We start from the raw sequence: 57671 nt of genomic DNA, 5'->3' as shown, positions 1-57671 counted from the left end.
CGACGCGGCAACCGGCGAAATCGCTTTCGTGGCCGCCCCAGACTTCGAGACGCCCCTCGATGCCGATGGCGACAACGCCTACGAGCTCACCGTCGAGGCCTCGGACGGCACTGCCACCGGCAGCGCCGACATCACCGTGACCGTCGCCGACGTGGATGAGACGCCCTCCACCGCGCCCCGTATCAACGAGTTCCACTATGACAACGCGGGCGCCGATACCGGCGAGTTCGTCGAGCTCCGCGTCGACACGGGCACCGACGTGACCGACCTACGCATCGCGCTCTACAACGGCAACGGCGGCGCGGTTTACGGCACCTTCGCCGCCGCAGACGGCACGATGACTACCGACGGCACCTATGACTACTACGTCATCCCCACCTCCGGCCTCCAGAACGGCAATGACGGCATCGCGCTCTACGATCTGAGCGGGGTGATCGAGTTCATCTCCTACGAGGGCGGTTTCACCGCCGTGGGCGGGCCGGCCGACGGGATGGAGGCAGACGACATCGGCGTGATGGAGCCCGGCGACACGCCCATCGGATTCTCGCTCCAGCGCGAGGAGGATGGCACTTGGTCCGATCCCCGCGTCGAAACTCCCGGCGCCGCCAATGTTGCGCCGCCGCCCGAGATCGTCATCACCGAGATCATGCAAAACCCCTCTGCCGTGAGCGACAGCCAGGGCGAGTATTTCGAGATCTACAACGCCGGCTCCGCGCCGGTGGAGCTCGAGGGCTGGCTCATCTCCGACGACGGCACCGACAGCCATACCATCACCGGCAGCCTCGTGATCGAGCCGGGCGAATATCTCGTGCTCGGCAACAACGGCGACATCACCACCAACGGCGGCGTCGAGGTGGACTACGTCTTCTCCGGCCTCTTCCTCGGCAATGGCGCAGACGAGATCATCCTCACCATGCCCGACGGCACCGAGATCGACCGCGTCGAGTATGACGGCGGCACGCTCTGGCCCGACCCGAACGGCGCGGCGATGGAGCTTGTCGACCTGGCGCTCGACAACAACGATCCCGCCAACTGGACAACCGCCGTGCAAACTTACGGCGACGGCGACCTCGGCACCCCTGGCGCGCCCAACGGCAGCGCCCCCGCCGCGCCGCCCGAGATCGTCATTTCCGAGATCATGCAGAACCCCTCCGCCGTTTCCGACGGCAATGGCGAGTATTTCGAGATCTACAACGCCGGCACCGAGCCGGTGGAGCTGGAAGGCTGGGTGATTTCCGACAACGGCGCCGACAGCCACACCATCACCGGCAGCCTCGTGGTCCAGCCCGGCGAATACCTCGTGCTCGGCATCAACGGCGACATCACCACCAACGGCGGGATCGAGGTGGATTATGTCTACTCCGGCATCGCCCTCGCCAACGGCGACGACGAGATCATCCTGACCACCGCGGATGGCACCGAGGTAGACCGCGTTGAGTATGACGGAGGCCCCGCCTTCCCCGATCCCACCGGCGCCGCGATGGAGCTGACCGACCTCGCCGCCGACAACAACGACGGCGCCAACTGGACAGAGGCCACCACGCCCTTTGGCGATGGCGACCTCGGCAGCCCCGGCGCGACCAACGGCACAATCGTCACCGCTGCGCCCCGGATCAACGAGTTCCACTACGACAACGCGGGCACCGACGAGGGCGAGTTCGTCGAGATCCGCCTCGCCGCGGGCACCGACCCGGCGGATTATGTGGTGCACCTTGTCGAAGGCAACGACGGCGGCATCGACTTTTCCCTTGCACTCACCGACGCGTCCGTCACCGTCAGCTCCGATGGCACCTACGACTATTACGTCGTCACGCCCAACTTCCTCGAGAATGGCCCCGATGGCGTGGCGCTCGAAGGCCCGGGCGGATCGCTGGTGGATTTCGTCTCCTACGAGGGCACGATCACCGGCACCGAGGGCGTGGTGACCGGCGCGACCTCCACCGATGTGGGTGTCGCCGAGGGCTCGGGCACCCCTGTGGGCGACTCGCTCCAGCTCAACGACGCGGGCGATGGCTGGTTTGCCGGCGTCAACACCGCAGGCACCGCCAATGAGTTGACCGTCACCCCCACGCTCTACCTCATCTCCGAGGTTCAGGGCGACAGCTTCGCCTCGCCGCTCGACGGCCAGCAGGGCGTGCAGGTCGAGGCCGTGGTCACCTATGTCACCGATGACGGCTTCTACCTCACCGAGGAGTTTGGCGACTGGGACGACAACGATGCCACCTCCGAGGGCATCTACGTCTTCACCGGCGGCGGCTACGCAGTGGAGGTGGGCGATCTGGTGTCTGTCACCGGCACCGTCGACGAGTTCTTCGATCTCACCGAGCTGACCGATGTCAGCGATGTCACCGTGATCTCCACCAACAACTTCCGGCCCGTCGCCACCGTCTCCATCGGCCCCGACACGGTGAACGACTGGGAGAGCTACGAGGGCATGTATCTGTCGGTCGGCTCCGCCACGACCGATCCGCTGACAATCACCGCCAACTTCAACTTCGACCGTTACGGCGAGATCTCGATCAGCGCGGGCACCCCGATCCAGCCGACCCAGCTCTACGATGCCGGATCGCCCGAAGCGCAAGCGGCGATGGAGGACAACGCCAACAACACCCTGCTGCTCTCCGACGGGATCAGCGGTCAGAACCCCGACGAGTTTATCTACATGCCCAACACCGGGCCGGGCGATGTGAACGGCAACGGCTACCTCGACGCGGGTGACGACATGGACAACTCCATCTCGCCGCGCCTCGGCACTGAGTTCACCTCCGACGTCAACGGTGTGATGACCTACGAGTTCGGATCCTATGCGCTGGTGGTCGACGGCCAGCTTGCGCTCGACGAAAGCACCGCCAACCGCCCCGAGACGCCCGATGACGTGGGCGGCTCGCTCCAGGTCGCCTCGGTGAACGTGTTGAACTACTTCACCAGCTTCACCGGCAGCGCCGGCCCCAACGGCGCGGGCGTGCGCGGCGCCAACAACCAAGAGGAGCTGGACCGGCAGACAGACGGGCTTACCGCCGAGATTCTCGGCACCGGCGCTGAGGTGGTGGCGCTGCAGGAACTCGAGAACAACGGCTTCGGCACGGGTTCCGCCATCGTCACCCTGACCGACGAGCTCGATGCGGCCTCGGGCGGGGCCACCAACTACGTCGCCGTGAATCCTTACGACTACATCACCGATCCGTGGGGCGGCGCCGGCTACATCGGCACCGACGCGATCACCACCGGCATCATCTACGATGCCAACGCGGTCACGCTGGTCTACGCCGAGACGCTGGTGTTCGCCGAGGCCTCTAACGACGTGACCAACGGCATCGCCGAAGCCCTCGGCGGCTACATCGGCTTCGACTGGGACAGCTTCGACCGCAACCGCCCCTCGGTGGCCGCGACCTTTGAAGACAACGCCACCGGCGAGCAGTTCACCATGGTCTCGTCGCACTTCAAGTCCAAGGGCGACAGCGACCTGCAGGACATCGCCGATGCCGCCGAAAGCTGGCTCACCAACAATCCGACCGATGCCAACTACACGGCCGTGGAGGCGCTGCTTCAGGATCTCTACGCAGATCCCAACTTCGACCAAGGCGATGGGCAGGGGTTCTGGAACGAGGTGCGCACCGATGCCGCCATCGAACTCGCCGACTGGATCGAGAATGATTACAACGGCACCGGCACCGATACCGTCATCTACCTCGGCGACATGAACAGCTACACCGAGGAAGACCCGGTGCAGTATCTCGACGACGACGCCGGGCTGACCGACCTGCTCGCCACCTTCGTGGGTCAGGACGAGGCCTATTCCTACGTCTTCGACGGCCAGCAGGGTGTGCTCGATCAGGCACTGGTGGATGACGAGATGCTGTCCTTCGTGACCGGCATCACCGAGTGGCACATCAACGCCGATGAGCCGGACCTCTTCAACTACGACACCAACTTCAACAACCCGGCCTACGACCTCTCCGGTCCATACGCCGCCTCCGACCATGACCCGGTGATCGTCGGCCTCGATTTCGGCGACGCCATCGTGTGACAAGCTTCGGCCAGGGCGGCTCCGCAACGGGCCGCCCTGTCCCACAGTTCGGGGCTTGTCCCGTCTCTAGCGGACGCCTCGCCCTATCCCAACACATCGACGATGCATTACAGTGGGGTAGCACCGCACAGGCACATGCATACGGCTGCGGACGGTCCTCGCATCGGGATATCTTCCGACCCCAAAGCACCAGCTTCCGCACCAAATGGTCCCGTTGGGTGGGCGAAACCCACCGCCATACGACCCTCTACAAAATCCCGATTTCCGCCAGCTTCGCCACCAGCTCCGGCGGCATCTCCGGGTCGCCCGCCCGCCGCGAAGGCAGGTCGGGCGGCGCATCCTCGGGCTTCAGGTAGCGCCAGCCCTGAAACGGCCGCCGCACCGCCGGGGCCACGCGGATCAACTCCGGCGCCAGCACGATCCCGCAGCGCCTGATCCCGTCGCCGCCCTCCACCTCATCCAGCCGCAGCACCTCTTGCCGCGCCTGAATCACCCCTTTGATTACCCAGTAGAGCGAGCCGCCGTTCAGCAGCGCCTCCTCCTGCTTGGGCCACATCCGGGTCACATGGCGAGTTTCGGCCACGCCCGTCTCGCGCCTGCGCTGCGCGCGCCAGGCCTCAAGCTGCTCCAGCGAGTCCACGCCGACGCAAAGCTTCACAAGATGTATGGTGTTCTTTTTCTGTTCGCCCATATGTGGTAGTGTATTTTCCCTGCACCGATTCTGCCAGATTCCCGCCGCGCGCCTTTGCCCTGCCACTCCGGCGGGCTAATATCCGGGCTCGCACCGCGACAAGGACCACGCTCATGACCGCCTTCACCGCCCCGATCGCCGAGTCCATCTGGGATATGAAATACCGGTTCAAACAGGCCGATGGCACGCCGATCGATGAAACGGTCGAAGACAGCTGGCGCCGTGTTGCCCGCGCGCTCGCCGAGGGCGAGGCCGATGCCCCGGCGCGTGAAGAGGAGTTCTACCAAGCCCTCTCCGATTTCAAATACCTCCCCGCTGGCCGCATCCTTGCCGGCGCTGGCACCGCCCGCGCGGTCACCCTCTTCAACTGCTTCGTCATGGGCACGGTTCCCGACTCGATGGGCGGCATCTTCGACATGCTGAAGGAGGCCGCGCTGACCATGCAGCAGGGCGGCGGCATCGGCTACGATTTCTCCACCATCCGCCCCAAGGGCGCCGCCGTCTCGGGCGTCGCCGCCGATGCCTCCGGGCCGCTCTCCTTCATGGACGTGTGGGATGCCATGTGCCGCACCATCATGTCCGCCGGCAGCCGCCGCGGCGCGATGATGGCTACCATGCGCTGCGACCATCCCGACATCGAGGCCTTCATCGCCGCCAAGTCCGACCCGGCCCGCCTGCGCATGTTCAACCTCTCGGTGCTGGTGACCGACGCCTTCATGGAGGCCGTGAAGGCCGATGCCCCGTGGGAGCTGACCTTCGGCGGCAAGGTCTTCCACACCGTTCAGGCCCGCGACCTGTGGAACCGCATCATGCGGTCCACCTACGACTACGCCGAACCGGGGGTCATCTTCATCGACCGCATCAACGCGATGAACAACCTGAACTACGTCGAGCAGATCGCGGCCACCAACCCCTGCGGCGAGCAGCCCCTGCCGCCCTATGGCGCCTGCCTGCTCGGCTCGATCAACCTCGCCAAGCTGGTCACCGATCCCTTCGAGGACGCGGCCCAGATCGACATCGACGCGCTCACCAAGCTCACTACTACCGCCATCCGGATGATGGACAACGTGGTCGATGCCTCCCGCTTCCCCCTGCCCGCCCAACAGGCCGAGGCACAGGCAAAGCGCCGCATCGGCCTCGGCGTCACCGGGCTGGCCGACGCGCTCCTGATGACCGGCCTCCGCTACGGCTCCGACGAGGCTGCCGCGCAAACCGAAGCCTGGCTCAAGGCCATCGCCCGCGCCAGCTACCTCGCCTCCGTGGAACTAGCCAAGGAGAAGGGCCCCTTTCCCCTGTTTGACGCCGAGCCCTACCTCGCCTCCGGCACCATGCAGCAGATGGACGATGACGTGCGCGAAGCGATCCGCACCCACGGTATCCGCAACGCCCTCGTCACCTCCATCGCACCCACCGGCACCATCTCGCTCTACGCCGGCAACGTCAGCAGCGGCATCGAGCCGGTGTTCGCCTATGCCTACACCCGCAAGGTGCTCCAGCCCGATGGCTCGCGCACCGAGGAGGAAGTGGTCGATTACGCCGTGCAGATGTGGCGCGATCTCAAAGGCGACGCCCCCCTGCCCGACCACTTCACCAACGCGCAAACCCTGCCGCCTTCCGAGCACGTGAAGATGCAGGCTGCCGCGCAAAAATGGATCGACAGCTCGATCTCCAAGACCATCAACTGCCCCGAAGACATCAGCTTCGAGGCCTTCAAGGAGGTCTACGCCCAAGCCTACGAGACCGGCTGCAAGGGCTGCACCACCTACCGCCCGAACGATGTGACCGGCTCGGTTCTCTCAGTGTCCGAAAAGGCCGAGGAAGCGCCGGCGCCCGATGAAGATGGCGACGTGATCTACATCTCCGAGCCGCTCGACCGCCCGCAGGCACTCGAAGGGGCGACCTACAAGCTCAAATGGCCCGACAGCGAGCATGCCATCTACATCACCATCAACGACGTGGTGGTGGGCAACCAGCGGCGGCCCTTCGAGGTGTTCATCAACTCCAAGAACATGGAGCACTTCGCCTGGACGGTCGCGCTGACCCGGATGATCTCTGCGGTGTTCCGGCGCGGCGGCGATGTCTCCTTCGTCGTCGAGGAGCTGAAGGCCGTGTTCGACCCGCGCGGTGGCGCGTGGATGCAGGGCAAATACGTGCCCTCGATCCTCGCGGCCATCGGCGGGGTGATCGAGCGCCATCTCATCGCCATCGGCTTCATCGCCGGTGAAGGCATGGGCCTCAAGTCCGACCCGCAGGCGCAGGTGGTCTCCATCGGCACCCCGCGCGGAAAATCCTGCCCCTCCTGCGGCCAGTTCACCATGCAGATGGTCGAGGGCTGTATGACCTGCACCTCCTGCGGCCACTCCAAGTGCGGCTGAGCCGCCGCGGTGGCACGAGGGGCGCGCGTTGGATGAGATCGACCTTCTCCTGCAGTCCGCCGCCCCGGTCCTGCATGCGGTGAACCTGCCCGCGCGCGGGTGGCACGCCACCCTGCTCTCGCGCCGCGACGACGAGGTGATGCACCGGCTGGTGGTCCGGATCGAGCAGCCGGGCTGCGCGCCCTTGGCGGTCAAACGGATCTTCCGCCCGATCAAGCCGCAACAGTTCGCAAAGACCATCGAGCGCCACAACACTGTCGCCGCCAGCCTGCCCGAGGTGCCCAAGATCCTCGGCCACGACCCGGAGAGCCAGACCATCGTGATGGAGCTGTCGCGGGGTGACACCCTCTATGACATCTTCTCGCGTACCAAACCTGCGGGCCACGCCCATGCCCTCACCATCGCCGGGCGCTGGGTGGAGCGGTTTCACCGATCCGAGCCGTGGGAGCCGCGCGTATTCAAGCCCGTCTACGCCGCGGAGCATCTCGAAACCCTGAAGGACCGGGCAGAGAAGGGCGAGCTTCAGCTGCCCGGCATGGCCCGCTTCCGGGCGCTGCTGGAGCATGTGCTCGCCAACGTTCCCGGCCCCGCGGCCTGCCAGACCGTTGCCGCTGTCGGGCATGGCGACCTGAACCTTCGCAACATCCTGATCGACGGCGACACCGCTACCGGGCTCGATTTCGGCTCCCCCGGCCTCCTGCCCGTCTGCCACGATCTTGCCCGGCTCTTCTGCCACTACGGCACGCTCTGCGCCAAACCCGGCAACCACGGCCACGGCCCCCTGCCGGGCATCGACCTGCGCGCCTTCTTCGAGGGCTACACACTGACCGGGGCCGACGACCAGACCATCGCCTTCATGTGCAAAGTCCGCATCCTGCGCGACTGGCAAACCATCCCCAAGCGGGCGACCAGCCGAACGCTCAATCAGCAACTGAGGTTTCAGGGCATCCAGCGCCTCGCCAAGCACATGCTCGCCTAAGGGCAGCGGCGCATAACCCGCAGGCACACCCCCTACGGCCCCAGCAAATTGCCGTAGATGCTCACCGGGCGTTAACCTTACGCCGCTAGAACCAGCCCCGTGCAACAACACGGCGCCGGGCATGCCCCTCTATGATATCCATGTGTTCGACGGGTCGTTCATCACGACCAGCGGCGAGGATATTACTCAGCCGGACGGCCAGCAATACACGCTGGGCGTCAGCACTGTCACAATCTCCCCCGGCGCGGTGGAGCAGGTGGTTTCGGTCGACGATCCGAATGACACCACCTTCGATGATGACGACCCAGAGCCGCAAACCCTGAACGGCAGCTACACCATCAGCGGCAGTACCTACGGCACCGGAACGATCATCGAAGCCGAATATCTGATGGAGGTGCAAGACAGTCTCGGCACCACCTATTACATCGCCGCCGTCTCGCTCACCGGCAGCCCGTGGAACGTGGAGGGCTTCACTGTTCACGGCCCGCCAATGCCGCCCTTCGGCGAGCCGCTCACGGTGATGAACGTCTTCGAGGGCAACCTCTCCGCCCTGCCCTACACCAGCTCCCTGCCCGCCTGTTTCGAGGCCCATACGCGCATCGCCACAGCAGACGGGTGGGAGGAGGCGCGGCGGCTCAAGCCGGGCGATCCCCTGCGCCTTTCGGGTGGCGGCACCTTGCCCGTAGCGCTGGTGCTCAAGAGCCGCGAGCGCATCGGTGCCGAGCGGAACCGCAAGCCGGTGCGGCTGCGCGCCCATGCCCTAGGTCCGGGCTGCCCGACACGTGACCTGGTGGTCTCGCCGCAGCACCGCATCTGGCACGCGGGGATCGAGGCGCTGGTGCCAGCCCGTGCCCTCACCAAGCTGCCCCGCATCGGCCTGCTGCACGGGCGGCGCTCCATCGACTACGTCCACATCGTCCTGCCCCGCCACGCCATCCTGCTGGCAGAGGGTTGCCCGGCCGAGAGCTTCTGGCCCGGCCCGATGGCGCTGCAAGGCCTGCCCCGGCAGGCGCGCCACGCCATAAGCGCCGCGATGGGCCACCAGCCCGCCCCCGCCGCGCCCTTCCTCTCGATGAAACAAGCCGAACGCGCCCTGCGTCTCGCGCGGGCGGGCTAGCAGCGGCGGGCTACTCCTCGTCGCCGCCCTTGGCCATCTCGGCCAGCGCTGCAAAGGAGCGCATCGCCTCCTCCGGGTCCGCGCCTGCGGCCACGCCAAAGATGCCCGGCACCGGCGCGGGTCCCTTGGGCGCGCCCGGCAAATCCAGATCGTCCGGGTCGTCGCCCGCGCGGATGGTAAAGCCGCCGCCCCCGCCGCCCGAGAGCGTGGTAAAATCCCATGTGTCATGGGCAGAGGCCATCTTGCGCCAGCCCTCGGCCACAAAGACCTTGGCCGTGCCGCACCCCGGCCAGTGCTTGCCCGTGTCGCCCACCATCACAACCGGCACGCCGTCATAGACGATATCGGTATCACCGCTCTCGATCTCGCCTGTCACGAAATGCGGGCAGCAGTGATTGCCGAGGTCCACCTTGGGGATGCGATAGGGCGCCCCCACCGTGGCGATCCGGCGGCCCTGAAAGCTGGGGCCAAAATGCAGCGGCACGGCGATATGGCCAATGCCGCCCTCGCTCACCACCTGCGCCCCCTCGAAGGCCACATGCACGTTGCGCCGGGCCAGCCACTCCAGCAGCAGCCCGATCTCCTCCTCGACCATTCCCTTGAGCTCAATCATCGTGCCGCCTCGCTTGCCGTTGCGGCAATGCTATGCGCCGCCACGCCCGAGCGCAAACACCGGATCAGATGCCCAGCACCGCCTTCAGCGTCGCCAGCGTGGCGCGGTCCTCGGCAGACCACTCGGCCTTGCGCGACCGGAACAGCGTGGCCTGGCTCCGGTGCACCAAACCGTCCGCGAGGATCTTGAGGTGGTTGGCCCGCAGCGTCTCGCCCGAGGAGGTGATGTCGGCAATCGCCTCCGCCGTCTCGTTTTTCACCGTGCCTTCGGTCGCGCCCTGACTGTCGACCAGCGCATAATCGGCCACCCCGTTCTGCCGCAGGAACTCGCGGATCAGCCGGTGATACTTGGTCGCAATCCGCAACCGGTGGCCGTGGCTCGCCCGAAAGGCGGCGGCGGCGGCATCAAGGTCATCGAGCGTGTCCACATCGGCCCAGAAGGCGGGCACGGCGATCACGAGGTTGGCCTGCCCAAAGCCCAGCGGCTCCAGCTCCTCGATCCGCTGCTCCCACCCGGCGATCTTCTCGCGCACGAGGTCGGTGCCGGTGACGCCAAGGTGAATGCGCCCGTCCGCAAGCGCAGCGGGGATCTCGCCCGCGCTCAGCAGGTGCAGCTCGCAGCCCTCAACCCCCTCGACCGCGCCCGCATATTCGCGCTCGCTGCCGGTGCGCTTGAGGCCCACGCCCCGCGCACCGAACCAGTCGAAGGTCTTGTCCATCAAGCGGCCCTTGGAGGGCACCCCGAGCTTGAGCATCAGCCTGCCTCCCCGATCTCAGCCAGCAGCGCAGGCCGGATCACCGCACCCACCGCCGGAATCTCGCGGCCCTGCCCGAGCACCCGGCAAAGCGCATCGTAGCGCCCGCCGCTGGCCACCGCCGGCAGGTCAGGCCGCTCCGGCGCGAAGAAGCCAAAGACGAAGCCATCATAATATTCCAGCAACGTCCGCCCGAAGCTGCCCTCAAAGGCGAGCGTGGCAAGGTCGATCCCCGCATCGGCCAGCGCGTCGAGCCGGGCGGCGAAATTGTCCAGCGCCGGGGTGAGCGCAGGCATGTCCACAGCGAGGTCGCGCAAATGCTCCAGCGCATCCGTCGGGCTCGCCCGCACGCCCAGAAGGTCATCCAGCAGCCCCAGCTCCGCCTCGGGGATCGGCGGCTCGGCGGCATCGGCCTGCAGCGTGGCCATCCGGGCGAGCACCTCATCGGCCCGCCGCTTGCCAATCGCCACGCCCGCGCCTGAAAGCACCTTTTCCGCCGCCTCGCTCTCCATCCGCGCCAGCAGCGCGGCCCGGCTCGCGGGCACCGCGCTGCGCCCGCCGAAACGGTCGAGCAGCGCCCTGAACCGGCGCGGCCGCCAGAGGTGGCGCATCAGCGCGGCGCGGCGTTTTTCCGAGGTTGAAAGGCCCGCAACCGCCGCCGAGAGCAGCCCGATATCGCCAATCGCCGCCCGCAGCCCGCGCCCCTCAAGGCATTGGGACATCAGCGAAAACACCTCGGCATCGGCCCGCGCCCGATCACCCCGATCAAACAGCTCAAAGCCCACCTGCTCGAACTCCGAGGGCCGCCCGGTGTCGGCCTCCTGCATCCGAAAGACGGTGCCCGCGTAGCAATAGCGCGCGGGCTCCTGCCCCTGCGCCATATGGGCCTGCACCACCGGTACGGTGAAGTCGGGCCGCAGCATCAGTTCGCCTCGCAGCGGATCGTGGGTCACATAGGCGCGCGCGCGAATTTCCTCGCCGTAGAGGTCCAGCAGCGTGTCCGCCGGTTGCAGCACATCCGCGCCCACGCGTACCGCACCCGCAGCCTCGAACAGGCCAATGAGGCGCGTAACCTCCTCGCGCGGCACATCCTTGAGCATCAGTCGCGGTCCAGCATCTTTTGAACTTCGGCCACCAGATCGGCGCGCGAGACTTCCACCTGTGCCGGCTGTTCGGCCCATTCCTCGCGGGTCAGCCCCTCGGCCAGCTTGGCGCCCAGCACGAGATCCTTCAGCTGCACCACGCCCCGCTCGGCCTCGTCACCGCCCTGAATCACGGCCACGGGCGAGGCGCGTTTGTCGGCGTATTTCAACTGGTTGCCAAAGTTCTTCGGGTTGCCGAGATAGACCTCCGCCCGGATGCCCGCGCTGCGCAACTCCCCCACCATCGCCTGATAATCCGCCATCCGGTCCCGGTCCATCACCGTCACCACCACCGGCCCCCGCGTCTCGCCCGAGAGCCGCCCCTTGGCCCTCAGCGCCGCGAGCAGCCGGTCGACCCCAATGGAAACGCCCGTCGCAGGCACCGCCTGCCCGGTGAAGCGCTTCACCAGATCGTCGTAGCGCCCGCCGCCCGCAACCGAGCCAAACTGCCGGGGCCGCCCCTTCTCGTCTTTGATCTCGAAGGTCAGCTCGGCCTCAAAGACCGGACCGGTGTAATAGCCAAGGCCGCGCACCACGCTCGGGTCCACCTCGATCCGGTCCGGCCCATAGCCCTGCGCCGCCAGAAGCGCCGCGATCTGCTCCAGCTCGGCAATCCCTTCAGCCCCCACAGCGCTCTCGCCCACGGCGGCGCGCAAATTCACAAAGGTCTCCTCGGCACTCGCGGCCTTGGAGGTCAAAAATGCCACCACCGGATCGGCCTGCGCCTCGCCCAGCCCGACGCCGTCGATGAACGCCCCGCTGTCATCCTTCCGGCCCTTGCCCAGCAGGTCGCGCACGCCCTGCTCGCCGACCTTGTCGAACTTGTCGATGGTGCGCAGCACGGCATCGCGCTGGCCCTCATCGGCCAGCCCCATGCACTCCAGCACCCCGTTCAGCACCTTGCGGTTGTTGATCCGCACCAGATAGTCGCCGCGCGGAATCCCCACCGCCTCCAGCGTATCGGCCAGCATCGCGCAGATCTCGGCATCCGCCGCCGGAGACGCGCTCCCAACCGTATCCGCATCGCACTGATAAAACTGCCGAAACCGCCCCGGCCCCGGTTTCTCGTTCCGCCAGACCGGCCCCATTGCATAGCGCCGATAGGGCGATGGCAGATCATTCCGGTATTGCGCCGCCACGCGGGCCAGCGGGGCCGTCAGGTCATAGCGCAGCGCCACCCAGCCGCTGTCGTCCTCTTCCCAGGCAAACACGCCCTCGTTGGGCCGATCCACATCGGGCAGGAACTTGCCAAGCGCCTCGACGGTCTCCACACCCGAAGTTTCCAGCGGATCGAAGCCATAGAGCGCATAGACCCGCGCGATCTCGGCCAGCATCGCGTTCCGCTCATCCACTTCCGCGCCAAAATAGTCGCGGAAACCCTTGGGCGTTTCGGCCTTGGGCCGGGGCTGTTTCTTCTGCTTTGCCATGAGCGCTCGACCCTGTCTGCGGCCTTCAATCCAGTCGCGCGGGGCATAGCGCAGAGGGGCCGGATCGGCAAGCAAGGGCTGGCGGCGGCAGGGGCGCCGCTATATGCACGTTACATGACAGACCGGCTCGAAGAAGAACTCGCCCACATCACCCGCGCGGTGGAAGACCTGCATGAAATGGTCGTGGGTCAGGGCAAACGGCTCGACGTGATGGAACGGCGAGTCGAGATGCTGATGAAGCGTGCCGCCGAAAGCGAGTCCGACAACACCGGCGGTGTGGTGCTGGGCGACGAGCGCCCACCGCACTACTGAGCCGCCTACCGGACGGCAGCCGCCACCAGCTTGCGGTTGTGCATCAGCAGCTCGAAGCTCTGCGCTGCACCGGGCCGGGGATAGACGCTGACAAAGGCCGTCGACCGCTCCAGCCGCTTCAACTTGCCTTCGCTGCACACCCCGGCACCACAGCCGCGAATTCCTGCATAGGCCTTGTCGGTCTGGGTGCGCAGGGCCCCGCCGCCGCCGCCGTAGTTGACCAGCTCATAAAGCCCCAGATCGCCAAAGAGCGCGACCGCGCCAGTCACCTTGCGGGCGCAGCCATCCTTGAAGCCGGTGACGAAAAAGTTGCGCGGCCCCACCGCGCCGGGGCGGGTGTCATAGAGCTTCCACTTGCCGTTCTTCTCGATCAGCTTGCCAAGTTCCTTGCCCCGCGCCCCGCAGCTCTCTTCCACCGCGCCAAAGGGCAGCGTGGCCTGCGGCGATTTCGACGAGGCGGTGCCCCGGGCCTCGGGAAGCGAGGCACAAGCGGAAAGGAGCGCAGCAAGCGCGGTCAGGATCAGGATGTTTTTCATGGCAGCGGCAGTCAGATATCTTCAACGGTCACAACGCCGCCCAAGGACTTGAGGGCGCTTTTGATCTGCGGATTTACCGGAAAGTCGCCCTCGAGCTCAAGGTGGACCTCCCCCGGAAGGTCTGCGGCCATCAGGCACAGCGCCACGGATCCGCGCGATTTGGAGGCCTTGTCAGCCTCCGCCCGGTCGAGCAGCGATTTCACCGCAGCCGCCGCCGCGATGTCGTCGAGGAAGAGGCGGATATCGCTCCGCCCGGCCTGCGCCGCCACCACGTCGATCGGGGCCACCGAGCGGCCCAGCAGCTTCAGCTGATCGGCCTCCATCGTGGCCTCGCAGGTCACCACCACGTTAGAGCCTGTCTCGAGAAAATCGCGCGACTTCTCCAGCGCCTCGCTGAACAGGGTCACCTCGTAAAGCCCTGTTGGATCAGAGAGTTGCACGAAGGCAAAGCGGTTGCCCCGCGCGCTCTTGCGCTCCTGCCGCCCGGCCACGGAGCCCGCCAGTTTCACCACCGCCGGCGAGCGCTGCACATCGAGCGAGACCTGCTCCAGCGTCTTCACCCCCTGCCGTTTCAGCGGGCCCATATAGTCATCCAGCGGGTGGCCGGAGAGGTAGAAGCCAATCGCCTTGTGCTCCTCCCCCAGCCGCTCGCCGACCATCCAGTCATCCACGCTCGGCAGGCGCGGCTCCGGCAGGTCGTCCCCCGCCTCCCCGAAGAGCGAAACCTGAGCGGATGCCCGCTGATCGTGGATCGCCGACGAGTAGTTCACCAGCGGGTCGAGCGCGGCAAAAACCCGGTGCCGATTCGGGTCGAGCTGGTCGAAGGCCCCGGCGCGGGCCAGCATCTCGAGCGGGCGCTTGCCGATCTTCTTCAGGTCCACCCGGCGGGCAAAATCGAAGAGCGAAACAAACTCTTTGTCGCCCCGCGCCTCCACGATCAGCCGCATCGCGTCGGAGCCCACGTTCTTCAGCGCGCCCAGCGCGTAAACGACCTTGCCCTCAACCACGCTGAAGCTCTCCAGCGAGCGGTTCACGCAAGGCGGCACGATCTCGATATCCAGCCCCCGGCGCACCTCTTCGGCATAGACCGCGAGCTTGTCGGTCAGGTGGATATCGCAGTTCATGACGGCGGCCATGAACTCCACCGGGTGGTTCGCCTTGAGCCAGGCCGTCTGGTAGCTCACCACGGCGTAAGCGGCGGCGTGCGACTTGTTGAACCCGTAGTTGGCGAACTTCTCCAGCAGGTCGAAGACCTCGGAGGCCTTCTTCTTCTCCACCCCGTTCTCCGCCGCACCCTTCTCGAACTTGGGCCGCTCGGCGTCCATCGCCTCCTTGATCTTCTTGCCCATCGCGCGGCGCAGCAGGTCGGCGCCGCCGAGGCTGTAACCCGCCATCACCTGGGCGATCTGCATCACCTGTTCCTGGTAAACGATGATGCCTTGCGTCTCTTCAAGGATATGGTCGATCAGCGGATGGACGGACTCGATCTCTCGCTGCCCGTTCTTCACCTCGCAATAGGTCGGGATGTTCTCCATCGGGCCGGGGCGGTAGAGCGCCACCAGCGCCACGATGTCCTCGATGCAGTCGGGCTTCATGCGCCTCAGCGCATCCATCATGCCCGAGCTTTCCACCTGAAACACCGCCACCGTCTTGGCCGAGGCATAAAGCCGGTAGCTCTTGGCATCATCCAGCGGGATCGCGTTGATCTCGTTCACCGCGCCATCAGGCGGCTCATAGAGCGTTTCGCCCTCCGGCCCGATGTGAATGTCGCGGCCCCCGCCGTTGATCAGGTCCACCGCGTTCTGGATCACGGTGAGGGTCTTCAGGCCCAGAAAGTCGAACTTCACCAGCCCCGCCTGTTCGACCCATTTCATGTTGAACTGGGTCGCGGGCATATCCGAGCGCGGGTCTTGATAAAGCGGCACCAGCTCATCGAGCGGGCGGTCGCCAATCACCACGCCCGCCGCGTGGGTCGAGGCGTTTCGCAGCAGCCCCTCGATCTGCTGGCCATAGGTCAGCAGCCGGTCGACCACCTCTTCCGCCCGCGCCTCCTCGCGCAGCCGCTCCTCGGTGGCCAGCGCCTTCTCGATGGAAACGGGCTTCACCCCCTCCACCGGGATCATCTTGCTCAGCCGGTCCACTTGCCCGTAGGGCATTTGCAGCACCCGCCCCACATCGCGCACCGCCGCCTTGGAGAGCAGCGCACCGAAGGTGATGATCTGCCCCACCCGGTCGCGGCCATACTTCTCCTGCACGTAGCGGATGGTTTCCTCCCGCCGGTCCATGCAGAAGTCGATGTCGAAGTCGGGCATGGAGACCCGCTCGGGGTTGAGGAACCGCTCGAACAGCAGCGCATAGCGCAACGGGTCAAGGTCGGTGATCGTCAGCGCATAGGCCACGAGCGAACCCGCCCCCGAGCCCCGGCCCGGCCCGATCGGAATGCCCTGGTCCTTGGACCACTTGATGAAGTCGGCCACGATCAGGAAGTAGCCGGGAAAGCCCATGCCCTCGATGATCTTCAGCTCAAAATCGAGCCGCTCCTGATACTCCTCCACGCTCGCCGCATGCGGAATAACCGCCAGCCGCGCCTGCAGGCCCTCGTTGGCCTGCCGCCGCAACTCCTCCACCTCGTCATCGGCGAACTTGGGCAGGATCGGATCGCGCCGATAGGCCATAAAGGCGCAGCGCTTGGCGATTTCCACTGTGTTCTCAAGCGCTTCCGGCAGGTCGGCAAAGAGCGTCGCCATCTCGGTGGCACTCTTGAAGTAATGCTGCGCCGTCAGCCGCCGCCGATCTTCCTGCTGGTCCACATAGGCGCCCTCGGCAATGCAGATCAGCGCGTCATGCGCCTCGTAGATCTCGGGCTTGGGGAAATACACATCATTGGTGGCCACCAGCGGAATGTCCTTGGCATAGGCCATCTCGATATGCCCGCGCTCGCTGGCCCGCTCCGCCTCAGGCAGCCCGTCCTCGCCCGGATGCCGCTGCAGCTCGATGTAGAGCCGGTCGCCATAGACCCGGTGCAGCCCGTCCACCAGCAGTTCCGCCTTGGCCCGCTGGCCTGCGCGCAGCAACCGGCCCACCGGCCCGTCCGGCCCGCCGCTCAGGCAAATCACCCCGCCCGAATGTTGCTCAAGGTCTTCCAGCGTCACATGCGGCAGGCTGCCGTCGCCGCGCAGGTAGAGGCAGGAGTTGAGCTTCATCAACGCCTCGTAGCCCGCCTCGCTCTGCGCCAGCAGCACCACCGGCGCGGGCGCCACGGGCTTACCGCCCGGCGCGGCCTGCTCGTATTCCAGATCGACCTGGCAGCCCATGATCGGCTGAATGCCCGCACCCGAAAGCGTGACACTCGCCTCCAGCGCCGCGAACATGTTGTTGGTGTCGGTCACCGCCACCGCCGGCATCTCGGCCTTCTCGCAAAGCCCGGCCAGCTTTTTCACCGGCACGGCGCCTTCCAGCAGGGAGTATTCGGTGTGAACGCGCAGATGAATGAATCGGGGAGCAGCCATGCCGCTACCCTATGGCGGCGCGGCGGCGGTTTGAAGTAGCCTCGCGCCCATGGACCTGCCCGCTCTCCTCTCGCGCCTCGATGCCCGCGCCCACGCCGCCGCCGACTGGGGCAAGGTGGCCACCTACATCCCTGAACTGGCGCGGGTGGACCCGGCCCAATTCGCCATCTCGGTCGTGCTGGCCGATGGCACCATGCATTCCGCCGGGCAGTCGCAAACCCGTTTCTCCATCCAGTCCGTCTCCAAGGTCTTCACCCTCGCCTGCGTCCTTTCCCGCATCGGCGAGTCGCTCTGGCACCGCGTCGGGCGCGAACCCTCGGGCGACCGTTTTGATTCAATGCTGCTGCTCGAGCAGGAGCAGGGCCGCCCGCGCAATCCCTTCATCAATGCAGGCGCCCTCGTCACCACCGACGAGCTGCTCGCCGGCCGCGCCCCCAAAGAGGCCCTCTCCGAGATCCTCGCCTTCATCCGCGCGGCGGCAGAAGACGGCGACATTCACATCGACGCCGAGGTGGCGCATTCCGAGGCCACCACCGGCTTCCGCAACGTGGCACTCGCCAACTACCTCAAGAGCTACGACAACCTGAAGAACATGCCCGAGCTGGTGCTGGGCACCTACTTCCACCAATGCGCCATCGAGATGACCACCGAGCAACTCGCCGGCGCCGGGCGCGGCATCGCTGGCCTGCCCGGCGCCCCCCTGCTGCTCTCCCCGGTCAAACGCCGCCGCATCGCCGCGCTGATGATGACCTGCGGCCACTACGATGGCTCGGGTGACTTCGCCTTCCGCACCGGCCTGCCCGGCAAATCGGGCGTCGGCGGCGGCATCCTCGTCGCCGTGCCCGGCGTCGCCTCCATCGCCGTCTGGTCGCCCGGCCTCAACGCTTGGGGCAACTCCAAGGTCGGCACCGAGGCCATCGAAGCGCTGGCGCATGAAACCGGCTGGTCCGTCTTCGGCTGACCCGACCCGGAAACCTTCCACCCAAAACCTAGCCATCCAACTAACTATCTTGACGGCGCGACCCGACTCGCATTACCTAGCCACATGGCTAACTATCTAGACAGTTTCTTCAGCGCCATCTCCGACCCCACCCGCCGGGCCGTGATCGAGCGCCTCACCCGCGGCCCCGCCCCCGTCAGCGAGCTGCACGCCCCGCATGACATGGCCCTGCCCACCTTCCTCAAGCACCTCAAGGTGCTCGAAACCGCAGGCCTCACCCGGTCCGTAAAAAAGGGCCGCGTCCGCACCGTTCATATCGAGGCCGCCCCGCTTGCCGCCGCCGAAAACTGGCTCACAACGCAACGCAAACTCTGGGAGGGCCGGCTGGGCCGCCTCTCTGCCCTTGCCGAACGACTGGAAAAAGGAGGCGACGCATGAGCGCCCTGACCCACGATACCTTGACCCTCACCCAGAACATCGCCGCCCCGCCCGCGCGCCTCTTCCCGCTCCTCACCTCGCCGGAGTACCGCGCCCAATGGGCCGCCCCGACAGAGAACACCCGGCTCGACATCCTGCAGGCCGACATTCGCCCCGGCGGTCAGGAGCTTTCGCGCTGCGGCCCGGCCGACAACCCGGAGTTCGAGGTCACCACCGACTTTCACCACATCGACGCGCCCGCGCTGCTGATCTTCACCGAGACGATCCGCATCGAGGGCGCCCCGCTCTCCTCCGGCCTCTGCTCCATCGAGGTCACGCCCGAGGGCGCGGGCAGCCGCCTCACCATCACCGCCCAGCTCGCCAGCCTCATCGGCGACGAGATGGCCGAAGGCTACACCCAGGGCTGGACGGCGGCGCTCGCCAACCTCGCCCGCCTCGCCCGCCTCGCAGAGAAAGAAACCGCATGACCCCCGCGATCAACCCCGAGCTGGACCTCACGCTCACCCGCCACATCAAGGCCAGCCCCGCCACCGTCTGGAAGTGCTTCACCACGCCGGAACTGCTCTGCGAGTGGTTCGTGCCCGCCCCGTGGCGCTGCGCCGAAGCGGTGGTGGAGCCGCATCCCGGTGGCCGCTTCTTCACCCGCTTCCGTGGCCCCGACGGTGAAGACATGCCCAACGAGGGCGCCTTCCTGCTGGCCGAGCCCGAGAGCCGTCTCGTCTTCACCGATTTCGTCCGCGCCGGCTTCGTGCCCAACGAAAAGCCCTTCATGCTGGCCGACATCACCTTCACCCCGAAGGACGGCGGCACCGAATACCGCGCCATCGTCCGCCACTGCACGCCCGAAGACTGCAAGCGCCACGACGATATGGGCTTTCAGGACGGTTGGGGCACCGCGGCCAGCCAGCTCATCGCCCTCGCCGAAGGCCTCTGACGCGCGGGATGGTGGGCAGGGTGTCGTGGCTGAAGCCACGCACGCCCCCCATCAACTCGCCCAAAAACCGGGCAAATCCGGCCCTTTGCCGCCCAAACGGGCAATTTCCCCCTTGCCACCCCCGCGCCCACCCCGCCAAACTCTCCCTTGAGGCCCGCTTTCTACGCCGCATCGAAGGCCGGGCCTCGGGGATGCATTCGGTAACGCGGCGGGTAACTCCATGGACATCACGTTTCTTCTCAACGGAGAGACCGTGGCGCTGCGCGACGCCCACCCCACCAACACGGTGCTCGACTGGCTGCGCGAAAGCCGCGGGCTGAAGGGCACCAAGGAAGGCTGCAACGAGGGCGACTGCGGCGCCTGCACAGTCATGACCCGCACGCCTGATGGCCCGTGGCAAGCCCAGAACGCCTGCATCCTCTTGCTCCCCCACCTCCACGGCCGCGAGGTTCGCACGGTCGAGGGCGTCGCCGCGCCCGATGGCACGCTGCACCCGGTGCAGGCGGCGATGGTGGCGCATCACGGCTCGCAATGCGGCTTCTGCACTCCGGGCTTCATCACCTCCATGGCCGCGGCCCACGCCAACGGCGCGACCGACTACAACGACAAGCTCGCGGGCAACCTCTGCCGCTGCACCGGCTACGCCCCGATCGTCCGCGCCGCCGAGGCCGCCGCGCAGGAGCCGGTGCCCCCCCATCTTTCCAGCCCCTCTTCGCTCAGCGCCCAGCCGCAACCAGAGATCCCCGAAAGCGCCGATGCGCTGGCCGAATGGTACGCCGCCCACCCGGAGGCCACGCTCATCGCAGGCGCCACCGACGTGGGCCTCTGGGTCACCAAGAAGCTCGCCGATCTGGGCGAGGTCGCCTTCCTCCACCGCGTCACCGACCTGAACTTCGTCGATGTGACCGACACCGAAATCCGCATCGGCGCCACCACCCCCATCGCCGCCCTGCGCGAGGCCATCGCGCCGCACCACCCGTCCCTCGCCGAACTCTTCCGCCGCTACGGCTCCGAGCAGGTCCGCCAAGCGGCGACCCTCGGCGGCAACATCGCCAACGGCTCCCCCATCGGTGACAGCCCCCCCGCCCTCATCGCCCTAGGCGCCACCCTCCACCTGCGCAACGGCAACACCCGCCGGTCCCTCCCGCTCGAAGACTTCTTCATCGACTACGGCAAGCAAGACCGCGCCCCCGGCGAATTCGTCGAGGCCGTCAGCTTCCCGCGCCAGCCCGACCGCCTCCGCTGCTACAAACTCTCCAAGCGCTTCGACCAGGACATCTCCGCCGTCTGCGGCTGCCTTAACATTACCGTCGAAAACGGCACCGTCACGCAGGCCCGCATCGCCTTCGGCGGCATGGCCGGCACCCCCAAGCGCGCCGCCGCCACCGAAGCCGCACTCACCGGCAATCCGTGGACAGAGGCCACAATCGAAGCCGCCGCCACCGCCCTCGCCAGCGACTACCAGCCTCTCACCGACATGCGCGCCTCCGCCGCCTACCGGATGCAGGCCGCCCAGAACATGCTGCGCCGCTACTTCCATGAGAGCCAGGGCACCGCCACCTCCGCGCTGGAGGTGCAGCCATGACCGTCGCCAAACCGCTCCCGCATGACGCCGCGCCGCTCCACGTGACCGGGCAGGCCCGCTATGTCGATGATATCCCGGTGCCCGCCAACTGCCTGCACCTCAACTTCGGCACCTCCGCCCACGCCCGCGCGACGATCACCGCGCTCGACCTGACGGCCGTGAAATCCGCCCCCGGCGTTGTGGCCGTGCTCACGGCAGACGATCTCCCTGCCGCCAATGACGTGTCCCCCTCCGCCCACGACGAGCCCCTGCTCGCCACCGGCGAGGTCTTCTACATCGGCCAGCCGATCTTTCTCGTGGTGGCCGAAACCCACCTCGCCGCCCGCAAGGCCGCCCGCCTCGCCGAAATCACCTACGCCGAGCACACCCCGCTCCTCACCATTGACGACGCGCTCGCCGCCAACTCCCGCTTCGAGGACGGCCCGCGCGAGTATGGTCGCGGCGATCTCGCCGCCGGCTTCGCCGCCGCAAGCACCATCGTCGAAGGCACCCTCGAAATGGGCGGGCAGGAGCACTTCTACCTCGAAGGCCAGGCCGCCCTCGCCCTGCCGCAGGAGGGGGGCGACATGCTCCTCCACAGCTCCACCCAGCACCCCACCGAGATTCAGCACAAGGTCGCCGAGGCCCTCGGCACCCCGATGAACGCCGTCCGCGTCGAAACCCGCCGGATGGGCGGCGGCTTCGGCGGCAAGGAGAGCCAGGGCAACGCCCTCGCCTGCGCCTGCGCCGTGGTCGCCCATCTCACCGGCCGCCCGGCAAAAATGCGCTACGACCGCGACGACGACATGATGATCACCGGCAAGCGCCACGACTTCCGCATCACCTACCGCGCCGGGGTGGACGCCGAGGGCAAGCTCACCGCCGTCGATTTCACCCAATACGCCCGCTGCGGCTGGGCGCAGGACCTGTCGCTCCCGGTGGCCGACCGCGCCATGCTCCACGCCGACAACGCCTATTTCATCCCCAACGTCCGCATCGTCTCGCACCGCCTGAAGACACACACCCAAAGCGCCACCGCCTACCGCGGCTTCGGCGGCCCGCAGGGGATGCTCGGGATCGAACGGGTGATGGACCACCTCGCCGCGGAGAGCGGGATCGAGCCTCTGACATTGCGCCAGAAAAACTTCTATGCTTCCGGCGGGGATACTTCCGGCAAGAAAATGCAACTGGATGCTCCTAACGTATCCGCTGCCGAGGACGACCTCACCTCCCGCGGCGCCACCCAGGTCGACGACCCCGAAACACCGCCGCCCCCGCCCGAAGGCGTGCAAACCACACCCTACGGCCAGCCGGTGGTGGACTCGGTGTGCCACGAGATGGTCGAGGCGCTCTGCGAACAGGCTGATTACGCCGCACGGAAGGCGGCGGTGGAGGCTTTCAACGCCGCCAACCCAGTGCTGAAAAAGGGCCTCGCCCTCACGCCCGTCAAGTTCGGCATCTCCTTCACCCTCACCCACCTCAACCAGGCCGGCGCGCTGGTACATGTCTATCAGGACGGCTCAATCCACATGAACCACGGCGGCACCGAGATGGGCCAAGGCCTGTTCCAGAAGGTCGCCCAGGTCGCCGCCTCCCGCTTCGGCGTGCCGCTCGAACGGGTCAAGATCACCGCCACCGATACCGCCAAGGTGCCCAACACCTCTGCCACGGCGGCCTCTTCCGGCAGCGATCTCAACGGCATGGCCGTCGCCGCCGCCTGCGACGAGCTGAAAGCCCGCATCGGCGCTTTCCTCGCCGAGGTCCACCAGGCCGACCCGGCCACGGTGCAGTTCAAGGACGACGCGGTGCAGGTCGGCGGCAACACGATCCCGTGGGAGAAGGCCATCGCCGAGGCCTACGTCGGCCGCGTCTCCCTCTCCGCCACCGGCTTCTACAAGACCCCCGGCATCTCCTGGGACCGCATAAAGGGCCAGGGCCGCCCATTCTACTACTTCGCCTATGGCGCCGCGCTGACCGAGGTGGTGATCGACACGCTGACCGGCGAAAACCGCATGCTCCGGGTCGACATCCTGCATGACGCAGGCTCGTCCCTGAACCCCGCGCTCGATATCGGCCAGGTCGAGGGCGGCTTCATCCAGGGCGCAGGCTGGCTCACCACCGAGGAGCTGGTGTGGGACGCGAAAGGCCGCCTGACTACCCACGCGCCCTCCACCTACAAAATCCCCGCCTGCTCCGACCGGCCGCCGGTGTTCAACGTGGCCCTGTGGCCCAACGCCAACCGCGAACCCACCATCTACCGCTCCAAGGCCGTAGGCGAGCCGCCCTTCATGCTCGGCATCTCGGCGCTGATGGCCCTCTCCAACGCCTGCGCCGCCTGCGGCCCGCACTACCCGGCGCTCGAGGCCCCAGCGACCGCCGAGCACGTGCTCGAAGCCATTGCGAGAGCCCGGGGATGAGCTTCGACCGTGACGCCCTCGCCCAAGCCATCGCCGCCCACGGCGAGGTGGTCCGCGTGGTGGTCGTCAGCGCCCAAGGCTCCACCCCGCGCGGCCCCGGCACCGCGATGCTGGTCTGGCCCGGCGGGCAGCACGGCACCATCGGCGGCGGCGCGTTGGAATGGGAGGCCTGCGCCATGGCCCGCGCCCGCCTCGGCGCACCACCCGTCACCGTCACCCTGCCCCTCGGCCCGGCGATGAACCAATGCTGCGGCGGCACGGTGACCCTTGCGTTGGAGAGCTTCACCGACGCCCCGTCAGAAGCCCCCGCCTACGCCCGCCCGGTGTCCGAAACCGCTCCCCCGGAGCCCCCTCTCGCCATCGCCCGCGCCCTCTCCGCCGCCCGAAACGGCTCGCACGCCCCTGACATCACCTATGAAAACGGCTGGCTGCTCGAGCCGATGACCGCCCCCCGCACCCCCGTCTGGATCTGGGGCGCCGGTCACGTTGGCCGCGCCCTCGCCGCCACCCTCGCCCCGCTCGACACCATCGCCCTCACATGGGCCGACACCAGCGCCGACCGCTTCCCAGAGGCCCCGCCCGTTCCGCCCACCATCGGTGACCTCGCGCAGCTTGCCACTACGCCCCCCGCCACGGCGCACCACGTCATCCTCACCTATTCCCACAGCCTCGACTTCGCCCTCTGCGACACCCTCCTCGCCCGCCCCGCCGCCTCCATCGGCCTCATCGGCTCGGCCACCAAATGGGCCCGCTTCCGCTCCCGCCTTGCCGCCGCAGGCCATAACCCTGCACAAATTTCGCGCATCCAGTGCCCAATCGGTGACCCGGCCCACGGCAAACACCCGCAGGCCATTGCGATTTCCACCGCCGCGCAGCTACTCTCCATGCTCGAAAAGCAGGCAACTGCCACGAAGGGGGACATGACCGGATGAGCGAACTCTTCGCCGCCCAAGGGCTGCGCAAGGCCTATCCCGGTGTCGTGGCCAACGACAACGTCAGCTTCTCCATCGACGAGGGCGAGATCCACGCTTTGCTGGGCGAGAACGGCGCTGGCAAATCCACCTTGGTCAAAATGATCTACGGCCTCGTCAAACCCGACGAAGGCCAGATGAGCTTTCTCGGCGCGCCCTTCGCCCCGCCCGAGCCGCGCGCCGCCCGCGCCGCCGGGGTGGCGATGGTGTTCCAGCACTTCTCCCTCTTCGACGCCCTCACCGTGGCCGAAAACGTCGCCCTCGGCATGGAGAACCCGCCCAAGCCTGCCAAACTCGCCGCCCGGATCACCGAGGTGTCCAACGAGTACGGCCTGCCGCTCGACCCGCACCGCACCGTGGGCGACCTTTCGGCGGGCGAGCGCCAGCGCGTCGAGATCATCCGCTGCCTGCTCCAAGACCCCCGCCTGCTGATCATGGACGAGCCCACCTCGGTGCTCACTCCGCAAGAGGTCGAGATCCTCTTCGCCACGCTGCAAAAGCTCCGGGCCGAGGGCACCTCGATCCTCTATATCAGCCACAAGCTCGAAGAGATCCGCGCGCTCTGCGACCGGGCCACAATCCTGCGGCTCGGCAAGGTGGTGGGCCACGCCGTCCCGCGTGAAAACACCGCCTCCGAACTGGCCGAGATGATGGTCGGCTCCGCACTCCATCGCCCGGAGCGTGAGCTGACGCCTTCGGGCGAGATCGCCCTCGAAGTCACCAACCTCAGCGTCAAATCCGCCAACCCCTTCGGCACCTCGCTCCGCGACGTGTCGCTGATGGTTCGAAAGGGCGAGGTGCTGGGCATCGGCGGGGTCGCGGGCAACGGGCAGGACGAGCTGCTCGCCGCCCTATCGGGCGAGGCCACATCCGCCCCCGATGCCGTCAAGATGCACGGCAACCCGATCGGCAAACTCGCCCCGCCAGCCCGCCGCAAGGTGGGCCTGCTCTCGGCCCCTGAGGAACGCCTCGGCCATGCCGCCGCGCCCGAAATGTCGCTCACCGAGAACGCCCTGCTCTCGGCCCGCCTCCGCAAGTCCCTGACAAAGAACGACTTCATAAACTGGAAGGCCACCCAAGCCTACGCCGAAGAGGTCATCGCCGCCTTCGACGTGCGCACCCCGGGCCCCCATGTCGCTGCCCGCTCGCTCTCGGGCGGAAACCTGCAAAAATTCGTCATGGGCCGCGAGATCGAGCAAAAGCCCGAGGTACTCGTCGTCAACCAGCCCACGTGGGGCGTCGATGCCTCCGCCGCCGCCGCCATCCGGCAGGCGCTGCTCGATCTGGCCGCCGACGGCGCCGCCATCGTGGTCATCTCTCAGGATCTCGACGAGCTGATGGAAATCTCTACCAGCTTCGCCGCCCTCAACGGTGGCCGCCTCTCGGCCCCGGTCCCGGTCGAAGGCCTGACGATGGAGCGCATCGGCCTCATGCTCGGCGGCGCGCATGACATGGAAGTCGCTCACGAGCACGCGGAGGCCCCGGCATGATCCGCCTCGAGAAGCGCCCCAACCCCTCCAAGGCGTGGAGCTACTCGACCCCGCTCCTCGCGGTGCTCCTCACGATGATCTTCGGTGGCCTCCTCTTCGCCGCGCTCGGCAAAGACCCGGTCGCCGCCATCCGCACCATCTTCTACGATCCGCTCCTCGGCCAACACGCCTTCTTCTACCGCCCGCAACTGCTGGTGAAGGCCGCGCCACTGATCCTCATCGCCATCGGCCTCTCTCTCGGTTTCCGCGCAGGCATCTGGAACATCGGTGCCGAGGGCCAATACATCATCGGCGCGCTCTGCGGCGCGGGCGTGGGCCTCGCCTTCTATCCCACGGAATCCTTCATCATCTTCCCGCTCATGGTCCTCGCAGGCGCCCTCGGCGGCTGGGCCTGGGCCATGATCCCGGCGGTGCTGAAAACCCGCTTCGGCACTAATGAGATCCTCGTTTCGCTAATGCTGGTCTACGTGGCCGAAAACCTGCTGCGCGGCATGGCCGTGGGGCTGATGAAAAACCCAGAGGGCTTCGGCTTCCCCGGCTCGCGCAACCTCGCGCAATACCCCTCGGCCACCTCTTGGATCAACCAGAACGCAGGCCTCCACTGGGGCGTCGCCTTTGCCCTCATCGCGGTGATCTTCGCCTACATCCTGCTGACCCGCCACATGCTCGGCTTCAACATCCGCCTCGCCGGGCAAGCCCCCCGCGCCGCCCGTTTCTCGGGGGTGAACCCCACCCGCCTCGTGCTCTTCTGCCTCGGCACCTCCGGCGCGCTCGCGGGCCTCGCCGGCCTCTTCGAGGTCGCCGGGCCGGCAGGCCAGATCACCACCGATTTCAACGTCGGCTACGGCTTCACCGCCATCATCGTCGCCTTCCTCGGCCGCCTCCACCCCTTCGGCATCCTGCTCGCAGGGCTGCTGATGGCGCTCACCTACATCGGCGGCGAAATCGCCCAATCGCAACTGCAACTCCCCGCCGCCGCGATCCAGCTCTTCCAAGGCATGCTGCTCTTCTTCCTCCTCGCAGTGGACCTGCTGACAAACTACCGCATCCGCCTGAAGCAGGGAGCCGCCGCCTGATGGACCTCTCCTCGATCAACTGGCTCCTCCTGCTGGCCTCGCTCATGGTCGCCGCCACACCCATCCTTCTCGCCGGCATAGGCGAGCTGGTGGTCGAAAAGGCCGGCGTGCTGAACCTCGGGGTCGAGGGGATGATGATCACCGGCGCCATCGCGGGCTTCGCCGCAGCGGTCGAGTCCGGCTCTCCTGCCCTCGGCTTTCTCGGTGCCGCCGTCGCGGGCGCGCTCCTCTCCATGCTCTTCGCCGTGCTCACCCAGTTCGCGCTGGCAAATCAGGTCGCCTCCGGCCTCGCGCTCACCCTCTTCGGCCTCGGCCTCTCCTCGCTGATGGGCCAAAGCTACGTGGGCCTGAAGCCCCCATCCACGCCCAAGCTCGACCTTCCGCTGCTCTCCGACATCCCCGTACTCGGCCCGGTGCTCTTCAGCCACGACCTGATGGTCTACTTCTCCATCGCGCTGGTCGCCGCCACATGGGCCTTCCTCAAGTACACCCGCGCCGGGCTGACCCTGCGCGCGGTCGGCGAAAACCACGAGGCAGCCCATGCGCTCGGCTACAAGGTCGTCGCCATCCGCTGCGCCGCCATCGCCTTCGGCGGCGCCTGCGCCGGGCTGGGCGGGGCCTACCTCAGCCTCGTCCGCGTGCCGCAATGGACCGAGGGCATGACCTCCGGCGCAGGCTGGATCGCCCTCGCCCTCGTTGTTTTCGCCTCTTGGAAGCCGTGGCGTGTGCTGATCGGGGCCTATCTCTTCGGCGGCATCACCGTGCTGCAACTCAACCTACAGGCCGCGGGCCTCAAGGTACCGGTCGAGTATCTCTCGATGTCCCCCTACATCATCACCATCATCGTGCTGGTGATCATGTCTTCCGGCCGCAGCCGCGGGGCGCTCGGCGCGCCCGCCTCGCTGGGCCGGACCTTCCACGCCACCGGGTGAGACAAGCCCGGGGCATCCACCAACCACTCAACAGGGAGCAATCCACATGAAAAAAAGAACCCTCCTCAAAGGCGCCGTCGCCGCGCTGGCGCTCGCCGCCACGCCCGCGCTGGCCCAGGACAAAACCAAGGTCGGCTTTGTCTACGTCGGCCCGGTCGGCGACGGCGGCTGGACCTATGAGCACGATCAGGGCCGCAAGGCCGTCGAGGCCGAGTTCGGCGACGCGGTCGAAACCGTCTATGTCGAGAACGTGCCCGAAGGCCCCGATGCCGAGCGCGTCATCACCCAGATGGCCCTCGACGGCGCCGACCTGATCTTCACCACCTCCTTCGGCTACATGGACCCCACCATCAACGTGGCCGCCAAGTTCCCGGATGTGAAGTTCGAGCACGCTACCGGCTACAAGACCGCGCCCAACGTCTCGGTCTATTCCGCCCGCTTCTACGAGGGCCGCGCGGTGCAGGGCACCATCGCGGGCCACATGACCGAGAGCAACGTGATCGGCTACATCGGCTCGGTGCCGATCCCTGAGGTGGTGCGCGGCATCAACTCCGCCTACATCCACGCGAAAAAGGTCAACCCCGACGTGCAGTTCAAGATCGTCTGGGTCTACGAGTGGTTCAACCCGGCGAAAGAGGCCGACGCCGCCAAGGTGCTGATCGAGCAGGGCGCCGACGTGATCCTGCAGCACACCGACTCCACCGCCCCGCTCGCCGCGGCCGCCGAGGCGGGCAACGTGATCGGCTTCGGGCAGGCGTCTGACATGGCCGAGTACAAGGATGGCCCGCGCGTGTCGTCGATCATCGACAACTGGGCGCCCTACTACATCGCCCGCACCAAGGCGGTGATGGATGGCACCTGGGAGTCGACCAACACTTGGGACGGCATCGGCCCGGGCATGGTCGGCATCGGCGAGATCACCGACAAGGTGCCCGCCGAGGTGAAGGCTGAGGCCGAGGCGCTCCAGGCGTCCATCGCCTCGGGTGAGTATCACCCCTTCACCGGCCCGATCAAAAAGCAGGACGGCTCCGACTGGCTGGCCGAGGGCGAAACCGCCGATGACGGCACGCTGGCTGGGATGAACTTCTACGTCGAAGGCCTCGAAGGCGAGATCCCGCAGTAAAGGCATCTGCCGCCGGCGGGCCGCGAGCCTTGCCGGAGACCAAGCAAACGAGGGCTCTGCCAACACTGGCAGGGCCCTTCTTCTTTGGTGCGATGCGGGCTTCTCCCGGGCCGCGCCTTCGGCGCGGCGGTCCAAGCAGGCGCCGCTGGCGCGGCGACTCTTCGGCTCATCGGAGGCCGCGCTGACGCGCGGCTATCGTCTGTGCTGCGCCACCTTCGGCGGCGTTTCAGGATTCATGTCTGCACCCCGCCCTTCGGGCGGTGCGGTGAAGGTGAACTGCCGGGTGCTTCCAGAGAGGGTCTCCGCCTCGCGCTCCAGCGCCTGCGTCGCGGCGCTGGTCTCTTCGAACATCGCGGCGTTCTGCTGGGTGCCGCGGTCCAGCTCGTTCACCGCCGTATTGATCTCGTCCAGCCCAACCGATTGCTCCTGCGAGGAGGTGGCGAGGCTGGCGACCTTGCCGCGGATGTCCTGCACGTAGCCCGCGATTTGCTCCAGCGCCGAGCCGCTGTCATCCACCAGCTTCACCCCGGCCTGAATCCGCTCGAAGGTGGAGGCCACCAGCTGGGCGATCTCGCGGGAGCTGTCGGAGGAGCGCAGCGCCAGTTGCCGCACCTCCGAGGCCACCACCGCAAAGCCGCGCCCGCTTTCGCCCGCCCGCGCTGCCTCGACGCCCGCGTTGAGCGCCAGCAGATTGGTCTGGAAGGCGATCTCGTCGATCACGCCGGTGATGCTGGAAACCTGCTCGGAGCTCGCCGCGATCTCCTTCATCGCCTCCACCGCCTTGCGTGACATCTCCAGCCCGGTTGCCGTGCTCTCCTCCGCCGATTGCGCGGTTTTCGCGGCCTCGTCGGCATTGCCTGCCGCGCCGCGCACCGACGAGGTCATCTCGTCCAGCGCGGCGGCGGTCTCTTCCAGCGCCGCGGCCTGCTTCTCGGTGCGCATGCTGAGGTCGCGGGCCGAGGCCGAGATCTGGCCGGTTTCCGTCAGGATCGCGGTCGCCCGGTCGGAGATGCCAGAGATCACCTCGGCCAGCGCCCGGACCGAAACGTTGAACTCCTCCTTCAGCCGCACGAACTCCTCGGGCACGTCGACCCCGATCTGCACGCTCAGGTCATGGCCCGCCAGCCCCGTCACCGCATCCTGAAACGCCCGGATCGCGCGCTTCTGCCCGGTAATGTCGGTGGCGAACTTCACCACCTTGGCCACCTTGCCATCGGTGTCGAGGATCGGGTTGTAGCTCGCCTCGATCCAGATTTCCGCACCGGTGCTGGTGATCCGCCGGTATTGCCCGGCCTGAAAGGTGCCACCCGCCAGCGCCTGCCAGAATGCTGCATAGCCCTCCCCGGCGGCCTCATCCGGGTGCATGAAAATCCGGTGGTGCTGGCCCAGGATCTCGCTCTCCTCGTAGCCGGTCACGGCGAGAAAGTTCTCGTTGGCCTTCCGTATCGTGCCGTCCGGGTCAAACTCGATCACCGCCTGGCTCCGGCTCAGCGCGGCAAGCTGGCCCTGCGAGTCGATCGCCTGAACCCGGGTGTTGGTGATATCGGCGGCGAATTTCACCACCTTCACCACCTGACCCCGCGCATCGATGATCGGGTTGTAGGTCGCCTCCAGCCACATCTCGCGCCCGCCCTTTCCGAAGCGGCGGAATTTGCCCAGCTTGGCCTCGCCCTTGGCCAGATCGCTCCAGAAATGCAGGTAGTCCGGGTCTTCACGCATATCCTCGCGCAAGAACATCCGGTGGTGCTTGCCGCGAATTTCCTCCAGCTCATAGCCCACCGCATCGAGAAAGTTGGCATTTGCGGTCACGATGGTGCCATCCGGCTCGAACTCGATCACAGCCTGGCTCCGGTCCAGCGCGGTCAGCCGGCTCTTGGCCTTGATCGCCTCGAACTCGCGCGCGGTGACATCGGTGGCGAATTTCACCACCTTCTCCACCTCGCCCCCGGCGCCCCGGATCGGCACATAGGCCGCCTCGATCCAGATATTCCGGTCGCCCTTGGCGATGCGCGGGAAGGTGGCGGTAAAGCTCTCGCCCCGTGCGAGTCGCTCCCAGAAAGCCTTGTAGTCTTCGCTGGCCCCATAGCGCTTTTGCACGAACATCCGGTGATGCTGGCCCACGATCTCCTCGCGCGCGTAACCGGTGGCGGCGCAGAAATTCTCGTTCGCATCGAGTATCATGCCATCGGGCCTGAACCAGATCACCGCGTAGGTGGCCTGAACCGCCCCGCCCAGAAGGGCCAGCGGGTCCGCCTCCTTCAACCGGCTGCGCCCGAATCCTGCAAAACCCATCTCACTACTCCAAGCTCAGTTTGGCCGGAGGTGTGACAGAGGAATGTTAAGGAAGCTTTTCCGCGAATGCAGGTTTATCCGGCCGCCGCCGCGCGGATCGCACGGATGTTCTCTCCGTAGGGTGCCGGGTTGGCCACCGAGCCGCCCTTGAACACCGCCGAGCCGGCCACCAGCACATCGGCCCCCGCGCCCGCCACCAGCGGCGCGGTCTTCGGGTCCACGCCGCCGTCGATCTCGATATGGATCTCGCGGTCGCCGATCATCTCGCGCAGGGCGCGGATCTTGTCGCCCATGTCGATGAACTTCTGCCCGCCGAAGCCGGGGTTCACCGTCATCACGCAAACGAGGTCCACAAGGCCCAGCACGTCGCGCACCGCCTCCGCCGGGGTGCCGGGGTTGAGCGCCACGCCGGGGCGCACGCCCGCCGCGCGGATCGCCTGAAGCGTGCGGTGAATATGCGGCCCCGCCTCGACATGCGCCGTCAGCACATCGGCTCCCGCCTCGGCAAAGGCGTCAATGTAAGGGTCCACCGGGGCGATCATCAGATGCACGTCCATCACCCCCTTGATATGCGGGCGCAGCGCCTTGCACATCGCCGGGCCAAAGGTGAGGTTCGGAACGAAATGCCCGTCCATCACATCCACGTGGATCCAGTCGGCCCCCTGCGCCTCTGCGGCCTCGCATTCCGCCCCGAAGGCGGCAAAATCGGCGGCAAGGATGGAGGGGGCGATCTTGATCGAACGGTCGAAGGGCATGGGCGTGGCTCCGTTTGGGTTGGCCACCGATTAGCGCAAACCCGTAGGCTGGGCAATCTGCCCACTGCCCGCCCCGTCGTCTGTCGCGCCAAAGCCAGCCAAGCGCTCCTTAACAGCGAGAACCCCCTCTTGCCCCATATTTGACCACTTGGTAAAAACCATCCCGTGGACAACCCAACCGCCCCATGCCACGCTTTCCCCCGAGGAGGCCCGCCCCGTGTCTGAAAAGCCCGCGACCGCCAAAGCCGAAAGTCCGGCTGCCACGGCCCAGCTGCCGCAGCTCACCCTCGCCCGCAATCCGGGCATGGAGCTGGATATGGATTGGGTCCTGCGCGCCCAGGCCAACACCTCTGCCATCGAGCGCCGCGCCGCCACGCTTCCGGGCCGCCGCTCGGTGAAAAAGGCCTTCCAAGCCGCATGGCTCTGCAAGGCGATCACCCTGATCGACCTCACCACGCTTGCGGGCGACGATACCGAAGGCCGCGTCAAACGCCTCTGCGCCAAGGCGCGCCAACCCGTCCGCGCCGACCTGCTGAAAGCGCTCGGGATGGAAGGGCTGACCACCGGCGCCATCTGCGTTTACCACGACATGGTGCCAACCGCCGTCGAGGCGCTGCGCGGCTCGGGCATCCCCGTCGCCGCCGTCTCCACCGGCTTCCCCGCCGGCCTCTCTCCCTTCCACCTCCGCCTCGCCGAGATCGAAGAAAGCGTGAAGGCCGGGGCCGAGGAGATCGACATCGTCATCTCCCGCCGCCACGTGCTCACCGGCAACTGGCAGGCGCTCTATGACGAGATGAAGGCCTTCCGCGTCGCCTGCGGCCCCGCCCACGTCAAGGCGATCCTCGCCACAGGCGAGCTGGGCACGCTGCAAAACGTCGCCCGCGCCAGCCTCGTCTGCATGATGGCCGGCGCCGACTTCATCAAAACCTCGACGGGTAAAGAAAGCGTCAACGCCACACTGCCCGTGTCTCTCGTGATGATCCGCGCCATCCGCGACTATTTCGACGCCACCGGCCACCGCGTCGGCTACAAACCCGCGGGCGGCATCTCCAAGGCCAAAGACGCGCTCCTCTACCTCGCCCTCCTGAAGGACGAACTCGGCCCCCGCTGGGTCCAGCCCGACCTCTTCCGCTTCGGCGCCTCCTCCCTGCTGGGAGACATCGAGCGCCAACTCGAGCACCATACCACCGGCGCCTATTCGGCCTCTTACCGGCACGCGATGGGATGACCCGAACGTTGCCACATGGAACGAGGGCAGCGCCCGTCCCGCGCGGGGCGGCCCTCCACATAGCGGCACCTCGCCGTCTCGCAAAACACATCCGCAGGGCATGGGCGTCGACAAAGCGCCCGCCCCGTGGGGGGGCGGGACGGGCGCTGCCCGGCGGTGCCGGGCTAGGTGCCATAGCTCAAACGATGCGATCGGAAACGAAATGAACGTCCCCGAAATCTTCGAAACCCTCGCCTACGGCCCTGCCCCCGAGTCCGCCTCGGAGGCCGCCGCATGGCTCGACAAGCACAACCGCAAGTTCGGCCACTTCATTGACGGCGCCTTCCAGAAGCCCGCCAAGGGCTTCCTCAGCCGCAACCCCGCCACCGGCGACAAGCTGGCCACCCTCACCCAAGGCACCGCCAAGGACGTGGAGAAGGCCGTCAAAGCCGCCCGCAAGGCCCAGCCGAAATGGGCCGCCCTTTCAGGCCACCAGCGCGCCAAATACCTCTACGCCCTCGCCCGCCTGCTGCAAAAGCACTCCCGCCTCTTCGCCGTCCTCGAAACCCTCGACAACGGCAAACCCATCCGCGAGTCCCGCGACATCGACGTGCCACTCGCCACCCGCCACTTCTACTACCACGCAGGCCACGCCCAACTTGCCCCCACCGAGCTGCCAGACCGCGCACCCCTCGGCGTTGCAGGCCAGATCATCCCATGGAACTTCCCACTCCTGATGCTCGCCTGGAAGGTCGCGCCCGCCCTCGCCATGGGCAACACCGTCGTCCTCAAACCGGCTGAATACACCTCCCTCACCGCCCTCCTCTTCGCCGAGATCACACAAGAGGCCGGCCTCCCCGCCGGTGTCCTCAACATCGTCACCGGGGACGGCGCCACCGGCGAGGCCCTCGTAAACGCCCCGGTCGACAAACTCGCTTTCACCGGCTCCACCGCCGTCGGCCGCCGCATCCGCGAGGCCACTGCGGGGCGCAACATCCCCCTCACTCTCGAACTCGGCGGCAAATCCCCCTACATCGTCTTCGAAGACGCCGATATCGACAGCGCCGTCGAAGGCCTCGTCGATGCCATCTGGTTCAACCAGGGCCAGGTCTGCTGCGCCGGCTCCCGCCTGCTGGTTCAGGAAGGCATCGCCGACGCCTTCCACACCAAGCTGAAGGCCCGGATGGACGGCCTCCGCATCGGCGACCCGCTCGACAAATGCATCGACGTCGGCGCCGTGGTCGACCCGACCCAGCTCAAAACCATCACCGACATGGTCGCCGCCAACACCGAGGGCGAAACCTACGTCGCAAACTCCGACTGCCCCGAGGGATGCTTCTACCCGCCCACCCTCATCACCGGCCTCGCCCCCTCCTCCACCCTGATGCAGGAAGAAATCTTCGGCCCCGTCCTCGTCAGCTGCACCTTCCGCACCCCCGACGAAGCCATCGCGCTGGCCAACAACACCCGCTACGGCCTCGCCGCAACCCTCTGGTCCGAAAACATAAACCTCGCCCTCCACGTCGCCCCGCAACTGGCTGCAGGCGTGGTCTGGATCAACGGCACCAACATGTTCGACGCCGCCGCAGGCTTCGGCGGCATCCGCGAGTCCGGCTTCGGGCGCGAGGGCGGATGGGAAGGCCTCATGGCCTACTCCAAGCCCGCCAAGGCCCCCAAGAAGGCCGCCACCCCGCAAGCCTTCGAGGGCAACGGCGCCCCCGCTGACCCGCTCGACCGCACCGCCAAGATGTACATCGGCGGCAAGCAGGCCCGGCCCGACTCCGGCTATTCCACCGCCATCCACGGCCCCAAGGGCGACCTCCTCGGCCACGTCGGCACCGGCTCCCGGAAGGACATCCGCAACGCCGTCGAAGCCGCCGCTTCCGCAAAAGGCTGGGCCAAATCCTCCGCCCACCTCCGCGCCCAGATCCTTTTCTACCTGGCCGAAAACCTCTCCGCCCGCAGCGCGGAATTCGCGAACCGGATCAAGGCCCTCACCGGCAAGTCCGGCACCGCCGAGGTCGAAGCCTCCATCTCCCGCCTCTTCGCCTACGCCGCCTGGGCCGACAAGCTGGACGGCGCCGCCAAGCCCGTCCCGATGCGCGGCACCGCCGTCGCCTTCAACGAGCCCTGCGGCGTCATCGGCGCCCTCTGCTCCCCCGCCCAGCCGCTCCTCGGCCTCGTCAGCGCCATCGGCCCGGCCATCGCCATGGGCAACCGCATTGTCGCCTGCCCCTCCGAGCCCTTCCCGCTGGTCGCGACCGACTTCTACCAACTGCTCGACACCTCCGATGTCCCCGGCGGAGTGGTCAACATCGTCACCGGCCCCCACGCCGACCTCGCCAAGACCCTCGCCGAGCATATGGAGGTGGATTCTGTCTGGAACTTCTCCGCCCCCGAGCTAACCGCGGGCATTGAGAAGGCCAGCGCAGGCAACCTCAAGCGCACCCTCTCGCTCTTCCCCGACTGGTCCGACCCGGCCACCGAGGGCCGCGAGATGCTGGCCGCCGCGACCGAGATCAAGACCGTCTGGATCCCATACGGCGTCTGACCCGCCCCGCAGGGTGCGCGGTCAATGCGCACCCTCCCGGCCCACCGTCCGCGCCGTTAACCTCTGGCCGTTTTGCATTTTTGTCGTATGCATAGGATGTGCATCAGTTGTGCATCGAATGTGCATTCAGCAAATTCACGGTTAACGCCGTTTCGCCCCCGCCATACCGACAAAAACGCAAAGCCCTTTAAATGACCGACCCGACCGCCTTCGACAACGCGCCTTTCATCCCCGATGGCGCCGCCTATCCTGACCGCTGGGCCGAGGCCGCGCGGGAGTATCGCAGCCTCGAAACCGCTCTGGGCCGCGCTCGTCTCAACGTGAGCTATGGCGAGCATCCCTCTGAGAAGTATGATCTTTTCTACCCGCAATCCGCAAAGCCCGAAGGCACGCTGATCTATATCCACGGCGGTTTCTGGCGCGCTTTCTCGCGGGCGGACTGGTCGCACTTCGCCGCCGGGGCCACCGCCTGCGGCTGGGCCGTGGCCATGCCCTCCTATCCGCTCTGCCCAGAGGTGACCGTTTCCGACATCACCCGCAGCCTCGCCCGCGCCATCTCGGCCATCGCCCTGAAAACAAGTGGAAAAATCGCGCTCACCGGCCATTCCGCCGGGGGGCATCTTGCCCTGCGTATGCTCGACCCCGCGCTCGACATCGGCACCGCCCGCGACCGCCTTACCAGATGTCTGCCCATTTCCCCGCTCACCGACCTCGCCCCGCTGCGCGAGGTTCCGTTGAACGACACGCTGCAACTCACTGAAACAGAGGCAAAATCCGAGAGCCCCGTGCATCAGCCCGCGCCGTTAATCCCTGTGCATGTGCTGGTTGGCGCCGCCGAACGGCCATCGTTTATCGCACAGGCCAACGCGCTGCCCTGGGACGTTCCGGTCACCGAGGCACCGGAACTCCACCATTTCAACGTGATAGACTTCCTTCTTGAGGCGGATCACCCGTTCACCGCATGGCTCACAAGCGAAGGGGCCGAGCCGCCAAACTGGCCCAACCCCTCCGCCTGATACCGCGCCTTCACGGGATCAGATCACCACCACTCAACCCTCACCCGGCACGGTATCAATCTCGAATTGCAAGATCATAGGTTCGGGGCCTTTCTTCTTGCCGCCTAGAGGCAGCGCAGCCCTTGTTTTCTGGCCAAAACCAGCTTCGTCCAGCAGGCCACGGAAACCCTCCGCCGAGCCGCCGACGGCCCGTGTCCGCACCAGCGGATCCTGCTCCAGAAAACTCAAATCTTCCACGTCGCTCTGCTCCCCCGCAGGCGAAAGGATCACCACGAGACGGTCACGGCCGAAAGATTCATCGGATATTAACGACAGGTCTTCATTGTAGATCCCGCCGGGCTGCATCCGTCCCTTGTCCATGAATGTAATCGAATAGTCGGCGCCGACATAGAGCACATTTATGTCAAGTGGCTGATCGGTGGTGTTCTCCACCCGCACGCCCACCGTGTCACCGGGGATCATTCGGGGCACGTTGCCGCTGTCCATCGGGGCGCGGCTGCCTTCGACGATCGCACCGGCGTCGAGGTCAAATCGCGCACGGTGCAACTCCACGGGCACGTTCAGCCCGTTGCCGCTGCTCGCCGCGCCGATGCGCAGCACGTTCAGCGCCTTGCCGATATGCGCGAACTGCTCGGCCATCACATCGGCCAGGTCGTCCCGACCTTTGTCGGCGGTCGAGACGCTCGGCACCGTGTCGAAATTCAGCACCGGTCCCGCGCCGGTATCAAGCACCGGAACCTCCCCGGTGCCGTCGAGAATCCAGATCGCATCGGGGCGCGGGCTTTCCTGGATCACGGCGAGCCGGATATCGGCCTCTTCGCCCGGCTCGACAAAGGTGAACCGCCCGCCGAGAAGTTGTTTTTCAACAATCTCTTGCGCGGCCATCTTCATTTTAGTCTCCGCTGCGCCATCGCCCTCGGGCAGGGCCACGCGCAGGGTCAGCTCCACCCCAGCGTCGACCTTCCTCAGGAAGGCCCCGCGCGGCACATCCTCCAGCGTCTTGCCGTCTTCCAGCACCGCCGTCGCACCAAAGGTGCTGGCCGTGTCGACCGTAACAAAACCCACCGCGTCCTCGGTGGAATCCGCCGGCGAGGCCATCACCGCCAGACGCTCGCCCTTGGCCAGCCCATGCAGGCTGCCGGCCTTCAGCCGCAGCTTGGTCTCGCCCTTTTCGGCGGGCCACTGCCGCACATCCGCCGTCTCGCCGGAGCCGAAAACGACCCCATCCAGATCGCCCTCAAACAGCGGCGTCGAACGGGCGAGGTTCTTCACCGAGTACTTGCGCAACACCTCCTGCCCGAGTTGCCGATAGGTGATGCCGGGCCGCTCCGCGAGGGTCTCGAAAACGGTGTAGGTGAACACCCCCTGCAGCCGGTCCTTGGTGGACCGCGGCATCAGCTTTTCCGGCGTGGTTTCATTGGTTTGCGCGGCGAAAAAGGCCACAAACGCCCCCTCGCCCTCGGCCCGCTCTTCCGGCTCGGTCACCGGCGCATCGGCCCTGTCGCGCGGGTCTTCCAACCTCCGCGAGGTGCCCTCCGCATCCACCAGCGCCGTTTGCGGCACGCCCAGCGCGCCGGGCTCCAGCTTGCGCATCTTCTCGTCGTCCTCACCGTTCGGCGCGGCCCTCGTTACGGTGCCTGAATGACAGCTGTCGAACACCGCCCAAACGTCCACGCCCTTGGCCCGGAGCATCCCGATCAGCTCTCCGATCTCGTCATCCACCAACGCATTCTCGACCTCGCCCACCGTGTCGTTCCACGGCCCGATATCGACCGGCAGAAACAGCTCATCCAGCCCGTCCAGCTCGCTGTCGGGGTCTTTCGCCGGGGCCTGGCTGCCGTGGCCGGAGAAGTGCAGATACACAAAGTCACCGGGCTGCACCTTCTCCGCCAGTTCCTTGAAGGCATCGCGGATCGCCTGAAGCGTCGGCGCCTGTTTGCCCTCGATTCCATCCGCCAGAACAATGACATCCTCGGCCTTGAACGGGATCGTGTCGTTGCTCAGCAGAAAGGTCTGCACCAGGTCGATGTCATTCGCCGGTCCCTTCAGCCAGAACTTCTCGTCCAGCGCCGGATAGGTCGAGGCGCCCACCAGCAGCGCGTGGTTCTCCCGCGCCAGCGCCGGAAGAGCCGCGAGGCTGGCCACACCGGCCAGAAGCAATGCCTTGAGAGTCATGGAATAATCCTCAGTTCGTCATCAGCGAATAGCGGTTGGTGCCGGCGCCCTTGTTCTCCACCTTCACGGTAAAGGCCTCGGAGCTCGCCGGACGCCAGCCGCAATAGGCCACGTCGGAGATATCGGTATCGGAGCAAACCAGCCGGCCCTTGGCGTCATAGACGTAAAGGTTCAGGTCGGAGCCGCCGCCGCCCTCCACATAGACCTCGGCATATTTGCCGCCGTCATAAGGAAGCGGCGGATAGGTATCGGTCTTCTTGGCCGCCAGCCGCGAGATCGAATAGACAGGCCCGGTCGAGACACCCTTGGTCGAAGCCACCCGGATATCCTCGATCACCGAGAGCATCGCCGCGTCTTCGCCCGCAGCCTCCTCGGCCGCGTCCAGCATCGCCTCCCAGCCCATCGGGGCCTCGCCCGTCACCGCCTCGCCATCGCTGCCCGCGCGCTCCACGGCCTCCACCGCCACGCCTTTGCGCAGCTGTGCGGCGCTCGCCATGAGCAGCGGGTCGCGGGCCGCCATCCCGGCCTCGAACAGTTGGAGCGACATTTCCATCGCACGCAGGGGGGGCAGTTCGCCCGCCGCATGGGCAGGGGCAGCGAACGCAAGGGTAAGGGCAATCAAACTCGCACGCAGCATCATCGGGTCTCCAGCAAGAGCGTTGTTTTCGAGCCTCAGATTGCCCCGTAGCCGGACCCCGATCAACTGCGCAGACCGGAATAGCTCTTTCATGACGGGACTTGTCACGGGCCATGCGCAAAAGCCGCTGCTAGCCATGGGGCAAGACAGAAACACCTGAAGGACCACCGAAAATGCGCTCCCTCTTTCTCCCCTTCTTCCTCATCGTCATGGTCGCCCTCCCCGTCTCCGTGCGGGCCGGAGAGCTCGACCGCGCGATGGATGCCACCCTCATCGTCAAATCCGCCGACGGGCACGAGCGGTTCCTCGGCTCCGCCTTTCTCTGGCGCGATGGCACATGGGCGGTGACCAATGCCCATGTCGTCGGCCGCGCCCGCGAGGTGGTGCTGGTCAGCACCACCGGCGAGCGCCGCAAGGTCAAGGTGCTGGCCCGCGATGATGTGCGCGATGTCGCCGTGCTGGCGGTCGATGGCGCCTTCGGCCCGGGGCTGGAGCCCGCCGCCGCGCCCGCCGGCCTCGGCACCCAAGTCTATGCCCTCGGCGCGCCGCTGGGCATCGAGTTCACCCTCACCCGGGGCATCATCTCGGCCATGGCCCGTCAGGTGGAGGCCGCCGTGCCGATCCGCCTCGTGCAGCATGATGCCGCCGTGAACCCCGGCAGCTCCGGCGGCCCGCTGGTCGATGGGTCTGGGCGTCTGCTCGGGATGAACAGCCAGATCGCCGATGGCTCCCGGCACTACGTGGGCGTGGCCTATGCCATCTCCGCCGCCGATCTGGGCCGCATCGTGCCCCAGCTCATCGCCGGAACCCTCAAGGAAATGCCCTCTCTCGGCCTCCAGGTCCGCCCGATCGACGATGCCCTGGCCGCGGCGCTCGGCATCCCGGCCAAAGGCGTGCTTGTCGACTCGGTCGCCGAGGCCTCCCCTGCCGACCGCGCCGGCATCCGCGCCGGTGACGTGATCGTCTCGGTGGCGGGCCGCGAGGTGGCGCAGCCGGGCGACGTGGCCTTTGCCGTCGAGTCGGTGCTTGGCTCCGATGGCATCGCCGTGCAGGTCATCCGCAGAGGTGAGACGGTGCTGGCCACCATGCCGCTGGACCGGGGCGAGCATATCGAGACGGCGGGGATCGACCGCGCCAGCCTGCCCTCCGCCCGCCCCGCCTTCACCTTCTCGCGCCTCGGCGTGCGGCTCTCGGGCGCCGAAGTGACCCATATCTCCGAGAACTCGCCCGCCTATCTCGCCGGTCTCAGCCGGGGTGACGAGGTGCTCGCCGTCAACGGCAAGCCCCTGACCGAGATCGAGGGCGGCCTCGCCGCGCTGCGGATCACCGAGCCGGTGGTGTTGCTGGTGCGCCATGCCGAAGGCCGGACAGAGCACATCTATCTGGACCCGTGGGATAAAACTCCGCGCCTTCGCCCCGTCGGCGGCGGCAACGTGCTTGACCCCGACGTGGTGGTGCTCTGAGATGCTGGCCATGGAACAGACCGCCCCCGAAGCCATCCAGGCCGATACCGCGCCGCGCATCCTCGTCGTCGAGGATGACCGCGCCACCGCCGAAACCATCTCCGAGGCCGTCACCTCGCTCGGCTGCGAGCCGGTCGTGATGCGCGACTGGGAGAGCGGGCTGAAGGCCGCCGAACTGGCCGACTTCGCTGTCATCGTGATGGACCGCATGCTGCCCGGCGGTGACGGGGTGGATGCCATCGCCAAGATGCGGGGCCGTGGCTCGCGCGCGCTGGTGCTCGTGGTCTCGGCGCTCGGCACCTCCGGCGCCAAGATCGAGGGGTTGGAGAAGGGGGCCGACGATTACCTCGCCAAACCCTTCGACGGCGATGAGCTGAAGGCCCGCCTCCGCGCCCTTCTGCGCCGCAACCAGATGGTGGTGCTCGACAATGACCTCATGGCCTTTGGCGATGTTGAAATAAGGCTCAAGGCCCGCACCGTTCACATTGGCCAAACTCACGTTGCGGTCAGCCCGAAAGAGTTTGAGCTGATTACCTTTTTCGCCCGCAATGCAGGTGAAACGGTGACCCGGATGCAATTGCTCGAAAATGTCTGGAATCTGCACTTCGATCCGCAGACCAACGTGGTCGATGTGCATGTCGGGCGGCTGCGTCGCAAGCTGGAGTCCGCCGCCGGGCGGCCCATCATCATCACCGCGCGGGGCGAGGGCTATGTCTTCGCTCCCGAGGCCTGAGGCGGCGCATGCAAAAACCACGCGGCAAGGCCTCGCTCCGCCTCGCCCTCGGCCTTTCGGCCCTGCTGATCGTGTTTTCGCTTGGCGCGATGGCCCTGCAATACCGGGCCACCGCCGCCGAGCTGGACCGGCGCGAGCGCAGCCTGCTGGCTGCCGATCTGGCCGGTTTGGCGGCGCTCTATGACCAACGGCGGATCATCTCGCTCCGGCAGGCGATGGAGTTCCGCTCCGCCGCCGCGCCCGAAACCGGCATGCTCTACCTGCTCGAAGGCAAGGATGGCGAAAAACTCGCGGGCAATATCGACGCGCTGCCAGAGGGGCTGACCCCGGCGCCCGGCGGCATCGACGCAACCGACCCTGTCGCCTTCACCCTCACCGGCACGCCCTACCTTGGCGTCGCCCGCGAGCTGCGCGGCGGCTTTCCCATGCTTGTCGCCCGCTCCCGCGCGCCTACCGAGGCCGCGCTGGCCGCCACGCGGGCGCAGATCTTCGCCACCGCGCTGGTGCTCGTGGCCCTCTCCCTCGTCGCAGGCTGGCTCGCCTCCCGCTTCGTGATGCGCCGGATTGATCGCCTCAACCGTCTGGCCGATCAGGTCGCCGCCGGTGATCTCTCCGCCCGCCTCCCCGGCCCCCGCGCCGATGACGAGTTCGGCGCGCTGGAGCGGCACATCCACACCATGCTCGACCGCATCGGCCACCTCACCCGCGCCCACGGAAGGCTGTCTGACACCATCGCCCATGAGCTGCGCACGCCGCTCAACCGGATACAGGGCAAGCTCGACAAGCTTGAGGGCGACCCCGAGGCCATCGCCGCCGTATCGTCAGAAATTCGCGGCACCGTCCGCATCTTCGACAGCCTGCTCGAGATCTCCTCCGCCGAGGCCGCCTCGGGCGGCGGCACCGGCTTGGTGCCAGTCTCCCTCAGCCAGATTACCCGCGAGGTTTCAGAGCTTTACGAGCCGCTGGCCGAGGAGAAATCGCTGGAATATGGCGCGGTGATCGAGGCGGGCTGCAAGGTGCTGGGAGACCGCAACCTGATCGCGCAATTGCTCTCAAACCTCGTCGACAACGCCATCAAGTTTTGCCGGGCGGGCGATGCCATAACGATTTCTTTAGAAGAGGGCCCGGAGCGCCATATCCTCAGCATCTCCGACACCGGCCCCGGCGTCCCTGCCGCCGAGCGCGAGGCGGTCTTCGAGCGCTTCGCCCGCGCCGAACGCGACCGCGAAGTCGCAGGCCACGGCCTCGGTCTCGCCCTCGTCCGCGCCATCGCCACCCGCCACGGCGCAAAACTCCGGGTGCTTGAAGCAGAAAAGGGTTTCTCGCTCCAGATAACCTGGCCTAAGCTGCCTGCCGAGATGGGGTGACTCACAAAAGCTCGGGGGGAAGTTGCGTGGTTTTTCAGGAACTTGTCAAATGACATGGGCAAACGTCGCGGCCTTGGCCGCCGCCGTTTTGCTCGCCGGCTGCTCAGCGGTGAACGAGCCGCTCAACACGCCTCTGACCTCGGGCAAAAATCCCACGCTCGTTGATGTAGCCAGCCTGCCGGGCGATGGCTCCACCTTCGTCGGCCTCGCCTTCTCGGGCGGCGGCACGCGCGCCTCGGCTTTCGGCTACGGCATGCTCGAGGCCCTGCGCGACGCCACCGCCACGCCCGCCGACCCTGATGGCATCCTCTCCGATGTCCGCCTCGTCACCGGCGTCTCCGGCGGCTCCGTCACCGCCGCGTGGTTCGGCTATGCCGGGGCTGGCGGCATGGCCAAATACCGGGCCTATCTCGACAAGAACGGCGAAAAATACATGGCCAACTCACCGCTCAACCCGGTGACCATTGTGCGCGGCCTCTCCGGCGGTGCCAACAGCCGCAAGACCTTCGGCCGCTTTCTGGATGAGGAGCTGTTCCGCGGTGCCACCTTTGGCGACCTGCGCCGAAAAAGCCGTGTGAAAACATGGATCAACGCCAGCGACGTCGCCAATAACGTCACCTTCCTTTTCTCGCCCGAAACCTTCGATGCGCTCTGCTCAGACCTGATGAAGCTGCCGCTCTCCGAGGCCGTCGCCGCCTCTGCCGCCTTCCCGCTGGTGTTCTCGCCCATCGTGCTGGAGGCCCACCAGCAGAGCTGCGCCTATCAGGAGCCCGACTGGCTCACCGCCGCCCGCTACAACCCCGAGGCCTCCGAGGCGATGCGCGCCCACGCGCGGGCGCTGGAGAGCTACACCAACCCCGAGGAGGCCCGCTTCGTGAAGCTGCTGGACGGCGGCATCACCGACAACTTCGGCACCACCGGCCTCAACGTCGAGCGGGCGCGGGCGCAAAACGCCTATGCCCCGCTGACCCGCGAAGAGGCCGTGAAGCTGGAGCGCATGCTGTTTCTCGTCGCCAACGCCGGCGTGCGCACCGATTACGGCTGGACGCAAAAGCTCCCCGGCCCGGGCGGCGTGCAACTGGCCATGTCCATCGCCACAAGCTCCATGTCGGCGGCCACCCGCACCGGCTATGACGCCATGCGCCTCACGCTGGACCGCTGGCAGCAGGCGCTGGTGGAGTTCCGCTGCGACCTGCCGCTCGCCGAGGTTCGCCGGATCAGGGGCTCGACCGCCGGGTGGGACTGCGCCGATGTGAAGCTATTCGTCGGGCAGGTCAGCTTCGAGGGGCTGCCGGACGGCATGCAGCGCGAGTTGAACGAGATCCCCACGCGCCTCAAGCTGAAGCCCGAGCAGGTAGCGCTCACCATCGCGGCGGCCCGGCAATCGACCCGGCAGAACCCGGAGTTCAACGGCTTTCTCCGCGCCGTCGAGGGGTTTGACGGCCCGCCGGAGGGTGCCACGCCCATCGCCCCGCGCCGGATTTCCCCGATCTCGAACTAGCGCGTAACCTACTTACTCTTCGGGTAAAACTTCTACCCGCCAAGCCTGCGCAGGATCTCTTCCGCCGCCTCCGCCGGGCTGCGGCGGCCACCGGCCACTTCCTCGCCCAGCTCGCCCATCCGGGCCGAGAGCGCCTTGTCATCCGTCAGCCGCCGGAGCAGCCCGTGGCGCACCTCTTCCTCGAACCAGTGCCGCGCCTGCTCCGCCCGCGTGCGATCCCAAAGCCCATGCTCGCGCCGCCATCCGGCCAGCGCCTCCATCTCCGCCCAGGCCTCTTCCAGCCCCGCCCCTTCCACCGCTGAAACCATCAGCGCCTTCGGAAAGCCCTCCGGGTCCTGCGGCCGCTTGCGCAGCAGCCGGAGCGCGCCCGCATAGTCGGCGCAGGTGCGGCGGGCCACGTCCTTCAACGGGCCATCCGCCTTGTTTATCAAAAGGATATCCGCGATCTCCATGATCCCGCGCTTGACCCCCTGCAACTCGTCGCCGCCAGCTGGCGCCAACAGCAGCAGAAACAGGTCGACCATCCCGGCCACAGTGGTCTCCGATTGACCCACCCCTACGGTTTCGACCAGCACCACATCAAACCCCGCCGCCTCGCAGAGCGCCACTGCCTCTCGCGAGCGCCGTGCCACACCGCCGAGTTGGGTCTGCGAGGGCGACGGCCGGATAAAGGCCATTGGGTGGCGCGAAAGCTGCTCCATCCGGGTCTTGTCACCCAGAATCGAGCCGCCCGAGCGGGCCGAAGACGGGTCCACCGCCAGCACCGCCACCTTCAGCCCACGCTCCACGAGGAACAGCCCGAAGGCCTCGATAAAGGTGCTCTTGCCCACGCCCGGCGTGCCCGAGAGCCCGATCCGCAGCGCCTCCCGCCCGGCCTTGGCGACCTCGCTCACAAGTGCGGCTGCGGCCTCGCGGTGATCGGCCCGCGCGCTCTCCACCAGCGTGATCGCCCGCGCCAGCGCCCGCCGCTCACCCGCTATCACCCGCTCTGCCAGATCGCCCGTTTCCACGCCCGTGACCTCTCGTTTTACAATGGTTTGCCCCGGCGCGGCGGGGTATGTCCAGCCCATGCGCCGCGCTGTCGACCCCAATTACGCCCCCTTGCCGATCGAGGCGGTCCTGCCCGAGGTGGTGGCAACGCTGGAGGCCGATGGGCTGGTGGTGCTGCAAGCCCCGCCGGGTGCTGGCAAAACGACGATGGTGCCGGTGGCGCTCTTTGAGGCAGGCTTTGCCGAGGCGGGCCGTATCTTCATGCTCGAACCCCGCCGCCTCGCCGCACGAGGGGCCGCCGAACGGCTGGCAAGCAACCTGTGCACCGAGGTCGGGAAGGGCGTCGGCTACCGGATGCGCGGCGAGGCCAAGGTGAGCCGAGAGACACGGATCGAAGTCGTGACGGAGGGCATCCTGACCCGGATGATCCAATCCGATCCGGAGCTTACGGGCATCTCCACCGTGATCTTCGACGAGTTTCACGAGCGTTCCCTTCAGGCCGATCTCGGGCTGGCACTGGCGCTGGAGGCGCGCGAGGCGCTGCGGCCCGACCTGAAGATCGCCGTCATGTCAGCCACGCTCGATGCCGCGCCGGTGGCCGAGCTGATGGGCGGAGCGCGGGTGGTTACATCCGAGGGCCGCAGCTTTCCGGTCGAGGAGCACTGGGCCGAGGCGCCCCTGCCCGCCGGGGCACGGCTGGAAGGGCCGTTGGCTGACCTGGTGTTGCAGGCGCTGGCCGAGACAGAGGGCGACATGCTGGTGTTCCTGCCCGGCGAGGGCGAGATCCGCCGCACCGCCGCCGCCCTCGCCCCGCGCCTGCCCAAGGGCGCCTATGTCGCGCCGCTCTACGGCGCCATGCCCTTCGCTGAGCAGCGCAAGGCCATCGCGCCCGCACCCGGCGGCCCAAACCAACAGCGCAAGATCGTGCTCGCCACCTCGATCGCCGAGACCTCTCTGACCATTCCCGGAATCCGCTCGGTCGTGGATGCAGGCCGCGCCCGGCGTGCACGCTTCGATCCCGGCACCGGTATGTCACGCCTAGTGACCGAGCCAGTGAGCCGGGCCGAGGCCACCCAGCGCACCGGTCGCGCGGGGCGCGTCGAGGCGGGGCGGGTCTACCGGCTATGGACAAAGGGCGGCCACGGCGCCCTGCCCGCCTTCCCGCCCGCCGAGATCGAGGCTGCCGACCTGACCGGGCTGGTGCTTGAACTGGCGCTCTGGGGCGGAGGAGACGGGCTGCGGTTTCTGACCCCGCCGCCCGAGGGCGCGATGGCCTCTGCCGAGCGGCTGTTGGAAGATCTTGGTGCCTTGCAGGCGGGCCGGATCACCGAGCGCGGCAAGGCGCTGGCGACCCTGCCCGTTCACCCGCGCCTCGGCCATATGCTCGCCGTTGCCGGCCCCTCGGCCGCCCCACTCGCCGCCCTTCTCGGCGAGCGTGACCCCATGCGGAGTGCGGGCGCAGATCTTTCTAAGAGACTGAAAGCACTCGCCAATCCCGGCACCGCGCCCGATGCTGCCCGCGCCACGCTCAAGCGCATCGGCCAAGAAGCAAAACGCCTCGCCCGGCTCGCTGGTCCCGCTTCGGACCTCACCGAGGCGCAGGCCCTCGCGCTGGCCTACCCCGACCGCATCGGCCTGCGCCGCCCCGGCGATGCCCCGCGCTTCCTGCTCTCCGGCGGGCGCGGGGCGCAGATGGGGGCGGAGGATGATCTCGCCGGGCAACGGTTGATCGTGGTGGCCGATATCGAGGGCGAAGGACGTGATGCCCGCATCCGCCTTGCCCTGCCGATCTCCGAGAGCGAGCTGCGCGCCGTGCCGGGCATATCCACCGAATGGCACGACGTGGCCGAATGGTCCAAACGCGAGCGCCGCGTCGTCGCCCGGCGGCAGGAACGGCTTGGCGCGCTGGTCCTCGATGACCGCCACTGGAAGGACGCGCCCGACGACGCGCTGGCCGTCGCCGCGCTCGATGGCATCCGCGACCTCGGCCTGCCGGTAAGCGCCAAGGCCCGCCGCCTGGTCGCCCGCGCGGACCTCATGCCTGACCTTCCCGATTGCTCCGAGGAGGCGCTTCTGGCCAAGGCGGAGGACTGGCTGTTGCCATGGCTCGGCAAAATCCGCACCGCCGCCGACATCGCCGCGCTGGATATTACCGAAGCCCTCAAGGCCCGCATCGGCTGGGAGGGGATGCAGGCGCTCGACCGCGCCGCGCCGCCCTCCTTCACCACGCCGCTGGGCCGGGCGATCCCGATCGACTACTCCGGCGAGGCGCCCGAAATCTCGCTGCGCCTGCAAGAGATGTTCGGCCAGACCAGCCACCCCACCGTCGCCGGCCAGCCGCTGCGGGTGACCCTGCTTTCCCCCGCAGGCCGCCCGGTTCAGACGACGATGGATATCCCCGGCTTCTGGGCCTCCTCCTACGCCGATGTTCGCAAAGACATGCGCGGCCGCTACCCCAAGCACCCCTGGCCCGAAGACCCGACCGTGGCCGACCCCACGCTGCGGGCCAAACCGCGCAAATGATTGCGCCCGACGCCGCCGCGCCGTAAGCACCTGAAATGCCCCGCTACGCCCTGAAAATCGAGTACAACGGCGCGCCGTTCAACGGCTGGCAACGCCAGGCCGAGCTGCCCTCGGTGCAGGGGGCCGTAGAAGCGGCATTGGCGCGGCTGGAGCCGGGCGCGCACACCATCGCCGCCGCTGGGCGCACTGATACCGGCGTGCATGGGATGGGTCAGGTGGCGCATTGCGACATGGTCAAGGCGTGGGACCCGTTCCGCCTGTCGGAGGCGCTGAACTACCACCTCAAGCCCGAGCCGGTCGCCGTGGTGGCCTGCGCCGCCGTGCCGGAGGACTGGCACGCCCGCTTCTCAGCGAAGGCCCGGCATTACCTGTTCCGGCTCGTGGTGCGTCGGGCACCGCTGACCCATGATGCCGGGCTGGCGTGGCGCGTGATGCAACCGCTGTCGCTGATGGCCATGCAGGATGGCGCCGGACATCTGGTCGGGCAGCATGATTTCACCACCTTCCGCGCCTCGGAATGTCAGGCGAAGTCACCGGTCAAGTCGCTCGACCGGCTGGAGATCGAAGAGCTGGACTACCCCGGCGGGAGGGAATTCCGCTTTCACATCTCCGCCCGCAGCTTTTTGCACAATCAGGTCCGCAGCTTCGTCGGCACGCTTGAGCGGGTCGGGGCCGGAGCATGGGCGCCGGTGGATGTGAAAACCGCGCTGGAGGCGCGGGATCGCGCGGCCTGTGGCCCGGTCTGCCCGCCCTACGGGCTTTACCTGCGGGCGGTGGATTACCCGGAAGACCCTTTCGGCTGACCAAGTCGCGTCACGACCCGGCGGGCTTCAACCGCGCGACGTCATATCCCGCCCAACCAAGAATCTCGCGGGCGGCCTTCATTCGGTCCGGCCCGATCTGGCCCCTGTCGAGCACCGCGCCGAACTCGCCCGAGGGCGTGCCGATCACCAATGTCCGATAGTCGGCATCGACCCAGAGCACCCACCACGGCTCTGCCGCAGCGCCCTCGAGCCCCTCCGGCATCAGCCGTCCGGGGCCCGCCGGCACCAGCCGGGCGCGCCCTGCCCCGCTCTCCATCTCCACTCCTTCTGAGCCGGGCGCAAAGCGGGTGCGGCAGATCAGGCAAGCCCCGCTTTCGCGGAACGAGGCGACCTCGCGCCATTCGCCTGCGAGGCGGGAGGCGTCGAAGAGGGCGATGGAGCTGATCGGGGTGGTGGTGTCGCGATAGGCCCGCGGCGCAGGGGCCGGGGTGCAGGCGGCGAGCAGCAGGGCCGCAAGGATCACTCGGTGCATATGTTCACCACCCTGCCGTTCTCCAGCGCATCATAACAGCCAAAGAGCGGGCTGACCGGGGCGCAGGTGCGGGATTTGGCAAAGCAGAGGCCATCGCAATCGGAGCTGTCATCGCAGCGCTTGTTGGCATCGCGCGTGGGTTTGACGCAAACGAAGGTGCCGCCCTCCCCGCGCCGCACGAAGTTGCCCTTCGCCTTGGTGCATTGGGCGGCCTGCCCCGTCAACGCGGCGGGCACAGGGGGCGGCTCGGGAGCCTGAAAGATCTTGTCGGGCAGGGTCGGGGCCGGTGTTTCGTCTTCCGGCGCGGCCTCGGGCTCGGAGGCTTGGGGCAGCAGGTCGTCGTCGGCATCCGGGGTGCGGGCGGCTGCGGGCGGCTCCAGCGCGGCACTGGCCGAGGTGCCGGACGCGCCGTCAGGCTTTGGCGCGGCTTCGCCGCCGGGGCGTGCCTTCGGGCGCGGGTCGTCCGGACCGGCTTCGGCTGCCGTGGCAAGCGGTTCGGCGGCTTTGCTGCCGGGCAGAACGCAGGCGGAAAGTGCCAGGCAAGCTGCCAGCCCCAAAACTCCGATCCACGCTCTACCTGCCACCGGGGGCCTCCCTGAACTCGCCGGGAGACTGCCAGATATGCGCGAAAAGTCCAGCCGGAACCGCTAGATATTGAGGGCTGACAGCAATGTGATGCCTAGTAGGGGAGCGGGTGCGCCTTGTAGGTTTCGGCGATGCCTTCGCGTAGCTCGTCGGTGAGGGTCACGTCCATGCCATCAAGGATGTGCTGAAGCTGCGGCATGGTCGTCGCGCCAAAGATCACCGACCCCATAAAGGGCCGCTCCGCCGCCCAGGCCAGCGCCATATGCACCGGGTCCACGCCATGCTTGGCCGCGAGGGCCACATAAGCGTCGGTCGCTGCCTCGGCGCGGGGCGTGATCCGCCCGCCAAGGTCGCCGTTGATCGAGGCGCGGCTTCCCTCGGGCCGCGCGCCACCCGCGTACTTGCCGGTCAGCAGACCAGCGGCCAGCGGCGAGTAGGACAGCAACGAGACCTCTTCTTGATGCGACATCTCGGCCATGTCGGTATCATACATCCGACACAGCAGGCTGTATTCGTTTTGCACTGTTTCCATGCGCGGGCCGCCGGTGTCGGCGGCAAGCTGGTTCCAGCGGGTCATGCCCCAAGCGCTCTCGTTCGAGGTGCCGAAGTGGCGTACCTTGCCCGCAGACTGAATGCGGCCCATCTCGGCCATCACCTCTTCCATGTTGGCGCGAGTTGCCGCCTGGTCCTGCTTTTCGGGCGCAAAGCCCCAGTGCTGGCGGAAGTGGTAGGAGCCGCGCTGCGGCCAGTGCAGCTGGTAGAGATCGATCACATCCGTCTGCAACCGGCGGAGCGAGCTGTCGACCGCCTCGCGCAGGGTTTCAGCCGTGATCCCGCGCTCGTCACGCGCCAGCTTGCTGGGGCCGACGATCTTGGTGGCGATCAGAACATCTCCGCGCCGACCCGACTTGCCCACCCAGTTGCCGATGATCTCCTCGGTGCGCCCGACCGTCTCGGCCCGCACCGGGTTGACCGGATACATCTCGGCGGTGTCGAGAAAGTTCAGCCCGGCCTCCAGCGCCGCGTCGATCTGGGCATGGCCCTCGGCCTCCGGGGTCTGGTTGCCGAAGGTCATCGTGCCGAGGCACCACACCGGCACCACGAGGTCGCTCTTGCCGAGCTTCTTCATTTCCATTGGATATCTGTCCCTATCTCATTCCGTTGTGCGGAAGCCTAGTGCCCGGTCCTCCGGGGGCAAGGCCAAACAGGGACTATCAGGAGCCGGTTTTCACGGCCTTGGACTGCTGGGCTTGGGTGATCGGCTTTTGCTGGAGCGGCGGCAGCATGTAGACGAGCCACATCACCGCAAGGCCGATCCAGCTGCCAACCACGTAGGCAGCCACCAGCCACGCCCAATGCGGCTGCCAGAGGTGCGCCACGAGGCCTGCGGTTCCGAACCCGAAACACAGCAGGATGGCTATGGACAGAAACTTCATTTCCAACTCCGCTCGCACACGTGTCGTCAACTGTCGCATTGCTTGTTTAAGCTAACGTTAGGGCCCCCGCCCCGACGCATCTTCGATACCCCCGGATCACCTGAAAACGCACCGCAGTGTAAACTGCCAGTGGCAATTGCCCAAGCGCCGCCTGCGCTGCAACGCAGCGTAAGCTGGGATTTTAAGTGCGGCGATTGCTAAGCGAAGCCATGCGCAAGGCCTGTGGTCATGCCCCAGCAAACCCGCTAGGCTGAACCCAGATGTTCAAAGAAACTGAGAACTTGCGCCCTGATTTGATCGTGTTCACCGATCTCGATGGCACGCTGCTGGACCACCACGACTACAGTTTTTCCGCAGCGCAGCAGGCGCTGGAGACGCTCTCTGCAAGAAACCTCCCATTGGTGCTCGCAAGCAGCAAGACCGCCGCCGAAATGCAGGAGCTTGCGGAGCAACTCCCCTGCCGCCCCGCTGCCCTCATGGTCGAAAACGGGGCCGGGGTTGTATGGCCGGGGGAAGCACCGGAGGGCGAAAGCCGCCACGCCGCGCTGCTGGAGGTGCTCGTCTCCCTGCCTGCCGAGCTTCGCGCTCTGTACGAGGGGTTCACCGATTGGGGGCCGGAGGGCGTGGCGCGAGAGACCGGGCTGCCGTTGCCACAAGCGCGGCTTGCTGCTCAGCGCGCCTTCTCGGAGCCAGGGCTCTGGCGCGGGGATGAGCCCGGGCGCGCGGCTTTCATCGCCGCGCTGGCCAACCACGGCGTAACCGCTAGGCAGGGCGGGCGCTACCTGACCCTATCCTTCGGTGCCGACAAGGCAGACCGGATGCACCAAATTGCCGCACGCCTCGCGCCCGGCGCCCATGTTCTGGCCCTGGGTGATGCACCTAACGACATCGGCATGCTGGAGGCCGCGGATACCGGCGTCATCGTGACCAACCCGGATGGCGCCGGGATTGCTACACTGGCGGGCGAATCCACCGGGCAGATCAGGCGCACGCGCGCGCCCGGCCCGCGAGGGTGGAACGAAGCCGTTCTGCAAACCATTGAAGAGATGACATCCGCCGCGCGGCGGAGCTGAAACAAGGAAAAGAGATTTGGCCGATTTTCACCAGAGCGGAAGCGTCGCAACCCTGCACAACCTGCGCACCCTCGACCCAGCGGCCATGGCCCGCGAGCTGGAGACCATCGCCGCCACCCGCAAGATCGTGCTGATCCTGCCCTCGCTCTTCTCCGAACTTGAAGGCGACGCCCTGCCCGCGATCCTCGACGAGCTGTCGAAAGTGCGTTTTATCAGCCGCATCATCATCGGCCTCGACCGGGCCGACGAGGGGCAATACCGCGCCGCTAAGGCCTTCTTCTCGCGTCTCCCGCAGGAACACGCCGTGCTGTGGAACGACGGCCCCCGGCTCACCGCCATCGACGAGCGGCTCAAGGCGCTCAACCTCTCGCCGCAGGAGCCGGGCAAGGGGCGCAACGTGTGGTTCTGCATGGGCTACGCGCTGGCGCAGGCGGACTCCGCCGTTATTGCCCTGCACGACTGCGATATCCTGACCTACAACACCGACATGCTGGCGCGATTGGTCTATCCGGTCGCCAACCCGAACTTCCCTTACCAGCTCTGCAAGGGGTTCTACCCGCGCATCGCCGACGGCAAGCTGAATGGCCGGGTGTCTCGGCTGCTGGTCAGCCCGATGCTGGTGGCGCTGAAAAAGGTGATCGGCGATCACGACTACCTCGATTACCTGCGCGGCTTCCGCTACCCGCTCGCGGGTGAGTTCGCCATGCGCACCGGCATCCTGCCCGATATGCGCATCCCCTCCGACTGGGGGCTTGAGATCGGCGTGCTCTCCGAGGCGTGGCGCAACCTGAGCCCCAAAGCGGTGTGCCAGGCCGAAATTTCCGACCGTTACGACCACAAGCACCAGCCGGTGAGCGAAGACGACAAGACCAAGGGCCTCTCGCGCATGTCGATCGACATCTGCAAGGCGCTCTACCGCAAGCTTGCCGCCGATGGCACGGTCTTCACGCCCAACATGTTCCGCTCGCTGAAGGCCACCTACTACCGCACTGCGCTCGATATGATCGAGACCTACGCCCATGACGCATGGATGAACGGCCTGTCAGTGGACCGCCACAAGGAAGAGACCACTGTGGAGCTCTTTGCCTCCAACATCGTGGAAGCGGGTCATATCTTCCTCGAGAACCCGATGGAAACACCCTTCATCCCAAACTGGAGCCGGGTGCATTCGGCCGATCCTGACCTGATGCGCGACATGTCGGCCGCGATCCGCGAGGACAACGCCGAGTTCGGCTGAAACGGGCCATGTGCCGGTCGCATGGCGGCCTGCCGGAACCCGTCAGGTCTTGCCCGGTTATGGCTGTTCAACGGCCAGCCCGGCCACGCTCCCGCCGCAGACTGCGGAATTCCTTACGACAGATCGGGCGCCACCGGTCGTTAGACCTTCAAGCCCATTGCGCGGCATCCGCAGTTACCCGAAAGGCAAACCCGTGTCCGACCTTACCGATTCACCGCAACGCTACGGCGCCGTTTCGCGCGCACTCCACTGGGGCATGGCCCTGATGTTCCTGGCGCAATTCGCCTCGGCCCTCGCTCATTGGGGTCTGGAACGCGGGAGTGCCCTGCGCGATGCGCTCTGGTCCTACCACACCGACCTTGGCTTCACCCTCTTCCTGCTCGTGCTGCTGCGCGGGATCTGGGGCTTGGCCAATCTTGCCAACCGGCCCGCGCATGGCGGCCCTCTGGGACAGGCCGCGCGGCTCGGGCACGCGGTGCTCTACGGGCTGATGATCCTCGTGCCCGGCGTCCGCATTCTGGCCGCGGCGGGCAGCGACCGGGGGCTGAGCTACCTCGGGTTTCAGGTTGTGCCGCCACGGGCCGCCGAGGTGACGTGGATGCAACTCCCCGCTGAGTGGCACGGCGAGATGGGATGGCTCCTGCTGCTGGTGATCCTCGGCCATATCGCTATGGCCGTGGGCTACCACCGGCTGATCGCTCGTGACACGACGTTGGCCCGCATGGCCTGACGCCCGTCTCAGTGCCGGTTGGTGATCCACCGGCACTGATAGGGCGCCAATTCGATCTCGCCCTGCGAGGCGTCCACAGCCTCATCTGCCAGCAGATCCACCCAATCCTCCCCGCCGATCAGGTTGATCGACATCACCGGCAGAGTGATGGTTTCATCGGTCAGGTTATGCAGCGCAAAGATCGACTGCGACCGGTCGAGGCTTTGCCGCCAGACGCCAAAGATCCCATCGCCCAGTTGCAGGGTGAATTGCGTGGCATTGGGGTGGAAGGCGGGCTGGCGGGTACGGATGGCGATGCGCCGCTTGAGGCGGGTAAGCACCTGGGCGTGCACGGTCTCCGGATCATCCAGCGCCGCGCGCAGCTCAGGGTAGTTCCAGCGGTGCCGGTTGATTGCCCGGTTCACCCCGGTCTTCTCCACCCCTTCGTGATCATTCGGCGTGGCCAGCAGCGAATGGATGTAGAAGGCCGGAATGCCCTCCAGCGAGAGCACGATGGTCTGCGAGCAGAGGAACCGCATGATCTGATGCGCGTCCGGCCCCTTCACCGTGCCTTTCAGTGCCTCGAAATAGGTGATGTTCAACTCATAGGGCTTTTCGCCGCCGCCCGGCAGCGAGCGCATCGACAGCACCCCACCATGAGCCTTTACCGCGGTGATGACCTGCTCGATATCCTCTTCCGAAAGCAGCCCCTCGGCAGGGCGCATTCCGATGCCGTCATGAGATGCGGTGAAGTTGAGGTAGGCGCAGCCAAGCTGGGCGGGCGGCATGGCCATGAGCCATTGGTTGAGCGCCCGGGACGAGCCGGTCAGCAGGGCGTGCAGCACCAAGGGAGGCAGCGAGAAATTGTAGATCGCATGTGCCTCGTTGCGATTGCCGAAGTAGCTGAGGTTTTCGGCATTGGGCACGTTGGTTTCGGTCAGCAGCACCACTGGCTCTGTGGCGTAGTCGAAGAGGAGCCGCATAAGCCGGACGATGGCATGGGTCTGCGGCAGGTGGATGCAGGAGGTGCCGATCTCCTTCCAGATGAAGGCCACCGCATCGAGTCGGATCACCCGGATACCGTTGTCGATGTGCACCCGCATGACGCGGAGAAACTCCAGCAGCACCTCGGGGTTGGCAAAGTTCAGATCGACCTGATCGTGGCTGAAGGTGCACCACACATGCTTGGGGCCGGAGGGCGTTTGCACCTCGCGCAGGAGCGAGGATGTGCGGGGGCGGACAACCTGGCTCAGGTCGTCGGTCGGCTGCGCCTCGAAAAAGAACTTGTCGTAGGGCTCATGGCCCTGAAGATAGTCGTGGAACCACTTGGAAAAGCTCGACACGTGGTTGAGCACGAGGTCCGACATCAGTTTGAACTCTTCCGCGATGCGGTTGATGTCGGGCCAGTCGCCCACCTGCGGGTTCACCGCGCGATAGTCGACAACGGCAAAGCCATCGTCGGAGGTGAAGGGGAAGAAGGGCAGAATATGGACGCCCGAGATCACCCCTTGCAGGTAGTGGGTGAGAAAGTCGCGCAGCAGGTCGAGCGGCTTGTGGTTACCGTCCACGAGGCTGTTGGCATAGGTGATGACGAGCGTGTCCGCCTCGCTCCACAGGTTGTTGCCCGCCACCCGCGCCCGAGACCGCACATGCGAGCCTTCAGGCCAGAAGGCCTCGTGGATCTGATGGGCCAGCGCCTCGCAATCATGCTCGGGGTAAATCTGCTCGAGCAAGCTGGCGGTGCGGGATTTCACGGAAGGCGTGGGCTGTTTCATCGGGCGGGTTTGGCCTGTGGTCATTCTCCGAGGTAAAGCATCAATGCGCTGCACGGTTCAAGGAAACGGGGCGCTCGGGGCGGGCGTGGAGTGTACGCCGGGGGCCGCCTGCTAAAAACTTGTGCAGTTGGCGGGTCAGGCCGTGGCCACGAGAGAGAGCGGCGGTTGCGTGGGCGCAATGACCTCGGTGCGCATCTTGGAGTGGCGCACAAGGATGATCGCGGGGTTGCTGACCTCTTCGGAAGCGACCGTCTCGGCCAGGTCCGAAAGGGTGCAGGCGAAGTGCCGCTCGGCGGGGGTGGAGGCGGAGCAGGTGATCTCGACCTGGGCGCTAGAGGGCACACCGGCGGCCAGCAGGTTCGCCTCGATCTCCGCGGCCTTGGCCACGCCCATGTAGAGCGCCAGCGTGGTGCCGGGGGTGCAGAGGGTGCCCCAGTCGGGGGCGCTATCCCCTGCGCGGCAGGTGCCAGTGGCAAAGATCACCCGGTCAGTCTCGCCGCGCTCGGTAAGCGAGCGGCCACGGGCGGCGGCGGAGGCGGAGGCAGCGGTGACGCCGGGCACGATCTCGACGGCGATGCCGTGATCGCGGGCGGCGGCAAGCTCTTCGGTCGCGCGACCAAAGATGCCGGGATCGCCCGACTTGAGCCGCACCACGCGCTGGCCCTTGCGGGCGGCGGCCACGATTACCGCGTCAATCTTGTGTTGCGGCCAAGACGAGGCCCCGACCTCCTTGCCGACGAAGACGCGCTCGGCATCACGGCGGGCGAGTTCGAGCACCTCCGGGTCGACCAGCCGGTCGTAGAAGATGACATCCGCCTCTTGCAGCCGCTGCACCGCCCGGAGCGTGAGCAGGTCGCGGGCGCCGGGGCCAGCGCCGACGAGGGAGATGAGGCCCTCGGTGGCGGTGTCGGGTGCGCCGCCTTGGGCGATGGCATCCTTGAGGGCCTTGGCAGCGTCGCGCTCGGCGCCCGCGGCGTGCAGGC

The 57671-nt window shown here is 66.9% G+C and carries 46 protein-coding genes (2 of these 46 cut by a window edge); 28 read left to right on the top strand and 18 right to left on the bottom strand.

Annotated elements, in window-relative coordinates:
• Positions 1-4027, top strand: partial view of an ExeM/NucH family extracellular endonuclease gene (locus KUV38_RS20805; protein WP_261385115.1) — the 3' portion only. 839 nt of this gene lie to the left of the window's left edge; the window shows 4027 of its 4866 coding nt (coding positions 840-4866); its start codon lies off the left edge, out of view; its stop codon occupies positions 4025-4027.
• A 247-nt stretch (positions 4028-4274) separates the two neighbouring features.
• Here the strand turns inward: KUV38_RS20805 and KUV38_RS01400 are convergent, their stop codons facing one another.
• Positions 4275-4718, bottom strand: a complete 444-nt coding sequence (locus KUV38_RS01400; RefSeq protein ID WP_222468344.1) for a DUF1489 family protein — start codon at positions 4716-4718, stop codon at positions 4275-4277.
• 113 nt (positions 4719-4831) lie between these two features.
• On the opposite strand from KUV38_RS01400, the gene KUV38_RS01395 reads away from it, so the two are divergent.
• The 3 genes from KUV38_RS01395 to KUV38_RS01385 all read left to right on the top strand — a co-directional run bounded on the left by KUV38_RS01395 (position 4832) and on the right by KUV38_RS01385 (position 9189).
• Complete coding sequence (locus tag KUV38_RS01395) at positions 4832-7093, top strand: adenosylcobalamin-dependent ribonucleoside-diphosphate reductase (RefSeq protein ID WP_222468343.1); 2262 nt, start codon at positions 4832-4834, stop codon at positions 7091-7093.
• A 28-nt stretch (positions 7094-7121) separates the two neighbouring features.
• Positions 7122-8072, top strand: a complete 951-nt coding sequence (locus KUV38_RS01390) for a phosphotransferase family protein (protein WP_222468342.1) — start codon at positions 7122-7124, stop codon at positions 8070-8072.
• 121 nt (positions 8073-8193) lie between these two features.
• On the top strand, positions 8194-9189 hold the full coding sequence (locus KUV38_RS01385) for a Hint domain-containing protein (protein ID WP_222468341.1): 996 nt from the start codon (positions 8194-8196) through the stop codon (positions 9187-9189).
• A gap of 10 nt (positions 9190-9199) precedes the next feature.
• Here the strand turns inward: KUV38_RS01385 and KUV38_RS01380 are convergent, their stop codons facing one another.
• From KUV38_RS01380 to hisS, 4 genes are all read right to left on the bottom strand, one after another.
• A complete protein-coding gene (locus KUV38_RS01380) occupies positions 9200-9802 on the bottom strand; it encodes a hypothetical protein (protein ID WP_222468340.1) in 603 nt (200 codons plus the stop codon).
• Positions 9803-9866: 64 nt separating this feature from the next.
• Entirely contained in the window at positions 9867-10559 is a 693-nt protein-coding gene (gene hisG, locus KUV38_RS01375) for an ATP phosphoribosyltransferase (protein WP_222470912.1), read from the bottom strand.
• Positions 10556-11656 carry an ATP phosphoribosyltransferase regulatory subunit gene (locus tag KUV38_RS01370; RefSeq protein WP_222468339.1) on the bottom strand — a complete coding sequence of 367 codons (1101 nt, stop codon included), beginning with the start codon at positions 11654-11656 and terminating at the stop codon, positions 10556-10558. Before KUV38_RS01370 ends, hisG begins: the two co-directional genes overlap by 4 nt.
• Entirely contained in the window at positions 11656-13125 is a 1470-nt protein-coding gene (gene hisS / locus KUV38_RS01365; RefSeq protein ID WP_222468338.1) for a histidine--tRNA ligase, read from the bottom strand. Before hisS ends, KUV38_RS01370 begins: the two co-directional genes overlap by 1 nt.
• 114 nt (positions 13126-13239) lie before the next feature.
• Between hisS and KUV38_RS01360 the strand changes: the two genes are divergently transcribed.
• Complete coding sequence (locus tag KUV38_RS01360) at positions 13240-13437, top strand: SlyX family protein (protein ID WP_222468337.1); 198 nt, start codon at positions 13240-13242, stop codon at positions 13435-13437.
• Positions 13438-13442: 5 nt separating this feature from the next.
• On the opposite strand, the gene KUV38_RS01355 is transcribed toward KUV38_RS01360, so the two are convergent.
• Positions 13443-13973, bottom strand: coding sequence for a hypothetical protein (locus KUV38_RS01355; RefSeq protein ID WP_222468336.1), 531 nt, complete (start codon positions 13971-13973; stop codon positions 13443-13445).
• Positions 13974-13984: 11 nt separating this feature from the next.
• Complete coding sequence (dnaE, locus tag KUV38_RS01350; protein WP_222468335.1) at positions 13985-17482, bottom strand: DNA polymerase III subunit alpha; 3498 nt, start codon at positions 17480-17482, stop codon at positions 13985-13987.
• A 49-nt stretch (positions 17483-17531) separates the two neighbouring features.
• Here dnaE and KUV38_RS01345 point away from each other — a divergent pair, with 49 nt between their 5' ends.
• The 11 genes from KUV38_RS01345 (at position 17532) to KUV38_RS01295 (ending at position 29367) form a co-directional block, all read left to right on the top strand.
• Positions 17532-18443, top strand: coding sequence for a glutaminase (locus KUV38_RS01345; RefSeq protein WP_222468334.1), 912 nt, complete (start codon positions 17532-17534; stop codon positions 18441-18443).
• A gap of 84 nt (positions 18444-18527) precedes the next feature.
• The gene (locus tag KUV38_RS01340; protein ID WP_222468333.1) at positions 18528-18860 is read left to right on the top strand and encodes an ArsR/SmtB family transcription factor; all 333 of its coding nucleotides are present in this window, start codon (positions 18528-18530) and stop codon (positions 18858-18860) included.
• On the top strand, positions 18857-19327 hold the full coding sequence (locus tag KUV38_RS01335; protein ID WP_222468332.1) for an SRPBCC domain-containing protein: 471 nt from the start codon (positions 18857-18859) through the stop codon (positions 19325-19327). Before KUV38_RS01340 ends, KUV38_RS01335 begins: the two co-directional genes overlap by 4 nt.
• Complete coding sequence (locus KUV38_RS01330; RefSeq protein WP_261385114.1) at positions 19324-19794, top strand: SRPBCC family protein; 471 nt, start codon at positions 19324-19326, stop codon at positions 19792-19794. The genes KUV38_RS01335 and KUV38_RS01330 overlap by 4 nt, the downstream gene beginning before the upstream one ends.
• Positions 19795-20014: 220 nt before the next feature.
• Entirely contained in the window at positions 20015-21379 is a 1365-nt protein-coding gene (xdhA, locus tag KUV38_RS01325; RefSeq protein ID WP_222468331.1) for a xanthine dehydrogenase small subunit, read from the top strand.
• On the top strand, positions 21376-23775 hold the full coding sequence (xdhB, locus tag KUV38_RS01320; RefSeq protein WP_222468330.1) for a xanthine dehydrogenase molybdopterin binding subunit: 2400 nt from the start codon (positions 21376-21378) through the stop codon (positions 23773-23775). The genes xdhA and xdhB overlap by 4 nt, the downstream gene beginning before the upstream one ends.
• Positions 23772-24707, top strand: coding sequence for a xanthine dehydrogenase accessory protein XdhC (xdhC, locus tag KUV38_RS01315; protein ID WP_222468329.1), 936 nt, complete (start codon positions 23772-23774; stop codon positions 24705-24707). The genes xdhB and xdhC overlap by 4 nt, the downstream gene beginning before the upstream one ends.
• Positions 24704-26236 (top strand): ABC transporter ATP-binding protein, encoded by a 1533-nt coding sequence (locus KUV38_RS01310; protein WP_222468328.1) that lies wholly within the window; start codon positions 24704-24706, stop codon positions 26234-26236. Before xdhC ends, KUV38_RS01310 begins: the two co-directional genes overlap by 4 nt.
• Positions 26233-27312 (top strand): ABC transporter permease, encoded by a 1080-nt coding sequence (locus KUV38_RS01305; RefSeq protein WP_222468327.1) that lies wholly within the window; start codon positions 26233-26235, stop codon positions 27310-27312. The genes KUV38_RS01310 and KUV38_RS01305 overlap by 4 nt, the downstream gene beginning before the upstream one ends.
• Positions 27312-28244, top strand: a complete 933-nt coding sequence (locus KUV38_RS01300; RefSeq protein WP_222468326.1) for an ABC transporter permease — start codon at positions 27312-27314, stop codon at positions 28242-28244. Before KUV38_RS01305 ends, KUV38_RS01300 begins: the two co-directional genes overlap by 1 nt.
• A gap of 46 nt (positions 28245-28290) precedes the next feature.
• The gene (locus tag KUV38_RS01295; protein WP_222468325.1) at positions 28291-29367 is read left to right on the top strand and encodes a BMP family ABC transporter substrate-binding protein; all 1077 of its coding nucleotides are present in this window, start codon (positions 28291-28293) and stop codon (positions 29365-29367) included.
• Positions 29368-29559: 192 nt separating this feature from the next.
• On the opposite strand, the gene KUV38_RS01290 is transcribed toward KUV38_RS01295, so the two are convergent.
• Both KUV38_RS01290 and rpe read right to left on the bottom strand, forming a co-directional pair.
• Positions 29560-31659 (bottom strand): PAS domain S-box protein, encoded by a 2100-nt coding sequence (locus KUV38_RS01290; RefSeq protein ID WP_222468324.1) that lies wholly within the window; start codon positions 31657-31659, stop codon positions 29560-29562.
• Between the two features lie 74 nt (positions 31660-31733).
• Positions 31734-32414, bottom strand: coding sequence for a ribulose-phosphate 3-epimerase (rpe, locus tag KUV38_RS01285; RefSeq protein ID WP_222468323.1), 681 nt, complete (start codon positions 32412-32414; stop codon positions 31734-31736).
• Positions 32415-32631: 217 nt separating this feature from the next.
• Here rpe and deoC point away from each other — a divergent pair, with 217 nt between their 5' ends.
• From deoC to KUV38_RS01270, 3 genes are all read left to right on the top strand, one after another.
• Positions 32632-33642 (top strand): deoxyribose-phosphate aldolase, encoded by a 1011-nt coding sequence (gene deoC, locus KUV38_RS01280; RefSeq protein ID WP_315898577.1) that lies wholly within the window; start codon positions 32632-32634, stop codon positions 33640-33642.
• A 202-nt stretch (positions 33643-33844) separates the two neighbouring features.
• The gene (locus KUV38_RS01275) at positions 33845-36172 is read left to right on the top strand and encodes an aldehyde dehydrogenase family protein (protein WP_222468322.1); all 2328 of its coding nucleotides are present in this window, start codon (positions 33845-33847) and stop codon (positions 36170-36172) included.
• Between the two features lie 191 nt (positions 36173-36363).
• On the top strand, positions 36364-37188 hold the full coding sequence (locus KUV38_RS01270) for an alpha/beta hydrolase (RefSeq protein WP_222468321.1): 825 nt from the start codon (positions 36364-36366) through the stop codon (positions 37186-37188).
• 33 nt (positions 37189-37221) lie between these two features.
• Here the strand turns inward: KUV38_RS01270 and KUV38_RS01265 are convergent, their stop codons facing one another.
• A complete protein-coding gene (locus KUV38_RS01265; RefSeq protein WP_222468320.1) occupies positions 37222-39363 on the bottom strand; it encodes a caspase family protein in 2142 nt (713 codons plus the stop codon).
• Positions 39364-39373: 10 nt separating this feature from the next.
• Entirely contained in the window at positions 39374-40003 is a 630-nt protein-coding gene (locus KUV38_RS01260) for a hypothetical protein (protein ID WP_222468319.1), read from the bottom strand.
• A gap of 170 nt (positions 40004-40173) precedes the next feature.
• Between KUV38_RS01260 and KUV38_RS01255 the strand changes: the two genes are divergently transcribed.
• From KUV38_RS01255 to KUV38_RS01240, 4 genes are read left to right on the top strand one after another with little or no spacing between them, the layout of a single operon-like run.
• Positions 40174-41463 carry a S1C family serine protease gene (locus tag KUV38_RS01255; RefSeq protein WP_222468318.1) on the top strand — a complete coding sequence of 430 codons (1290 nt, stop codon included), beginning with the start codon at positions 40174-40176 and terminating at the stop codon, positions 41461-41463.
• A 10-nt stretch (positions 41464-41473) separates the two neighbouring features.
• Entirely contained in the window at positions 41474-42196 is a 723-nt protein-coding gene (locus tag KUV38_RS01250) for a response regulator transcription factor (protein ID WP_222468317.1), read from the top strand.
• Positions 42197-42204: 8 nt separating this feature from the next.
• Positions 42205-43563, top strand: a complete 1359-nt coding sequence (locus tag KUV38_RS01245) for a sensor histidine kinase (protein ID WP_222468316.1) — start codon at positions 42205-42207, stop codon at positions 43561-43563.
• Positions 43564-43612: 49 nt separating this feature from the next.
• On the top strand, positions 43613-45064 hold the full coding sequence (locus KUV38_RS01240) for a patatin-like phospholipase family protein (RefSeq protein WP_222468315.1): 1452 nt from the start codon (positions 43613-43615) through the stop codon (positions 45062-45064).
• Between the two features lie 32 nt (positions 45065-45096).
• Here the strand turns inward: KUV38_RS01240 and meaB are convergent, their stop codons facing one another.
• The gene (gene meaB, locus KUV38_RS01235) at positions 45097-46074 is read right to left on the bottom strand and encodes a methylmalonyl Co-A mutase-associated GTPase MeaB (protein WP_222470909.1); all 978 of its coding nucleotides are present in this window, start codon (positions 46072-46074) and stop codon (positions 45097-45099) included.
• Positions 46075-46132: 58 nt separating this feature from the next.
• Between meaB and hrpB the strand changes: the two genes are divergently transcribed.
• On the top strand, positions 46133-48577 hold the full coding sequence (hrpB, locus tag KUV38_RS01230; protein ID WP_222468314.1) for an ATP-dependent helicase HrpB: 2445 nt from the start codon (positions 46133-46135) through the stop codon (positions 48575-48577).
• A 35-nt stretch (positions 48578-48612) separates the two neighbouring features.
• A complete protein-coding gene (truA, locus tag KUV38_RS01225; RefSeq protein ID WP_222468313.1) occupies positions 48613-49380 on the top strand; it encodes a tRNA pseudouridine(38-40) synthase TruA in 768 nt (255 codons plus the stop codon).
• 10 nt (positions 49381-49390) lie between these two features.
• Here truA and KUV38_RS01220 read toward each other — a convergent pair whose 3' ends face one another.
• The 4 genes from KUV38_RS01220 to KUV38_RS01205 all read right to left on the bottom strand — a co-directional run bounded on the left by KUV38_RS01220 (position 49391) and on the right by KUV38_RS01205 (position 51894).
• Positions 49391-49873 carry a lipocalin family protein gene (locus KUV38_RS01220; protein ID WP_222468312.1) on the bottom strand — a complete coding sequence of 161 codons (483 nt, stop codon included), beginning with the start codon at positions 49871-49873 and terminating at the stop codon, positions 49391-49393.
• The gene (locus tag KUV38_RS01215) at positions 49861-50457 is read right to left on the bottom strand and encodes a hypothetical protein (RefSeq protein ID WP_222468311.1); all 597 of its coding nucleotides are present in this window, start codon (positions 50455-50457) and stop codon (positions 49861-49863) included. The genes KUV38_RS01220 and KUV38_RS01215 overlap by 13 nt, the downstream gene beginning before the upstream one ends.
• A gap of 95 nt (positions 50458-50552) precedes the next feature.
• On the bottom strand, positions 50553-51593 hold the full coding sequence (locus tag KUV38_RS01210) for an aldo/keto reductase (protein WP_222468310.1): 1041 nt from the start codon (positions 51591-51593) through the stop codon (positions 50553-50555).
• A gap of 79 nt (positions 51594-51672) precedes the next feature.
• Entirely contained in the window at positions 51673-51894 is a 222-nt protein-coding gene (locus KUV38_RS01205; RefSeq protein WP_222468309.1) for a hypothetical protein, read from the bottom strand.
• 260 nt (positions 51895-52154) lie between these two features.
• Between KUV38_RS01205 and KUV38_RS01200 the strand changes: the two genes are divergently transcribed.
• From KUV38_RS01200 to KUV38_RS01190, 3 genes are all read left to right on the top strand, one after another.
• Positions 52155-52967, top strand: coding sequence for an HAD-IIB family hydrolase (locus KUV38_RS01200; RefSeq protein ID WP_222468308.1), 813 nt, complete (start codon positions 52155-52157; stop codon positions 52965-52967).
• A 16-nt stretch (positions 52968-52983) separates the two neighbouring features.
• The gene (locus KUV38_RS01195; protein ID WP_222468307.1) at positions 52984-54204 is read left to right on the top strand and encodes a glycosyl transferase; all 1221 of its coding nucleotides are present in this window, start codon (positions 52984-52986) and stop codon (positions 54202-54204) included.
• A gap of 193 nt (positions 54205-54397) precedes the next feature.
• Positions 54398-54934: a cytochrome b gene (locus KUV38_RS01190; RefSeq protein ID WP_315898576.1), complete on the top strand. Its 537-nt coding sequence runs from the start codon at positions 54398-54400 to the stop codon at positions 54932-54934.
• A gap of 8 nt (positions 54935-54942) precedes the next feature.
• Here KUV38_RS01190 and KUV38_RS01185 read toward each other — a convergent pair whose 3' ends face one another.
• Positions 54943-56712, bottom strand: a complete 1770-nt coding sequence (locus tag KUV38_RS01185; RefSeq protein WP_261385111.1) for a sugar phosphorylase — start codon at positions 56710-56712, stop codon at positions 54943-54945.
• Positions 56713-56823: 111 nt separating this feature from the next.
• Positions 56824-57671 carry the 3' portion of a siroheme synthase CysG gene (cysG, locus tag KUV38_RS01180; protein WP_222468306.1) on the bottom strand. The gene runs 562 nt beyond the window's last position, so the window shows 848 of its 1410 coding nt (coding positions 563-1410); its start codon lies off the right edge, out of view — the gene reads right to left on this strand; the stop codon is at positions 56824-56826.

It is taken from the genome of Vannielia litorea (assembly GCF_019801175.1).
Taxonomy (GTDB): domain Bacteria; phylum Pseudomonadota; class Alphaproteobacteria; order Rhodobacterales; family Rhodobacteraceae; genus Vannielia; species Vannielia litorea_B.
Note: the sequence above shows the minus strand (reverse complement) of the source record. Positions and strands in the feature narration are given on the sequence as shown.

Coding starts and splice junctions, on each gene's coding strand:
- KUV38_RS01340 (WP_222468333.1), top strand. CDS start 18,528: ATGGCTAACTATCTAGACAGTTTCTTCAGCGCCATCTCCGACCCCACC.
- xdhB (WP_222468330.1), top strand. CDS start 21,376: ATGACCGTCGCCAAACCGCTCCCGCATGACGCCGCGCCGCTCCACGTG.
- KUV38_RS01355 (WP_222468336.1), bottom strand. CDS start 13,973: ATGAAAAACATCCTGATCCTGACCGCGCTTGCTGCGCTCCTTTCCGCT.
- xdhC (WP_222468329.1), top strand. CDS start 23,772: ATGAGCTTCGACCGTGACGCCCTCGCCCAAGCCATCGCCGCCCACGGC.
- KUV38_RS01245 (WP_222468316.1), top strand. CDS start 42,205: ATGCAAAAACCACGCGGCAAGGCCTCGCTCCGCCTCGCCCTCGGCCTT.
- KUV38_RS01330 (WP_261385114.1), top strand. CDS start 19,324: ATGACCCCCGCGATCAACCCCGAGCTGGACCTCACGCTCACCCGCCAC.
- KUV38_RS01275 (WP_222468322.1), top strand. CDS start 33,845: ATGAACGTCCCCGAAATCTTCGAAACCCTCGCCTACGGCCCTGCCCCC.
- KUV38_RS01305 (WP_222468327.1), top strand. CDS start 26,233: ATGATCCGCCTCGAGAAGCGCCCCAACCCCTCCAAGGCGTGGAGCTAC.
- KUV38_RS01300 (WP_222468326.1), top strand. CDS start 27,312: ATGGACCTCTCCTCGATCAACTGGCTCCTCCTGCTGGCCTCGCTCATG.
- KUV38_RS01200 (WP_222468308.1), top strand. CDS start 52,155: ATGTTCAAAGAAACTGAGAACTTGCGCCCTGATTTGATCGTGTTCACC.
- xdhA (WP_222468331.1), top strand. CDS start 20,015: ATGGACATCACGTTTCTTCTCAACGGAGAGACCGTGGCGCTGCGCGAC.
- KUV38_RS01345 (WP_222468334.1), top strand. CDS start 17,532: ATGGACCTGCCCGCTCTCCTCTCGCGCCTCGATGCCCGCGCCCACGCC.
- KUV38_RS01290 (WP_222468324.1), bottom strand. CDS start 31,659: ATGGGTTTTGCAGGATTCGGGCGCAGCCGGTTGAAGGAGGCGGACCCG.
- KUV38_RS01250 (WP_222468317.1), top strand. CDS start 41,474: ATGGAACAGACCGCCCCCGAAGCCATCCAGGCCGATACCGCGCCGCGC.
- KUV38_RS01220 (WP_222468312.1), bottom strand. CDS start 49,873: ATGCACCGAGTGATCCTTGCGGCCCTGCTGCTCGCCGCCTGCACCCCG.
- truA (WP_222468313.1), top strand. CDS start 48,613: ATGCCCCGCTACGCCCTGAAAATCGAGTACAACGGCGCGCCGTTCAAC.
- hisS (WP_222468338.1), bottom strand. CDS start 13,125: ATGGCAAAGCAGAAGAAACAGCCCCGGCCCAAGGCCGAAACGCCCAAG.
- KUV38_RS01260 (WP_222468319.1), bottom strand. CDS start 40,003: ATGATGCTGCGTGCGAGTTTGATTGCCCTTACCCTTGCGTTCGCTGCC.
- KUV38_RS01240 (WP_222468315.1), top strand. CDS start 43,613: ATGACATGGGCAAACGTCGCGGCCTTGGCCGCCGCCGTTTTGCTCGCC.
- KUV38_RS01295 (WP_222468325.1), top strand. CDS start 28,291: ATGAAAAAAAGAACCCTCCTCAAAGGCGCCGTCGCCGCGCTGGCGCTC.
- KUV38_RS01335 (WP_222468332.1), top strand. CDS start 18,857: ATGAGCGCCCTGACCCACGATACCTTGACCCTCACCCAGAACATCGCC.
- KUV38_RS01210 (WP_222468310.1), bottom strand. CDS start 51,593: ATGGAAATGAAGAAGCTCGGCAAGAGCGACCTCGTGGTGCCGGTGTGG.
- KUV38_RS01310 (WP_222468328.1), top strand. CDS start 24,704: ATGAGCGAACTCTTCGCCGCCCAAGGGCTGCGCAAGGCCTATCCCGGT.
- KUV38_RS01185 (WP_261385111.1), bottom strand. CDS start 56,712: ATGACCACAGGCCAAACCCGCCCGATGAAACAGCCCACGCCTTCCGTG.
- KUV38_RS01400 (WP_222468344.1), bottom strand. CDS start 4,718: ATGGGCGAACAGAAAAAGAACACCATACATCTTGTGAAGCTTTGCGTC.
- dnaE (WP_222468335.1), bottom strand. CDS start 17,482: ATGGCTGCTCCCCGATTCATTCATCTGCGCGTTCACACCGAATACTCC.
- hrpB (WP_222468314.1), top strand. CDS start 46,133: ATGCGCCGCGCTGTCGACCCCAATTACGCCCCCTTGCCGATCGAGGCG.
- KUV38_RS01370 (WP_222468339.1), bottom strand. CDS start 11,656: ATGCTCAAGGATGTGCCGCGCGAGGAGGTTACGCGCCTCATTGGCCTG.
- KUV38_RS01385 (WP_222468341.1), top strand. CDS start 8,194: ATGCCCCTCTATGATATCCATGTGTTCGACGGGTCGTTCATCACGACC.
- KUV38_RS01205 (WP_222468309.1), bottom strand. CDS start 51,894: ATGAAGTTTCTGTCCATAGCCATCCTGCTGTGTTTCGGGTTCGGAACC.
- KUV38_RS01360 (WP_222468337.1), top strand. CDS start 13,240: ATGACAGACCGGCTCGAAGAAGAACTCGCCCACATCACCCGCGCGGTG.
- KUV38_RS01255 (WP_222468318.1), top strand. CDS start 40,174: ATGCGCTCCCTCTTTCTCCCCTTCTTCCTCATCGTCATGGTCGCCCTC.
- rpe (WP_222468323.1), bottom strand. CDS start 32,414: ATGCCCTTCGACCGTTCGATCAAGATCGCCCCCTCCATCCTTGCCGCC.
- KUV38_RS01270 (WP_222468321.1), top strand. CDS start 36,364: ATGACCGACCCGACCGCCTTCGACAACGCGCCTTTCATCCCCGATGGC.
- KUV38_RS01395 (WP_222468343.1), top strand. CDS start 4,832: ATGACCGCCTTCACCGCCCCGATCGCCGAGTCCATCTGGGATATGAAA.
- KUV38_RS01265 (WP_222468320.1), bottom strand. CDS start 39,363: ATGACTCTCAAGGCATTGCTTCTGGCCGGTGTGGCCAGCCTCGCGGCT.
- KUV38_RS01380 (WP_222468340.1), bottom strand. CDS start 9,802: ATGATTGAGCTCAAGGGAATGGTCGAGGAGGAGATCGGGCTGCTGCTG.